General features: G+C 64.0%; 50 protein-coding genes and 7 pseudogenes. 34 read left to right on the top strand and 23 right to left on the bottom strand.

All coding sequences use genetic code 11. The annotated features are described in order from the left end of the window. The first annotated feature begins 507 nt into the window (after positions 1–507). From ABZE94_RS03315 to nuoN, 14 genes are all read left to right on the top strand, one after another. Positions 508–846: a DUF190 domain-containing protein gene (locus ABZE94_RS03315; protein ID WP_372874100.1), complete on the top strand. Its 339-nt coding sequence runs from the start codon at positions 508–510 to the stop codon at positions 844–846. Between the two features lie 204 nt (positions 847–1,050). Further along, on the top strand, positions 1,051–1,467 hold the full coding sequence (locus tag ABZE94_RS03310; protein WP_372874099.1) for an NADH-quinone oxidoreductase subunit A: 417 nt from the start codon (positions 1,051–1,053) through the stop codon (positions 1,465–1,467). Positions 1,468–1,476: 9 nt separating this feature from the next. Further along, the gene (locus ABZE94_RS03305) at positions 1,477–2,151 is read left to right on the top strand and encodes an NADH-quinone oxidoreductase subunit B (protein ID WP_372874098.1); all 675 of its coding nucleotides are present in this window, start codon (positions 1,477–1,479) and stop codon (positions 2,149–2,151) included. A 35-nt stretch (positions 2,152–2,186) separates the two neighbouring features. Continuing rightward, positions 2,187–3,968 (top strand): NADH-quinone oxidoreductase subunit C/D, encoded by a 1,782-nt coding sequence (gene nuoC, locus ABZE94_RS03300; RefSeq protein WP_372874097.1) that lies wholly within the window; start codon positions 2,187–2,189, stop codon positions 3,966–3,968. Position 3,969: 1 nt separating this feature from the next. Continuing rightward, positions 3,970–4,467, top strand: a complete 498-nt coding sequence (gene nuoE / locus ABZE94_RS03295) for an NADH-quinone oxidoreductase subunit NuoE (protein ID WP_372874096.1) — start codon at positions 3,970–3,972, stop codon at positions 4,465–4,467. Continuing rightward, positions 4,464–5,825, top strand: a complete 1,362-nt coding sequence (gene nuoF / locus ABZE94_RS03290) for an NADH-quinone oxidoreductase subunit NuoF (RefSeq protein ID WP_372874095.1) — start codon at positions 4,464–4,466, stop codon at positions 5,823–5,825. Before nuoE ends, nuoF begins: the two co-directional genes overlap by 4 nt. A 50-nt stretch (positions 5,826–5,875) precedes the next feature. Further along, the gene (gene nuoG / locus ABZE94_RS03285; RefSeq protein ID WP_372874094.1) at positions 5,876–8,605 is read left to right on the top strand and encodes an NADH-quinone oxidoreductase subunit NuoG; all 2,730 of its coding nucleotides are present in this window, start codon (positions 5,876–5,878) and stop codon (positions 8,603–8,605) included. Then, positions 8,602–9,579, top strand: a complete 978-nt coding sequence (gene nuoH / locus ABZE94_RS03280; protein ID WP_372874093.1) for an NADH-quinone oxidoreductase subunit NuoH — start codon at positions 8,602–8,604, stop codon at positions 9,577–9,579. The genes nuoG and nuoH overlap by 4 nt, the downstream gene beginning before the upstream one ends. Positions 9,580–9,589: 10 nt before the next feature. Then, a complete protein-coding gene (nuoI, locus tag ABZE94_RS03275) occupies positions 9,590–10,138 on the top strand; it encodes an NADH-quinone oxidoreductase subunit NuoI (protein WP_372874092.1) in 549 nt (182 codons plus the stop codon). Between the two features lie 16 nt (positions 10,139–10,154). After that, positions 10,155–10,655, top strand: coding sequence for an NADH-quinone oxidoreductase subunit J (gene nuoJ / locus ABZE94_RS03270; RefSeq protein WP_372874091.1), 501 nt, complete (start codon positions 10,155–10,157; stop codon positions 10,653–10,655). Next, on the top strand, positions 10,655–10,963 hold the full coding sequence (gene nuoK / locus ABZE94_RS03265) for an NADH-quinone oxidoreductase subunit NuoK (protein ID WP_372874103.1): 309 nt from the start codon (positions 10,655–10,657) through the stop codon (positions 10,961–10,963). The genes nuoJ and nuoK overlap by 1 nt, the downstream gene beginning before the upstream one ends. Next, positions 10,960–12,807 (top strand): NADH-quinone oxidoreductase subunit L, encoded by a 1,848-nt coding sequence (gene nuoL / locus ABZE94_RS03260; RefSeq protein WP_372874090.1) that lies wholly within the window; start codon positions 10,960–10,962, stop codon positions 12,805–12,807. The genes nuoK and nuoL overlap by 4 nt, the downstream gene beginning before the upstream one ends. A gap of 25 nt (positions 12,808–12,832) precedes the next feature. Further along, a complete protein-coding gene (gene nuoM / locus ABZE94_RS03255; protein WP_372874089.1) occupies positions 12,833–14,365 on the top strand; it encodes an NADH-quinone oxidoreductase subunit M in 1,533 nt (510 codons plus the stop codon). Between the two features lie 5 nt (positions 14,366–14,370). Then, positions 14,371–15,834, top strand: a complete 1,464-nt coding sequence (gene nuoN, locus ABZE94_RS03250) for an NADH-quinone oxidoreductase subunit NuoN (protein ID WP_372874088.1) — start codon at positions 14,371–14,373, stop codon at positions 15,832–15,834. Between the two features lie 11 nt (positions 15,835–15,845). On the opposite strand, the gene ABZE94_RS03245 is transcribed toward nuoN, so the two are convergent. Further along, positions 15,846–17,165 carry a Na+/H+ antiporter family protein gene (locus tag ABZE94_RS03245; protein ID WP_372874087.1) on the bottom strand — a complete coding sequence of 440 codons (1,320 nt, stop codon included), beginning with the start codon at positions 17,163–17,165 and terminating at the stop codon, positions 15,846–15,848. Between the two features lie 311 nt (positions 17,166–17,476). Here ABZE94_RS03245 and ABZE94_RS03240 point away from each other — a divergent pair. Continuing rightward, positions 17,477–18,763, top strand: a pseudogene (locus ABZE94_RS03240) (HAMP domain-containing protein); the annotation flags it as partial. 102 nt (positions 18,764–18,865) lie between these two features. Further along, complete coding sequence (locus ABZE94_RS03235; protein ID WP_372874102.1) at positions 18,866–19,621, top strand: methyl-accepting chemotaxis protein; 756 nt, start codon at positions 18,866–18,868, stop codon at positions 19,619–19,621. A 285-nt stretch (positions 19,622–19,906) separates the two neighbouring features. On the opposite strand, the gene ABZE94_RS03230 is transcribed toward ABZE94_RS03235, so the two are convergent. The 4 genes from ABZE94_RS03230 to ABZE94_RS03215 form a co-directional block, all read right to left on the bottom strand. Beyond that, on the bottom strand, positions 19,907–20,947 hold the full coding sequence (locus ABZE94_RS03230; protein ID WP_372874086.1) for a methyltransferase domain-containing protein: 1,041 nt from the start codon (positions 20,945–20,947) through the stop codon (positions 19,907–19,909). A 250-nt stretch (positions 20,948–21,197) separates the two neighbouring features. Continuing rightward, the gene (locus ABZE94_RS03225; protein ID WP_372874085.1) at positions 21,198–22,520 is read right to left on the bottom strand and encodes an OprD family porin; all 1,323 of its coding nucleotides are present in this window, start codon (positions 22,518–22,520) and stop codon (positions 21,198–21,200) included. A gap of 121 nt (positions 22,521–22,641) precedes the next feature. Then, a complete protein-coding gene (locus ABZE94_RS03220) occupies positions 22,642–22,782 on the bottom strand; it encodes a hypothetical protein (RefSeq protein ID WP_372874084.1) in 141 nt (46 codons plus the stop codon). A gap of 365 nt (positions 22,783–23,147) precedes the next feature. Next, positions 23,148–23,825, bottom strand: coding sequence for a haloacid dehalogenase type II (locus tag ABZE94_RS03215; RefSeq protein ID WP_372874083.1), 678 nt, complete (start codon positions 23,823–23,825; stop codon positions 23,148–23,150). A gap of 15 nt (positions 23,826–23,840) precedes the next feature. Between ABZE94_RS03215 and ABZE94_RS03210 the strand changes: the two genes are divergently transcribed. The 5 genes from ABZE94_RS03210 (at position 23,841) to ABZE94_RS03190 (ending at position 26,378) form a co-directional block, all read left to right on the top strand. Continuing rightward, on the top strand, positions 23,841–24,014 hold the full coding sequence (locus ABZE94_RS03210; RefSeq protein ID WP_372874082.1) for a hypothetical protein: 174 nt from the start codon (positions 23,841–23,843) through the stop codon (positions 24,012–24,014). 67 nt (positions 24,015–24,081) lie between these two features. Further along, positions 24,082–24,342, top strand: a complete 261-nt coding sequence (gene grxC / locus ABZE94_RS03205) for a glutaredoxin 3 (protein WP_372874081.1) — start codon at positions 24,082–24,084, stop codon at positions 24,340–24,342. 12 nt (positions 24,343–24,354) lie between these two features. After that, positions 24,355–25,389: a DUF3179 domain-containing protein gene (locus tag ABZE94_RS03200; protein ID WP_372874080.1), complete on the top strand. Its 1,035-nt coding sequence runs from the start codon at positions 24,355–24,357 to the stop codon at positions 25,387–25,389. Beyond that, positions 25,370–25,900, top strand: coding sequence for a hypothetical protein (locus ABZE94_RS03195; RefSeq protein ID WP_372874079.1), 531 nt, complete (start codon positions 25,370–25,372; stop codon positions 25,898–25,900). Before ABZE94_RS03200 ends, ABZE94_RS03195 begins: the two co-directional genes overlap by 20 nt. Before the next feature lie 145 nt (positions 25,901–26,045). Further along, a complete protein-coding gene (locus ABZE94_RS03190; RefSeq protein ID WP_372874078.1) occupies positions 26,046–26,378 on the top strand; it encodes a hypothetical protein in 333 nt (110 codons plus the stop codon). A gap of 229 nt (positions 26,379–26,607) precedes the next feature. On the opposite strand, the gene ABZE94_RS03185 is transcribed toward ABZE94_RS03190, so the two are convergent. The 7 genes and pseudogenes from ABZE94_RS03185 to merT form a co-directional block, all read right to left on the bottom strand. After that, positions 26,608–27,591, bottom strand: coding sequence for an NHL repeat-containing protein (locus ABZE94_RS03185; protein WP_372874077.1), 984 nt, complete (start codon positions 27,589–27,591; stop codon positions 26,608–26,610). Between the two features lie 11 nt (positions 27,592–27,602). Further along, on the bottom strand, positions 27,603–28,496 hold the full coding sequence (locus ABZE94_RS03180) for a transporter (RefSeq protein ID WP_372874076.1): 894 nt from the start codon (positions 28,494–28,496) through the stop codon (positions 27,603–27,605). A gap of 1 nt (position 28,497) precedes the next feature. Beyond that, the gene (locus ABZE94_RS03175; protein ID WP_372874075.1) at positions 28,498–28,824 is read right to left on the bottom strand and encodes a heavy-metal-associated domain-containing protein; all 327 of its coding nucleotides are present in this window, start codon (positions 28,822–28,824) and stop codon (positions 28,498–28,500) included. Between the two features lie 64 nt (positions 28,825–28,888). Then, positions 28,889–29,374 (bottom strand): hypothetical protein, encoded by a 486-nt coding sequence (locus ABZE94_RS03170; protein ID WP_372874074.1) that lies wholly within the window; start codon positions 29,372–29,374, stop codon positions 28,889–28,891. 47 nt (positions 29,375–29,421) lie between these two features. Further along, a pseudogene (gene merA / locus ABZE94_RS03165) lies at positions 29,422–30,825 on the bottom strand (mercury(II) reductase); the annotation flags it as partial. An 86-nt stretch (positions 30,826–30,911) separates the two neighbouring features. Continuing rightward, positions 30,912–31,169, bottom strand: coding sequence for a mercury resistance system periplasmic binding protein MerP (gene merP, locus ABZE94_RS03160; protein ID WP_372874073.1), 258 nt, complete (start codon positions 31,167–31,169; stop codon positions 30,912–30,914). A gap of 100 nt (positions 31,170–31,269) precedes the next feature. After that, positions 31,270–31,620 carry a mercuric ion transporter MerT gene (gene merT / locus ABZE94_RS03155; RefSeq protein WP_372874072.1) on the bottom strand — a complete coding sequence of 117 codons (351 nt, stop codon included), beginning with the start codon at positions 31,618–31,620 and terminating at the stop codon, positions 31,270–31,272. A 71-nt stretch (positions 31,621–31,691) separates the two neighbouring features. Here merT and merR point away from each other — a divergent pair, with 71 nt between their 5' ends. Continuing rightward, complete coding sequence (merR, locus tag ABZE94_RS03150) at positions 31,692–32,138, top strand: Hg(II)-responsive transcriptional regulator (RefSeq protein ID WP_372874071.1); 447 nt, start codon at positions 31,692–31,694, stop codon at positions 32,136–32,138. Positions 32,139–32,239: 101 nt separating this feature from the next. Here merR and ABZE94_RS03145 read toward each other — a convergent pair whose 3' ends face one another. From ABZE94_RS03145 to ABZE94_RS03135, 3 genes and pseudogenes are all read right to left on the bottom strand, one after another. Beyond that, positions 32,240–32,548 (bottom strand): DUF2790 domain-containing protein, encoded by a 309-nt coding sequence (locus tag ABZE94_RS03145; protein ID WP_372874070.1) that lies wholly within the window; start codon positions 32,546–32,548, stop codon positions 32,240–32,242. 346 nt (positions 32,549–32,894) lie between these two features. Further along, positions 32,895–33,101, bottom strand: a pseudogene (locus tag ABZE94_RS03140) (arsenate reductase ArsC); the annotation flags it as partial. Positions 33,102–33,127: 26 nt separating this feature from the next. Beyond that, positions 33,128–33,502: pseudogene (locus ABZE94_RS03135) on the bottom strand (hypothetical protein); the annotation flags it as partial. Positions 33,503–33,720: 218 nt separating this feature from the next. On the opposite strand from ABZE94_RS03135, the gene ABZE94_RS03130 reads away from it, so the two are divergent. The 3 genes from ABZE94_RS03130 (at position 33,721) to ABZE94_RS03120 (ending at position 34,820) form a co-directional block, all read left to right on the top strand. Next, positions 33,721–34,323: an RNA polymerase sigma factor gene (locus ABZE94_RS03130; RefSeq protein WP_372874069.1), complete on the top strand. Its 603-nt coding sequence runs from the start codon at positions 33,721–33,723 to the stop codon at positions 34,321–34,323. After that, positions 34,317–34,544, top strand: coding sequence for a hypothetical protein (locus tag ABZE94_RS03125; protein WP_372874068.1), 228 nt, complete (start codon positions 34,317–34,319; stop codon positions 34,542–34,544). The genes ABZE94_RS03130 and ABZE94_RS03125 overlap by 7 nt, the downstream gene beginning before the upstream one ends. 99 nt (positions 34,545–34,643) lie before the next feature. Beyond that, positions 34,644–34,820, top strand: coding sequence for a hypothetical protein (locus tag ABZE94_RS03120; RefSeq protein ID WP_372874067.1), 177 nt, complete (start codon positions 34,644–34,646; stop codon positions 34,818–34,820). 64 nt (positions 34,821–34,884) lie between these two features. On the opposite strand, the gene ABZE94_RS03115 is transcribed toward ABZE94_RS03120, so the two are convergent. The 3 genes from ABZE94_RS03115 to ABZE94_RS03105 form a co-directional block, all read right to left on the bottom strand. After that, positions 34,885–35,145: a hypothetical protein gene (locus ABZE94_RS03115; protein ID WP_372874066.1), complete on the bottom strand. Its 261-nt coding sequence runs from the start codon at positions 35,143–35,145 to the stop codon at positions 34,885–34,887. A gap of 23 nt (positions 35,146–35,168) precedes the next feature. Next, complete coding sequence (locus ABZE94_RS03110; RefSeq protein ID WP_372874065.1) at positions 35,169–36,119, bottom strand: HD-GYP domain-containing protein; 951 nt, start codon at positions 36,117–36,119, stop codon at positions 35,169–35,171. A 167-nt stretch (positions 36,120–36,286) separates the two neighbouring features. Then, positions 36,287–36,619 carry a hypothetical protein gene (locus ABZE94_RS03105; protein ID WP_372874064.1) on the bottom strand — a complete coding sequence of 111 codons (333 nt, stop codon included), beginning with the start codon at positions 36,617–36,619 and terminating at the stop codon, positions 36,287–36,289. Positions 36,620–36,723: 104 nt separating this feature from the next. On the opposite strand from ABZE94_RS03105, the gene ABZE94_RS03100 reads away from it, so the two are divergent. Further along, positions 36,724–37,506 (top strand): transglutaminase-like cysteine peptidase, encoded by a 783-nt coding sequence (locus ABZE94_RS03100; RefSeq protein WP_372874063.1) that lies wholly within the window; start codon positions 36,724–36,726, stop codon positions 37,504–37,506. Between the two features lie 126 nt (positions 37,507–37,632). On the opposite strand, the pseudogene ABZE94_RS03095 reads toward ABZE94_RS03100, so the two are convergent. Further along, positions 37,633–37,905, bottom strand: a pseudogene (locus ABZE94_RS03095) (ATP-binding protein); the annotation flags it as partial. Positions 37,906–38,070: 165 nt separating this feature from the next. On the opposite strand from ABZE94_RS03095, the gene ABZE94_RS03090 reads away from it, so the two are divergent. The 6 genes and pseudogenes from ABZE94_RS03090 to ABZE94_RS03065 all read left to right on the top strand — a co-directional run bounded on the left by ABZE94_RS03090 (position 38,071) and on the right by ABZE94_RS03065 (position 42,531). Then, on the top strand, positions 38,071–39,150 hold the full coding sequence (locus ABZE94_RS03090) for a patatin-like phospholipase family protein (RefSeq protein ID WP_372874062.1): 1,080 nt from the start codon (positions 38,071–38,073) through the stop codon (positions 39,148–39,150). A gap of 70 nt (positions 39,151–39,220) precedes the next feature. Beyond that, positions 39,221–40,063, top strand: a complete 843-nt coding sequence (locus ABZE94_RS03085) for a hypothetical protein (protein WP_372874061.1) — start codon at positions 39,221–39,223, stop codon at positions 40,061–40,063. 195 nt (positions 40,064–40,258) lie between these two features. Beyond that, on the top strand, positions 40,259–40,531 hold the full coding sequence (locus tag ABZE94_RS03080; RefSeq protein ID WP_372874060.1) for a hypothetical protein: 273 nt from the start codon (positions 40,259–40,261) through the stop codon (positions 40,529–40,531). Positions 40,532–40,805: 274 nt separating this feature from the next. After that, positions 40,806–41,801, top strand: coding sequence for a GlxA family transcriptional regulator (locus ABZE94_RS03075; RefSeq protein ID WP_372874059.1), 996 nt, complete (start codon positions 40,806–40,808; stop codon positions 41,799–41,801). A gap of 28 nt (positions 41,802–41,829) precedes the next feature. Next, a pseudogene (locus ABZE94_RS03070) lies at positions 41,830–42,042 on the top strand (DUF1272 domain-containing protein); the annotation flags it as partial. Between the two features lie 9 nt (positions 42,043–42,051). Further along, a complete protein-coding gene (locus ABZE94_RS03065; protein ID WP_372874101.1) occupies positions 42,052–42,531 on the top strand; it encodes a DUF1348 family protein in 480 nt (159 codons plus the stop codon). A 212-nt stretch (positions 42,532–42,743) separates the two neighbouring features. Here the strand turns inward: ABZE94_RS03065 and ABZE94_RS03060 are convergent, their stop codons facing one another. The 3 genes from ABZE94_RS03060 to nfuA form a co-directional block, all read right to left on the bottom strand. Beyond that, positions 42,744–43,727, bottom strand: coding sequence for a diguanylate cyclase (locus ABZE94_RS03060; protein WP_372874058.1), 984 nt, complete (start codon positions 43,725–43,727; stop codon positions 42,744–42,746). Positions 43,728–43,729: 2 nt separating this feature from the next. Then, complete coding sequence (locus ABZE94_RS03055) at positions 43,730–44,728, bottom strand: response regulator (protein WP_372874057.1); 999 nt, start codon at positions 44,726–44,728, stop codon at positions 43,730–43,732. A 198-nt stretch (positions 44,729–44,926) separates the two neighbouring features. Next, positions 44,927–45,511, bottom strand: coding sequence for a Fe-S biogenesis protein NfuA (gene nfuA, locus ABZE94_RS03050; protein WP_172151395.1), 585 nt, complete (start codon positions 45,509–45,511; stop codon positions 44,927–44,929). 144 nt (positions 45,512–45,655) lie between these two features. Here nfuA and ABZE94_RS03045 point away from each other — a divergent pair, with 144 nt between their 5' ends. Together ABZE94_RS03045 and ABZE94_RS03040 are read left to right on the top strand one after the other, a co-directional pair. Further along, a complete protein-coding gene (locus tag ABZE94_RS03045; RefSeq protein WP_372874056.1) occupies positions 45,656–46,411 on the top strand; it encodes a DUF1223 domain-containing protein in 756 nt (251 codons plus the stop codon). A 118-nt stretch (positions 46,412–46,529) separates the two neighbouring features. Beyond that, positions 46,530–46,946, top strand: a complete 417-nt coding sequence (locus tag ABZE94_RS03040; protein ID WP_372874055.1) for a universal stress protein — start codon at positions 46,530–46,532, stop codon at positions 46,944–46,946. 72 nt (positions 46,947–47,018) lie between these two features. On the opposite strand, the pseudogene ABZE94_RS03035 reads toward ABZE94_RS03040, so the two are convergent. Further along, positions 47,019–48,919, bottom strand: a pseudogene (locus tag ABZE94_RS03035) (fatty acid cis/trans isomerase); the annotation flags it as partial.

The following is a 48,919-nucleotide window of genomic DNA, read 5'->3' as shown; positions in this document are numbered from 1 at the left end:
TGTGGGAGGGGCTTTAGCCGCGAAAGCTTTCGGAGTCCCCACAAAAAACATCGCGGCTAAAGCGGAACGCCGCCCGGCCCCTCCCACAGATACCTACAAGCCGATAGACGCAATTGCCCCCAGTTTGCTGCGCGACAGCGCGGCGTCTGGACGACGGGGAATCTCTCATCAAACAAAATATAAGTCTATGTTTTACCTGGTTTTATTCGAGGCCTTCAGGCGCTCTATGTGGAGCGTGGAAACGGTGAAACTACCCCATACGTAGGAGCGGCTTCAGCCGCGAATTCTTCGCGGCACAGCAAAGCTTCGCGGCTGAAGCCGCTCCTACAACAGCGGGCCCCGCGCGCACCCAGCTTGCTGCGCGACAGCGCTCTGTCAAAGACGGTGCGGCCCCTCCTATGAAAATTCGTGCACAGGGCAGTTCCCGAACGGCATTGCCCGCCATGGTCTATGCCGGCCGGGCGACGCTATGCTGAAAGTGTCATCGCACGCTGCGGGAGAGCCATCATGCACGGTTATCAGGTGACCTTCTTTACCCAACAGAATCGCCGTTACAAGGGCAAGATGCTCGCGGACTGGCTGGTCGCCCTGGCCAAGGAAATGCATCTGCGCGGCGCCACCCTGGTGTCCGGGATCGAGGGCTTCGGCCATACGGGCAAGCTCCATTCCTATCATTTCTTCGAGCTTGCCGATCAGCCTATGGAAGTCTCCCTGGTGCTTAGCGAAGAGGAATGCTCTCGGCTGTTCGAGCGCGTGCAGCAGGAGGATCTCGCCTTGTTCTACGTGAAGACGCCAGTCGAATTCGGCACCCTCGGCAAGCAGGCCGGGGCCGATACGACCTGTTGAAACCCTCAAGGCAGGCAGGCGCCGCACGCAGGCCCACCCTCGTCTCCGACAAGGGCACAAGACATGATCCGGGCCCCTCGAACGAGTTTTTTTCAGCAGAAAGCCACTGAGTTGCCGAACCCCGCCTAGTATTGAGTAAACCGCTGTGACGCAGTCACGGGGAGTGATGCGTCAGCAACACCCATCCTTGTCGAGGAGTACGACATGCCTGATGTGGTAGCGAGCCTGGCCCATAACTGGGGGTTTGCAATTTTTCTGTTGGGCGTAGCCGGGTTGTGCGCCTTCATGCTCGGGGTCTCCAGCCTGCTCGGCAGCAAAGCCTGGGGGCATAGCAAGAACGAGCCATTCGAGTCCGGCATCGTCTCTACCGGCGGCGCGCGCCTGCGCTTTTCCGCCAAGTTCTACCTGGTTGCGATGCTGTTCGTGATCTTCGACATCGAAGCCCTGTTTCTCTTTGCCTGGGCCATTTCGCTGCGCGAAAGCGGCTGGCCCGGTTTTATCGAGGCCCTGGTGTTCATCGTGATCCTGCTGGTCGGGCTGTTTTACCTGGCGCGCATCGGGGCGCTCGACTGGGCGCCGCAAGCGCGGCGTAAACGCCTCGCCAACCAGCACAAACCTTGAGGTGCGGGCATGCAGTACACACTCACGCGAATCGATCCCGACGCGGCCAATGCACAGTACCCGATTGGCGAGCGGGAAACCGTCGCCGACCCGCTCGCCGGTCAGGTGCACCGCAACATCTACATGGGCAAGTTGCACGAGGTGCTCAACGACTCGGTCAACTGGGGCCGCAAGAACTCGCTGTGGCCCTACAACTTCGGCCTGTCCTGCTGCTACGTGGAGATGACCACGGCCTTCACCTCGCCGCACGACATCGCCCGCTTCGGTGCCGAAGTGATCCGCGCCTCGCCGCGCCAGGCGGATTTCATGGTCATTGCCGGCACCTGCTTCATCAAGATGGCGCCGATCATCCAGCGCCTCTACGAGCAGATGCTCGAGCCAAAATGGGTGATATCCATGGGCTCCTGCGCCAACTCCGGCGGCATGTACGACATCTACTCGGTGGTCCAGGGGGTCGACAAGTTCCTCCCGGTGGACGTCTACGTACCCGGCTGCCCGCCACGGCCCGAGGCGTTCCTGCAAGGTCTGATGCTGTTACAGGAGTCCATCGGCCTGGAGCGCCGACCACTGTCCTGGGTGGTCGGCGACCAGGGCATCTACCGCGCCGATATGCCCTCGCAACGCGAGCAACGGCGCGCCGAACGCATTCAAGTGACCAACCTGCGCAGCCCTGACGAGGTCTGAATCGAGTTTTACGCTAACGGACAGCGAGCGAACGTATGACTGCATCAAGCGCCCAGCACACACCCTCGCAACCGCCTGCCACGCCTGACGTGGTCGCCGAGTTGCAGGCGCGTTTCGGCGCCGCCAGCTTCGGCGTGCAAGACACCCGCACCGGCATGCCGGTGCTCTGGGTCGAGCGCGACCTGCTGCTGCAGGTGCTGGACTACCTGCGCCATGTGCCCAAGCCCTATGTGATGCTCTACGACCTCAGCGCCATGGACGAACGCCTGCGGACCCAGCGCCGCGGCCTGCCTGCCGCGGACTTCAGCGTGTTCTACCACCTGCTGTCGATCGAGCGGAACAGCGACATCATGCTCAAGGTCGCCCTGCAGGAAAACGACCTCAGCCTGCCCAGCGCAACCCGCATCTGGGCCAATGCCGACTGGTACGAACGGGAAGTCTGGGACCTGTTCGGCATTCGCTTCGACGGCCACCCGCATCTGGCGCGGATCCTGATGCCGCCGACCTGGGAGGGCCACCCGCTGCGTAAGGACTATCCGGCGCGCGCCACCGAGTTCGACCCCTACAGCCTGTCCGCCGCCAAGCAGGACCTGGAGCAGGAAGCCCTGCGCTTCCAGCCGGAAGACTGGGGCATGCAGCGGCGCAGCGAGTACGAGGACTTCATGTTCCTCAACCTCGGCCCCAACCACCCATCCGCTCACGGCGCCTTTCGCATCATCCTGCAACTGGACGGCGAGGAAATTGTCGATTGCGTGCCGGATATCGGCTACCACCACCGTGGTGCCGAGAAGATGGCCGAGCGCCAGAGCTGGCACAGCTTCATTCCCTACACCGACCGCATCGACTACCTCGGCGGGGTGATGAACAACCTGCCCTATGTGCTGGCGGTGGAGAAACTCGCCGGAATCAAGGTACCGGACCGGGTCGACTTCATCCGCGTGATGCTCGCCGAGTTCTTCCGCATCAGCAGCCACCTGCTGTTTCTTGGCACCTATATCCAGGACCTCGGCGCCATGACTCCGGTGTTCTTCACCTTCACCGACCGCCAGCGCGCCTACCAGGTGATCGAGGCGATCACCGGCTTTCGCATGCACCCGGCCTGGTACCGCATCGGCGGCGTCGCCCAGGACCTGCCGCGCGGCTGGGACAAGCTGGTGCGGGAGTTCGTCGCCTGGCTGCCCCAGCGCCTCGACGAGTACGAGAAAGCCGCCCTGCAGAACAGCATCCTGCGCGGCCGCACCATCGGCGTGGCCGCCTACAACACCGCGCAGGCGCTGGAATGGGGCGTCACCGGCTCGGGCCTACGCGCCACCGGCCTGGACTTCGACCTGCGCAAGGCGCGGCCCTACTCCGGCTATCAGCACTTCGAGTTCGAGATCCCCCTGACAGCCAATGGCGATGCCTACGACCGCTGCACCATCCGCGTCGAGGAGATGCGCCAGAGCCTGCGGATCATCGAGCAGTGCCTGCGCAACATGCCCGCAGGCCCGTACAAGGCCGATCACCCGCTGACCACGCCGCCGCCGCGCGAGCGCATGCTGGAACACATCGAAACCCTGATCACCCACTTCCTCCAGGTGTCCTGGGGCCCGGTGATGCCGGCCAATGAATCCCTGCAGATGATCGAGGCGACCAAGGGCATCAACAGCTACTACCTGACCAGCGACGGCGGCACCATGAGCTACCGCACGCGCATCCGCACCCCGAGCTTCCCGCACCTGCAGCAGATCCCCGCGGTGATCAGGGGCAGCATGGTCGCCGACCTGATCGCCTACCTGGGCAGTATCGACTTCGTCATGGCCGACGTGGACCGCTGATATGACCGACTCGTTGATCCAAACCGACCGTTTCAGCCTCAGCGCCAGCGAACGCATGGCCATCGAGCACGAACTCGCGCATTACGAAGACCCGCGCGCGGCGTCCATCGAGGCGCTGAAGATCGTCCAGAAGGCCCGTGGCTGGGTGCCGGACGGCGCCATCTACGCGGTGGCGGAGGTGCTCGGCATCCCGGCCAGCGACGTGGAAGGCGTGGCCACCTTCTACAGCCTGATTTTCCGCCAACCGGTGGGCCGGCACGTCATCCTCCTGTGCGACAGCATGGTCTGCTATCTCCAGGGCCATGAGTCGATCCAGGCCGCGCTGCAGCAACGGCTCGGCATAGGTCTGGGCGAAACCAGCAGCGATGGCCGCTTCACCCTGCTGCCGGTGTGCTGCCTGGGCAACTGCGACAAGGCGCCGACCCTGATGATCGACGACGACACCTACGGCCACCTGGATGCCGACAATCTTGCCCGGATACTGGAGCGCTACCCATGAGCTGCGTCTCCTTGAGTACCGCCAACCACAGCCCACGCAGCGCCGAAAGCCAGCCGCTGACCTGGCGCCTGCGCGACGACGGCGAACCGGTCTGGCTCGAGCAGTACCTGCGCCAGGACGGTTATGCCGCCGCGCGCAAGGCCCTCGCCCAGTTCAGCCCGGAGCAGATCACCCAACAGGTCAAGGACAGCGGCCTCAAGGGCCGTGGTGGCGCCGGCTTCCCCACCGGGGTGAAGTGGGGGCTGATGCCCCAGAACGAAAGCCTGAACCAGCGCTACCTGCTGTGCAACGCCGACGAGATGGAGCCCAACACCTACAAGGACCGCCTGCTGATGGAGCAGCTGCCGCACCTGCTGATCGAGGGCATGCTGATCAGCGCCCGCGCGCTCAAGGCCTATCGCGGCTATATCTTCCTGCGCGGCGAATACGTCGATTGCGCCCGGCACCTAAAGCGCGCCATCGCCGAGGCCGAGGCGGCCGGCCTGCTCGGGCGCAATATCCTCGGCAGCGGCTTCGACTTCGAGCTGCTGGTGCACAGCGGCGCGGGCCGCTACATCTGCGGCGAAGAAACCGCGCTGATCAACTCGCTGGAGGGGCGCCGGGCCAACCCCCGGGCCAAGCCGCCATTCCCCGCCGTCGTCGGCGTATGGGGCAAGCCGACCTGCGTCAACAACGTCGAGACCCTGTGCAACGTGCCGGCGATCATCGGCAACGGTGTCGACTGGTACAAGGCCCTGGCCCGCCCCGGCAGCGAAGACATGGGCAGCAAGCTGCTGGGCTTCTCCGGCAAGGTCAAGCACCCCGGGCTCTGGGAGTTGCCATTCGGCATTCCGGCACGTGAGCTGTTCGAGGACTACGCTGGCGGCATGCGCGACGGCTATCGGCTGAAAGCCTGGCAGCCGGGCGGGGCCGGCACCGGTTTCCTGCTGCCCGAGCACCTCGACGCCCCCCTGTGCAGCACCGGCATCGCCAAAGTCGGCACGCGCCTGGGCACCGGCCTGGCCATGGCAGTGGACGACGGCGTCGATATGGTCGGTCTGCTGCGCAATATGGAGAGGTTCTTCGCCCGCGAGTCCTGCGGTTTCTGCACCCCCTGCCGCGATGGCCTGCCCTGGAGCGTCAAGCTGCTCGACGCGCTGCAACGCGGCCAGGGCCAACCCGGCGATATCGAAATCCTCGAGCAACTGTGCAGCTTCCTCGGCCCGGGCAAGACCTTCTGTGCCCATGCCCCCGGCGCCGTCGAACCACTGGCCAGCGCGCTCAAGTATTTCCGCAACGAATTCGAAGCGGGGATCGCGGCAACACCCGCCACCCCGCCAACGCAGGCGCCCCTGGCGAGTCAGGCCAGTGGGGCATGAATGATGAACCTTAGCCCGCCCGCTCCCATGGGCATACGAAGACTGAAGACATGGCCACTATTCACGTAGACGGCAAGGCATTCGAAGTCGATGGCGCAGACAACCTGCTCAAGGCCTGCCTGTCGCTGGGCCTGGATATTCCCTACTTCTGCTGGCACCCGGCGCTCGGCAGCGTGGGTGCCTGCCGGCAATGCGCGGTCAAGCAGTTCAGCGACGAGAACGACAGCCGTGGCCGTCTGGTGATGGCCTGCATGACCCCGGCCAGCGACAACAGCTGGATTTCCATCGACGACGAGGAAGCCCGGCAGTTCCGCGCCAGCGTGGTCGAGTGGCTGATGAGCAACCACCCGCATGACTGCCCGGTGTGCGAGGAAGGCGGCCACTGCCATCTGCAGGACATGACGGTGATGAGCGGGCACAGCCGCCGACGTTACCGCTTCAGCAAACGCACCCACCAGAACCAGGACCTGGGCCCCTTCATCGGCCACGAGATGAACCGCTGCATCGCCTGCTACCGCTGCGTACGCTACTACCAGGACTATGCCGGCGGCAGCGACCTGGGCGTGTATGGCGCCCATGAGAATCTGTATTTCGGCCGGGTACAGGACGGTGTGCTGGAAAGCGAGTTCTCCGGCAACCTCACCGAGGTCTGTCCGACCGGGGTGTTCACCGACAAGACCCACTCGGCCCGCTACAACCGCAAGTGGGACATGCAGTTCGCCCCGAGCATCTGCCATGGCTGTTCGCTCGGCTGCAACATCAGCCCCGGCGAGCGCTACGGCGAGATCCGGCGCATCGAGAACCGCTTCAACGGCGCGGTGAACCAGTATTTCCTCTGCGATCGCGGACGCTTCGGCTATGGCCACGTCAACCGCACAGACCGCCCGCGCCAGCCGATGATGATGCTGAGCAAGATGAAGATGGGCCTCGACTCGGCCCTCGATCAGGCGGCGGCGTTGCTCAGGCCGCGCAAGGTGATCGGCATCGGCTCGCCCCGCGCCAGCCTGGAGAGCAACTTCGCCCTGCGCGAGCTGGTCGGCAACGACAACTACTATTGCGGCATCGCCGCCGCAGAGCTGGAGAACCTGGTACTGATCCGCGATCTGCTGCTGAACGGGCCGCTGCCGGTCGCGACCCTGCGCGAGGTGGAAAGCCACGATGCCGTGTTCATCCTCGGCGAAGACCTGACCCAGACCGCAGCCCGCCTGGCGCTGGCCCTGCGCCAGGCGGTGAAAGGCAAGGCCAAAACCATGGCCGCCGCGCTGAACATCGCGCCCTGGCACAACGCCGCCGTGCAGAACGTCGGCCAGCACGCGCTGAACCCGCTGTTTATCGCCAGCGTCGCGGCCACCCGCCTGGATGACATCGCCGCCGAGTGCGTGCATGCCGCCCCGGTCGACCTGGCACGCCTGGGCTGCGCCGTGGCCCACGCCATCGACCCGCACGCGCCGGCGGTGCATGACCTGCCAGGCGACGCCGCCGAACTGGCGCAGCGCATCGCCGCGGCCCTGCTCGAAGCCGAGCGCCCGCTGCTGGTCTGCGGCGCCTCGCTGGGCTGCTCCGCGCTGATCGAGGCGGCCGCGAATATCGCCAACGCCTTGCACAATCGCGGCAAAAACGCCGCCATCAGCCCGGTAGTTGCGGAAGCCAACAGCATGGGCCTGGCGCTGCTGCTCGACGAACGGCTCGGCGAACAGTCGCTGGACGCCGCCTTGCAGGCCCTGAGCAGCGCTCAGGCCGATGCCGTGGTGGTGCTGGAAAACGACCTCTATCGCCGCGCCGGCAGCGCCAGGGTCGACGCCGCGCTGCAGGCCGCCAAGCTGGTGATAGTCGTCGACCATCAACACACGCCAACCAGCGCCAAAGCGCACCTGCTGCTGCCCGCGGCCAGTTTTACCGAAGCCGACGGCACCCTGGTCAGCCAGGAAGGCCGCGCCCAGCGTTTTTTCCAGGTCTTCGACCCCGGCTACTACGACGCCGACAACCTGGTGCGCGAGAGCTGGCGCTGGCTGCATGCGCTGCACAGCACCCTGCTCCGCAAACCGGTCGACTGGACCCAGCTGGATGAAGTCACCGCCGCCTGCGCGGCCAGCAACCCCCTACTGGCGCGAATCGGCGAAGCCGCGCCGAACGCCTCGTTCCGCATCAAGGGCCTCAAGCTGGCGCGCAAACCCTTGCGCTACAGCGGCCGCACCGCCATGCGCGCCAACATCAGCGTGCACGAGCCGCGCACCTCGCAGGATCAGGATTCGGCCCTGGCCTTCTCCATGGAAGGCTATTCCGGCAGCCAGGAACAGCGCCAGCAGATTCCCTTCGCCTGGGCGCCGGGCTGGAACTCGCCGCAGGCATGGAACAAGTTCCAGGACGAAGTCGGCGGCCATCTGCGCGCCGGCGATCCGGGCGTGCGCCTGATCGAAAGCAAAGGCACGCCCTTGCCCTGGTTCGCCGTGCCCGCCGCGTTCGAGCCGGCACCTGGCACCTGGCAGGCCGTGCCCTTGCATCACCTGTTCGGCAGTGAAGAAACCTCCGCCCGCGCCGCGCCGCTGCAGACGCGCATCCCGCCGCCCTATGTGGCGCTGGGCAGCGTCGACGTCGAGCGCCTCGGTCTTGGCGAGGGCGCGTCAGTGGCATTGACCCTCGACGGTCAGCTGCTGCGTCTGCCGTTGCGCCTGTGTGACGAACTGGCCAGCGGCCTGATCGGCCTGCCGGTCGGCTTGCCCGGAATCCCGGCGGTGATCGCCGGCGCCGTTGTGACGGAGTTGCAGGAGGCGACGCCATGAACTGGTTGACCCCCGACCTGCAGGCGATCCTGCTCGCGGTATTCAAGGCCGTGGTCATCCTGCTCAGCGTGGTGATTCTCGGTGCCCTGCTCAGTTGGGTCGAACGCCGCCTGCTCGGGCTCTGGCAGGATCGCTACGGGCCCAACCGGGTTGGCCCGTTCGGTATGTTCCAGATCGCCGCGGACATGCTCAAGATGTTCTTCAAGGAAGACTGGACGCCGCCGTTCGCCGACCGGTTGATCTTCACCCTGGCGCCGGTGCTGGCCATGAGCGCGCTGCTGATCGCCTTCGTGGTGGTGCCGATCACCCCGACCTGGGGCGTGGCCGACCTCAACATCGGCCTGCTGTTCTTCTTCGCCATGGCCGGTCTGTCGGTGTATGCGGTGCTGTTCGCCGGCTGGGCCAGCAACAACAAGTACGCCCTGCTCGGCAGTCTGCGTGCCTCGGCGCAGACGGTGTCCTACGAGGTGTTCATGGGCCTGGCGCTGATGGGCGTGGTGGCCCAGGCCGGCTCGTTCAACCTGCGCGACATCGTCGACTACCAGCACCAGCACCTGTGGTTCATCATTCCGCAGTTTCTCGGTTTCTGTACCTTCTTCATCGCCGGAGTGGCGGTCACCCACCGCCACCCGTTCGATCAGCCGGAAGCCGAACAGGAACTGGCCGACGGCTACCACATCGAGTACGCCGGGATGAAATGGGGCATGTTCTTCGTCGGCGAATACATCGGCATCGTGCTGATCTCGGCGCTGCTGGTGACCCTGTTCTTCGGCGGCTGGCACGGCCCGCTGCTGCCGCCTTTTATCTGGTTCGCGCTGAAGACCGGCTTCTTCATCATGCTGTTCATCCTCCTGCGCGCCTCCATCCCGCGGCCGCGCTATGACCAGGTGATGAGCTTCAGCTGGGTCTTCTGCCTGCCACTGACCCTGCTCAACCTGCTAGTGACCGGCGCCCTGGTACTGGCCGCCGCCTGAGGAGTACGCCATGTTCAAGTACATCGGACATATCCTGCATGGCACCTTCAGCCAGTTGCGCAGCCTGCTGCTGATCTTTGCCCATGCCGGGCGCAAGCGCGACACCCTGCAGTATCCCGAGGAGCCGGTATACCTGCCGCCGCGTTACCGCGGGCGCATCGTGCTGACCCGCGACCCGGACGGCGAGGAGCGCTGCGTGGCCTGCAACCTCTGCGCGGTGGCCTGCCCGGTGGCCTGCATCTCCCTGCAGAAGGCCGAGAGCGCCGATGGGCGCTGGTATCCCGAGTTCTTCCGCATCAACTTTTCGCGCTGCATTTTCTGCGGCCTGTGCGAGGAGGCCTGTCCGACCAACGCCATCCAGTTGACCCCTGACTTCGAGATGGCCGAGTTCGATCGCCAGCAGCTGGTCTACGAAAAGGACGACCTGTTGATCGCCGGCCCCGGCAAGAACCCGGACTACAACTTCTACCGGGTCGCCGGCCTGGCCATCGCCGGCAAGCCCAAGGGCGCGGCGCAGAACGAGGCCGAGCCGGTCAACGTCAAAGGGTTACTGCCATGATGCCGAGGAGCCGCTGATGGAGTTCACCTTCTATTTCGCCTCCGGTATCGCGGTGCTCGCCACCCTGCGGGTGATCACCAATCTCAACCCGATGCACGCCCTGCTTTACCTGATCATCTCGCTGCTGGCGGTGGCGATGTGCTTTTTCGCCCTCGGTGCGCCTTTCGCCGCCGCCCTGGAGGTCATCGTCTATGCCGGGGCGATCATGGTGCTGTTCGTCTTCGTGGTGATGATACTCAACCTCGGCCCGGCGGCCATCGAACAGGAGCGCCGCTGGCTGACCCCGGGCATCTGGATGGGGCCGGCGCTGCTGGCGCTGTTGCTGCTCGGCGAATTGCTCTATGTGCTGTTCGGCACGCCCAGCGGCGCCGTGCTGGGCACCCAGATGGTGGAGGCCAAGGCCGTCGGCATCAGCCTGTTCGGCCCCTATCTGCTGGTGGTCGAACTGGCCTCGCTGCTGTTGCTGGCGGCGCTGGTCGTCGCCTTTCACCTGGGCCGCTATGAGGCGAAATCATGATCGCGTCGATCCCGCTGGAACACGGCCTGGCGCTCGCCGGCGTGCTGTTCTGCCTGGGCCTGGCCGGCCTGATGGTGCGGCGCAACATCCTCTTCGTGCTGATGAGCCTGGAAATCATGATGAACGCCGCGGGCCTGGCCTTTATCGTCGCCGGCAGTCGCTGGGCCCAAGCCGATGGCCAGGTGATGTTCATCCTGGTGATCACCCTGGCGGCCGCCGAAGCGGCCGTCGGTCTGGCCATACTGCTGCAGCTGTACCGCCGTTTTCGCACCCTGGACATCGACGCTGCCAGTGAGATGCACGGATGAACCTTCTCTACCTGACGCTGCTGTTGCCCTTGCTGGGTTTCTGCCTGCTGGCCTTCTCCCGCGGACGTTTCGCGGAACCTCTGACGGCGCTGATCGGCGTCGGCTCGGTGGGCCTCGCCGCCCTGGTCGGCCTGCTGGTCGGCTGGCGGTTCATCGCGACCCCGCCAGCCGACGGCGTCTATGTGCAGGTGCTCTGGCAGTGGCTGGCGGTAGAAGGCTTGACCCCGAGTTTCGCCCTGCACCTGGATGGTTTGTCGCTGACCATGCTCGGAGTGGTCACTGGCGTGGGTTTTCTGATCCACCTGTTCGCTTCCTGGTACATGCGTGGCGAGGAAGGCTATTCGCGGTTCTTCGCCTACATGAACCTGTTTATCGCCAGCATGCTGCTGCTGGTGCTCGGCGATAACCTGCTGCTGCTGTATTTCGGCTGGGAGGGCGTCGGCCTGTGCAGCTACCTGTTGATCGGCTTCTACTACCGCAACCCGGCCAACGGCGGCGCGGCGCTCAAGGCGTTCATCGTCACCCGCATCGGCGATGTGTTCATGGTGCTGGGTCTGTTCGTGCTGTTCCATGCCTTCGGTACCCTGAATATCCAGGACATGCTGGCGCTGGCGCCGCAGAAGTTCGCCAGCGGCGATCCGCTGCTGACCACCGCGACCCTGCTGCTGCTCGGCGGCGCGGTGGGCAAGTCGGCGCAACTGCCGTTGCAGACCTGGCTGGCCGACGCCATGGCCGGCCCGACCCCAGTCTCAGCGCTGATCCACGCGGCGACCATGGTCACCGCCGGGGTCTACCTGATCGCCCGTTGCCACGCGCTGTTCAGCCTGACGCCCCTGACCCTGGGCCTGGTCGGCCTGGTCGGCGGCGTGACCCTGCTGCTGGCCGGTTGCGCCGCCCTGGTGCAGACCGACATCAAGCGCATCCTCGCCTACTCGACCATGAGCCAGATCGGCTACATGTTCCTCGCCCTCGGCGTCGGCGCCTGGCAGGCGGCGATCTTCCACCTGATGACCCATGCCTTCTTCAAGGCCCTGCTGTTCCTCACCGCCGGCGCGGTGATAGTCGCCTGCCACCACGAGCAGAACATCTTCAGGATGGGCGGGCTGCGCAAACCGCTGCCGCTGGCCTACCTGTGCTTTCTGGTCGGCGGCTCGGCACTGGCCGCCCTGCCCCTGGTCACGGCCGGCTTCTACTCCAAGGATGAAATCCTCTGGGAGGCGCTGGCCAGCGGTAATCAGCTGCTGCTGCTGGCCGGACTGGTCGGTGCGGTGCTGACCTCGCTGTACAGCTTCCGCCTGATTTTCATCGTCTTCCACGGCCCGCAGCAGACCCAGGCCCACGCGGGCAAGGGCATCGCCTACTGGCTGCCGCTGACGCTGTTGATGCTGTTGTCGACCTTCGTCGGCGCGCTGATCGAGCCGCCCCTGGCCGGGGTGCTGCCAGACAGCGTCGGCCATGCCGGTGGCGCGGGCAAACACAACCTGGAGCTGTTCTCCGGCTTCATCGCGGTGCTCGGCATCGGCATCGCCGCCCTGCTGTTTCTCGGTCGGCGCGAGCTGGTCCGGCGTCTCGCCGCCAGTGCCCCGGGGCGCTTCTTCTGCACCTGGTGGTTCGCCGCCTGGGGCTTCGACTGGCTCTACGACCGGTTGTTCGTCAAACCCTACCTGTGGCTCTGCCGGCTGCTGCGGCGTGATCCGTTCGACCGCAGCATCGGCCTGTTGCCACGTCTGGCGCGGGTTCTGCATCTGCTGCTCAGCCGCAGCCAGACCGGCCAGTTGCGCTGGTATGCGTTGAGTCTGGCCGGTGGCACGGTGTTGCTGCTCGGCCTGTTGAAAGTGCTCTGATCATGGAACCAAGGAGCGTGACCGCGTGATTCTGCCCTGGCTGGTCTTGATTCCCTTTATCGGCGGCCTGCTCTGCTGGCTCGCCGAGCGCCACAGCAGCACCCTGCCACGCTGGCTGGCGCTGCTGACCATGGGCCTGGTGCTGCTGATCAGCCTGTGGCTGTGGCAGCAGGGCGACTTTCAGTTGGCGCCGAGCGCCGGCAGCGAACCGGCCTGGGCGCTGGAGTTCAAACAGCCGTGGATCACGCGCTTCGGCATCAGCCTGCACCTGGCGCTGGATGGCCTGTCGCTGCTGATGATCCTGCTCACCGGCCTGCTCGGGGTGCTGTCGGTGCTCTGTTCCTGGCGGGAAATCCAGCAGCGGGTCGGTTTCTTCCACCTCAACCTGATGTGGATTCTCGGCGGCGTGATCGGCGTGTTCCTGGCCCTGGACCTGTTCCTGTTCTTCTTCTTCTGGGAAATGATGCTGGTGCCGATGTACTTCCTCATCGCCCTGTGGGGTCACAGCGCGGCGGACGGCAAGACCTCGCGGATCAACGCGGCGACCAAGTTCTTCATCTACACCCAGGCCAGCGGCCTGATCATGCTGGTGGCGATTCTCGGCCTGGTATTCGCCAACTTCCACGCCAGCGGCGTGCTGACCTTCGACTACGCCCTGCTGCTGCAGACCAAACTCGACCCGGCGGTCGAATACACCCTGATGCTCGGTTTCTTCATCGCCTTCGCCGTCAAGCTGCCGATGGTGCCGCTGCATTCCTGGCTGCCGGATGCCCACGCCCAGGCACCGACCGCCGGTTCGGTGGACCTGGCCGGGATCCTGCTGAAAACCGCGGCCTACGGCCTGCTGCGCTTCGCCGTGCCGCTGTTCCCCAATGCCTCGGCCGAGTTCGCCCCGATCGCCATGGGCTTCGGCGTGCTGGGCATCGTCTACGGCGCCCTGCTGGCCTTCGCCCAGACCGACATCAAGCGCCTGATCGCCTACACCAGCGTGTCGCACATGGGCTTCGTGCTGATCGGTATCTATGCCGGCACGCAGCTGGCGCTGCAAGGCGTGGTGATCCAGATGCTCGCCCACGGTCTGTCCGCCGCCGCGCTGTTCATCCTCTGCGGCCAGCTCTACGAGCGCCTGCACACCCGTGACCTGCGCGAGATGGGCGGCCTGTGGGGACGCCTGAATTACCTGCCGGGGGTGATGCTGTTCTTCGCTGCCGCCTCTCTGGGTCTGCCCGGCACCGGCAACTTCGTCGGCGAATTCCTGATCCTGCTCGGCACCTTCAAGGTCGCCCCATCGATCACCGTGATCGCCGCCGGCGGCCTGGTGCTCGCCTCGGTGTATGCGCTGATCATGATTCAGCGCGCGTTCTACGGCCCGGCCAAGGCCGAAGGGCCACTGCCGGGGCTGGATGGTCGCGAGTTGAGCATGATGCTCGGCCTGATCGGCTTGCTGCTGCTACTCGGGGTCTATCCGCAGCCGGTGCTGGACACCTCGGCGGCGAGCATGCACGGCGTTCAGCAATGGCTGGCCACGGCCTTCTCTCAACTACTTTCGGCCCGGTAGCGCACATGGACCTGACTCTGCATCACTTCATCGCCCTGCTGCCGCTGCTGGTCACCAGCGCCACCGCCGTGCTGGTGATGCTCGGAATCGCCTGGCGGCGCAGCCACACCCAGAGCTTTCTGCTCGCGGTGATCGGCCTCAACCTGGCCTTGCTGTCCCTGATCCCCGCGCTGCAGGTGACGCCGCTGCCGGTCACCGCGTTGCTGATGGTCGATCGCTTCGCCTGCTTTTATATGGCCCTGATCCTGGTCGCCACCCTGGCCTGCATCACCCTGGCCCACGCCTACCTCGGCGAAAAGCAGGCCAAGGGTTACCCGGGCAACCGCGAAGAACTCTACCTGCTGATGCTGCTGGCCGCCGCCGGTGGCCTGGTGCTGGTCAGTGCGCAGCACCTGGCCGGGCTGTTCATCGGCCTGGAACTGCTCTCGCTGCCGACCTACGGGCTGGTCGCCTATGCCTTCTTCAACCGGCGCTCGCTGGAGGCTGGCCTCAAGTACATGGTGCTGTCGGCCGCAGGCAGCGCATTCCTGCTGTTCGGCATGGCCCTGCTGTATGCCGATGCCGGCAGCCTGAGCTTTGCCGGGATCGGCGCCATCCTGGCCCCGACCGCGCAGCCTGGCCCACTGGTGCAGTTGGGCATGGCCATGCTGCTGGCCGCCCTGGCGTTCAAGCTGTCGCTGGTGCCCTTCCACCTGTGGACGCCGGATGTCTACGAGGGCGCGCCGGCACCGGTCGCGGCCTTTCTCGCCACCGCCAGCAAGGTGGCGGTGTTCGCCGTGCTGCTGCGCCTGTTCCAGCTGTCGCCCGCCGCCGCGAGCCCGGAGCTGCATCATCTGCTGGCGCTGATCGCGGTCGCCTCGATCCTCTTCGGCAACCTGCTGGCCCTCTTGCAAAACAACCTCAAGCGCCTGCTCGGCTACTCCTCGATCGCCCACTTCGGTTATCTGCTGGTCGCCCTGATCGCCAGCGAGGGCCTGGCGGTCGAAGCGGTCGGCGTCTACCTGGCCACCTACGTACTGACCGTGCTCGGCGCCTTCGGCGTGGTCACCCTGATGTCCACGCCCTACAACGGCCGCGACTGCGATGCGCTCTACGAATACCGCGGGCTGTTCTGGCGGCGGCCCTACCTGACCGCGGTGCTCACGGTGATGATGCTGTCGCTGGCGGGCATTCCGCTGACCGCGGGCTTCATCGGCAAGTTCTACATCATCGCCGTGGGCGTGCAGGCCGAACTCTGGTGGCTGCTCGGCGCGCTGGTGCTGGGCAGCGCGATCGGGGTGTTCTATTACCTGCGGGTGATGGTCACCCTGTTCATGGTCGAACCCAACCTGCGCCGCCACGATGCCCCGTACAACTGGGGCCAGCGGGCCGGCGGCGTCATGCTGCTGATCGTCGCCCTGCTGGCGTTCGTACTCGGCGTCTACCCGCAGCCGCTGCTGGCGATGCTCGGCGCGGCCAGCCTCGGCTGATAGGCCTCCGCTTACAGCACCATCGCCGCACCCCAGCCGAACACCAGCAGCGGCAGGTTGTAGTGCAGGAAGGTCGGCACCACGCTGTCCCAGATGTGATTGTGCTGGCCGTCGACATTCAGCCCCGCGGTCGGCCCGAGGGTCGAGTCCGAGGCCGGCGAACCGGCATCGCCCAGGGCGCCGGCAGTACCGACGATGCAGACGATGGCCAAGGGGCTGAAACCCAGCTGCACGCCCAGCGGCACGAATATCGCCGCGATGATCGGCACGGTGGAGAACGACGAGCCGATGCCCATGGTCACCAGCAGGCCGACCAGCAGCATCAGCAGTGCGCCTACGGCCCTGTCCTGCCCCACCAGCTCGGCCGCACTGTCGACCAGGGTCTTGACCTCGCCGGTGGCCTTCATCACTTCGGCGAAACCGGCGGCGGCGATCATGATGAAGCCGATCATCGCCATCATCTTCATGCCTTCGGTGAACAGCCCATCGGCCTCTTTCCAACGCACCACCCCGGACACCGAGAAGATCACGAAGCCGACCAGGGCGCCGATGATCATCGAGTCCAGCCACAACTGCACGATGAATGCCGCAGCAATCGCCACACCGGCCACCAGCAGGCTCAACGGGTTATAGGCCACATCGATGCGCTCGGTCTGCGCGATCTTCGCCAGGTCATAGACGCGCTTCTTGCGGTAGCTGAACAGCACCGCTACCAACAGGCCGAGCAGCATGCCCAACACCGGAATCGCCATGGCCTTGGTGATGCTGATGCCCGTGACATCCACCCCGGCCTTGGCCACATTGGCCAGCAGGATTTCATTGAGGAAGATGCCGCCAAAGCCGACCGGCAGGAACATGTAGGGCGTGATCAGGCCGAAGGTCAGCACGCAGGCGATCAGCCGGCGATCCAGTTGCAGCCTGCTCAACACATAGAGCAACGGCGGCACCAGTAGCGGAATGAAGGCGATGTGGATCGGCAGCACGTTCTGCGAAGCAATCGCCACTGCCAGCAGCAAGGCGATCAACAGCCACTTGAGCAACCCTCCTCCCTGTGCATCCTGTTTGCCGACCAGCACCAGGGCCTTGTCGGCCAGCGCGTGGGCTAGGCCGGACTTGGCGATGGCCACGGCAAAGGCGCCGAGCAAGGCATAGGACAATGCCACCGTGGCGCCGCCGCCCAGGCCCCGATTGAACGCCGCCAGCGAACCTTCCAGACCCAAGCCGCCGAGCACACCCCCGGCCAGGGCGCCGACGATCAGCGCGACCACCACGTGCACGCGGCACAGGCTGAGGATCAGCATGATGCCGACCGCTGCGATTACTGCATTCATGAACGCTCCAAAGAAGCTCTGCGGGAAAGACCGAATAACGGGCGCAAGTTGTGAACCAGGCGCAGGAGCGGCGGGTTGCAAACCGACGCTAGCTGCGCCCCGAAAAAAGCCGCGTACTCTGCCGAAAGCCCCGCGCGCTGTCAAAAATATCACGTACGAAATATTGATCGCGACGTGCATAATCCCGTCCAGCCACTGTGCCAACAGCCCTAGCAGGCCGCAATAAGTTCGCCGCGACGCCACTGGTTCGATCAAGAAAACCACGCCCGCGCCGATAGCCAATTCGTAGAACAACAGAATAAGGAGCGCTCATGCCGTTCAGCCGTCTTTCGATCCAGTGGAAAATCACCCTGCTTGCCGGCCTGTGCCTGCTCGCGATCGTGACGCTGCTGGTCGGTGCCTCGCTCTATCAAGCCACCCGTAGCGCCGAGCTGGTACGCGCCTCCAGCAGCAGCATGCTGGCCGACAGCGCCAAGCTGCGCCTGCAGGCCCGTGGCGAGCTACAGGCGATCCGCATCCAGCGCTATTTCATGGACACTTATCAGTACGGCAAAGGCTTTTCCCGGCAGATCCTGTTCCTGCGCGACCAGGCGGAGAAACGCTTTCTCGATGCCTTCGACCTGCGCGAAGACCTGACCCGGCAAGCGCGCAGCAGCCTGGAGGCCAACCCCTCGTTGCTCGGCCTGTATATGGTGTTCGAACCCAACGCGCTGGACGGCAAGGACGAACTGTTCGCCGAACAATCCGAACTCGGCAGCAACGACCAGGGACGCTTCTCGCTGTACTGGTCGCAACCCAAGCCGGGTCAACTGGAGTCGGAAACGATGAGCGAAGAGATGCTCAACGACACCAAGACCGGCCCCAGTGGCGACCCTTACAACGCCTGGTACACCTGCCCACGCGACAGCGGCACGACCTGCGTGCTGGAGCCCTACTACGACGAAGTCGGCGGCCAGCAGGTGCTGATGACCAGCATCGCCTTCCCGCTCGAACTGGACGGCAAGGTGATCGGCGTGGTCGGTCTCGACATCAGCCTGGACAGCCTGCAACAGCTGAGTGTCCAAGCCAATCGCGAACTCTATGGCGGTGCCGGCCATGTCAGCATCTTCAGCCCGGCGGCATTGCTGGCCGGCCACAGCCGCGCTGCCAGCCTGCTCAGCAGCCCGGTCGAGAAGGCTTACAACGAGCACGCCGGCGAGTTGCGGCCCTTGATCGCCAGCGGCCAAGTCGCCGAATTGCAGCACGGCGAGATGCTCCGCGTGCTACAGCCGTTCAAGCCGATTCCCGAGGCCAAGCCCTGGAGCGTATTGCTCGAAGTGCCCGAGCAGGAACTGCTCGCACCGGCCCTGCAACTGGAGCGAGAACTGGATCAGCAACGCACCGGCGACAGCGCAGTGGCGCTGAGCATCGGCCTGCTGGCCATGCTCCTCGGCTTGCTGCTGATGTGGCTGACCGCTCGCGGGGTGACCAGGCCGATCCTCGCTGTCGCCGCCATGCTCAAAGGCATCGCCAGCGGCGAAGGCGACCTGACTCGCCGCCTCGACTACCCCGGGCAGGACGAACTGGGCGAGCTGGCGGGCTGGTTCAATCGCTTTCTCGACAAGCTGCAGCCGATCATCGCCGAGGTCAAACGCAGCGTGCAGGACGCCCGCGGCACCGCCGACCAGTCCGCCGCCATCGCCAGCCAGACCAGCGCCGGCATGCAGCAGCAGTTCCGCGAGGTCGACCAGGTGGCCACCGCCTTCCAGGAAATGAGCGCCACCGCCCATGACGTCGCGCACAACGCCGCGCAAGCCGCCGACGCCGCCCGCAGCGCCGACCAGGCCAGCCGCGAGGGCCTCGGGGTGATCGGCAAGACCACCGCGAGCATCGAACTGCTGGCCAACGAGATGAACGTGGCCATGCAGGAAGTCGAAGGCCTGGCCAACAGCAGCGAGCAGATCGGCTCGGTGCTCGAAGTTATCCGCTCGATTGCCGAACAGACCAACCTGCTGGCACTCAACGCCGCCATCGAAGCGGCCCGTGCTGGCGAGGCCGGACGCGGCTTCGCGGTAGTTGCCGATGAAGTGCGCAACCTGGCCAAACGCACCCAGGACTCGGTCGAGGAAGTTCGCCAGGTCATCGAAGGCCTGCAAAAGGGCACCCGCGAGGTGGTCAGTACCATGCAGAGCAGCCACCACCAGGCCCAGGGCAGTGTCGACCAGGTCGGGCAAGCGGTGGCCGTGCTGCAGCGGATCAGCCAGGCGGTGAGCGTGATCACCGACATGAACCTGCAAATCGCCAGCGCTGCCGAGCAGCAGAGTTCGGTGGCCGAAGAGATCAACCGCAACGTCGCCTCGATTCGCGACGTCACCGCAACCATGGCCGGGCAAGCCAACGAGTCGGCCCAGGTCAGCCAGAACCTCAACAGCCTGGCCAACCAGCAACAAACCCTGATGGATCAGTTCCGCGTCTGACCGGCGGGCTCCCGCTGCCTTGCCGCCCAGGCTGCCAATAGCCTGGCCGAGAATATGAGATTTTGTAGCTTGGGCCGGCCGCCTAGGTTTCGCGGAGCTCAGCCTACGCGGCCCGACCTACGCGGCCCGACCCAAGCTACAATTCGCGGCCGATGTCATCGAGCGGATTGCTGCCGTGACAATCATGGCGATGCCATCCTGGACAAGGGCGAAGAGCATCAGATCCTGTTCACCCGCATGCAATGAGCGCGATAAGGGTACGACGGATCATCTGATGTCGCTTCCCTAGCAGCAACTGGCTGGAGACGAAACCGCGCCCTGCGCGTCGAACGGCAAGCCGCCGCCACAGCCCTCGAACAGGCCGAAGTGGCGGCTGAAATCGCCGATAAACTGGAAGTGCGCGGCGAAGCGGCTGTCCTTGAGCATGTGCCAGGTATTGCCGCACACCGGGAACACCCGCCCGGTCTCGAGGCGGTGGTGCTTGTCCAGCACGAAGGCCGTGGCCGCGCCCGGGATGCTGCCCCGGTAGATCACCGCCTGGCCGTAATCCTCGCAGGCCGGTTCCAGGCCCTCCAGTTTGAACAACCGGTAGGTGGCGGAGAAGAACCGCGCATCGCCGAGCTTGTCGGCCAGGGCCGGGTCGGTGATTCCGATCGGCTGATCTTCGACCAGACGCGGATCGCTGAAACCATGCCGGCGCGCCAGGTGCTCGAAATCGTTCCAGTACAGCGCACCGCCCAGGCATTCGCCGTACAGCACTTCGTCCTGACGCAGCTCTTCGGCCAGCCGGCGGTCGGCGTAGACATCGGAGAAATACAGTTCGCCGCCCGGCTTGAGCAGGCGATGGGCCTCGCGCAGCACGCTGTCCTTGTCCGGCGACAGGTTGATCACGCAGTTGGAGACGATCACATCGAAGCTGGCGTCGGCCAGCTCCAGCGCCGCCAGGTCCTCGATATAGCCGTGACGGAAGGTCACATTGGCATAGCCGAAACGTTCGGCGTGGTAGTCCAGGTGGGCATTGGCCACCGCCAGCTGCTCGGCGGTCATGTCCACCCCCAGCACCGAACCCTGCGCGCCGACCAACTGCGCCAGCACATAGCAGTCACGCCCGGAACCACTGCCCAGATCCAGCACCCGGCAGCCTTCCAGCAGCGCCGGCGCGACCAGGCCGCAGCCGTAATAACGCGCGCTGACTTCCGGGTGCACATTGGCCAGCAGCGGCTTGAGCCAGGCCGGCATGCTGGAGAGATCGCAGCAGGCGCTGGTCTTCAGGTCGCCGCTGTTCTGCAGGACCTTGCCGTAGTAGTTCTGTACCGATTCGTGCATGGATAACCTCTGTTCATGGAGCTGTTCATGGAGTGGGTCGCCCTGCGCAGCAAAGGGGCAGAGCAACGCCGATCAAAGCACTTGGCTAAAAAATGTTACTTACTAGCTAGATAAAAAACCAACACGCTTGTTACAGCGCCAGCCCGCACAGCGCTGGATCGACACGAAATAAAAATGAGGCTGTATCGCAGATACAGCCCCAAGGTCGGGGAGGAAAGGAGCAACCCCTGTACTTCACATGAGTGGATTTTTACAAAACACTCAACGGGTACTCGACGATAAAGCGCACCTCATCCACGTCACCGTCGATCTGGTCGGAGGTACCGCGATGCGTCGCTTGCCGAACGCGCAATGACAGATCCTTGGCCGGGCCCTGTTGCACCACGTATTGGGCCTCCAGGTCGCGTTCCCAATGCCTGCCATCGGCACCGGCAAATGCACTGTCAGGATCGGTGTTCGAGCTGTCGATCCCGCTGCCGCGGATATAGCGCGCCATCAGGGTCAGGCCCTGCACGCCATAGCTGGCCATATCCAGGTCATAACGCAGTTGCCAGGACTCCTCGCCCGGCGAGTTGAAGTCGGAGTACTGCACCGAGTTGGCCAGGTAGATGCCGTTGAAGCCGATGTAGTCGAAACCGGCCTCGTCATCGATCCGCTGGAAGGCCAGGGTCAGGGCGTGGGCGCCGGCGCTGTACTTGCCGGCCAACGACCAGTCGGTATTGTCGATCTCGCCGGCCAGGCGCTTGCCTTCATCGTCGGTGCGATAGAGGTTGAGGTCGACATTCAGCGACCGCTCCTCGCCCAGGTCGAAGGTGTAGCCGAGATTGGTGTAGTAGCGGTCCCAGGTATCCTCGACGCGGGAAGCGTACAGGCCCAGGGTCAGGTTATCCGTCGGAGTGTAGAAGCCCCCGGCCCAACTGATGGAATCGCCGACATCGCCGGCATACTGGATCAGCAATTCGTCGTCGGAGTTGGTGCTGTCGAACTTGTTCATCGCCGTGAAATGACCGGCGTCCAGGGCCAGGCTGTCGATCTCCTCGCTGGTGAGGACGAAGCCGGTGGCGGTCTCCGGCAACAGACGGGCATCGCCGGTGCCGACCACCGGATTGCCGAACTGCTGCTCGCCATACTTGAGCACGGTATTCGACCAGCGCAGCTTGACCACCCCGCCCGCCTCGCTCCAGTCCTTCTCGGGCTCGCCATCACTGCCGACCGGGACCAGAAAGGTGCCGGTACGACCGCCGCCGCTGTCCAGGCGGATGCCGAGAAAGCCATAGGCATCGACCCCGAAACCCACGGTCCCCTGGGTGAAGCCGGATTCGTAGAAGCCCATGACACCGTAGGCAGCCTCCTCGCGATAACCGTTCTCCTGGCCAGGCTTGCTGGCGTTGGTGCCGGCGCCGTTGAAGCCACCATTGCGAAAGTCACGGTTGAAGTAGAAGACACGGTTTAGCAGGTTGAAACTGCTGTCTTCGATGAAGCCCTGGGCCTCGGATTGCTGACTGGCCAGAGCCGACTGGCTGATGGCTGCGGCAACGGCCAGGCTGAGTAGCCTGAGTTGGAACGGGCGCATTGGGTACCCCCTCTGCGTAGGCGATGCGCCACCCCACGGGGTGGACGCTTGGTGTTCTACCAATGCCAGTACAACTGTTGCTGACCCTTTCAGAGTAGGCCACTCGCGGATTTGTTACAGCTCAAGCTCTATCGAACGCCAATCGATCCTCGTCGCGATAGGCAATCAGCAGCAAACTGGCGGCGAAGATGATCAGCGAGCCAGGCAACTCGCTTGCTCGCCCCGCTGCCGGTGATGTCAGCGCCGGCCAGGGCTTGCGCATCGGTCACGGCTTGTTGCGCCACTGGCACAGTCCCCAGACGGGCATGCCCGACACCGGCGAAGCAGGTCGAACTCGGCGTTCACCACAGCCTCTCGCTGGCCTTGAGCGATTGCGCCGCAGGGGCCTCCGCGCCGCCCAAGCGCCACTGGTGGCAACGCGCGACCCAACGCAGCACCGCCAGCGGGGTATGGGTGCGCTTCCACTCGCCGGCCACGTACTTGTTGGCTTAGGCCATGGTCGGATAGATGGCGGCTTCGTCGGCGATGGCCCGATCGAGCTCGTCGATGCCGAAGCGGCTCACTTCATAGGCGATGTCCTGCCTCTGGCAGCGAGCATTCGTTACGGCGGTTGGGCAACGCCAGGCACTAATCGCCGGCAGGCAAGCGGCAGGCAATGTCGCGCAAACTCTCGAGCGTGATCTCCGGTTCAACCCCCCAAGGGTCGAACGGTGTGCCAGGGTCGCGGCGCAACCAGGCGGTGCGCAGGCCGGCATGGGCGGCGCCGAGAATATCGAATGGATTAGCCGAGACCAGATACACCCGGGCGGCCGGCACGCCGCAGCTGCGCACCAGATGGGCATAGACCTGTGGATCGGGCTTGAACGAGCGCACGTCCTCGACGCTCACCACCGCCTCGAAACAGTCGCGAATTGCGGCCCGTTTCAGCAGTCGCTCCACGGCCGCGCGGCTGCCATTGGAGAAGGCATACAAGCGCGTGCCGCGACTGCGTAGGGCTTGCAAGCCGGCCAGCACATCGGGGAAGGCATCGAGGTCGGCATAAGCCTGCATGGCCAGTTCGATCGCTTCTTCGCCGATCGCCACCGCGTGCTCGCGACAGGCAAACATCAGGGCTTGCCGGGTACACACCGAGAAATCGCAATAGTCGCGCATCAAGCCCCGGCGAAAGCTGTACTCCAGCTGCTTCTGTCGCCATGAGCGCGAGACGGCCGGAGCCTTGTCGCCGAGCAGCTCGGTCAGCCTGGCAAGCACGGCCTGGGTATCGATCAGGGTGCCATAGATGTCGAAGGCCACAACGTTGTTCATGGGGAGCTCCTGGTTATGCCGCTCATTTACGGACTGAAAGTTCAAAATAAGGCAAAAAAATCAGCGGTCCATGCCCACATCCAGCTAGGCGCCAACCTGGTCGCGCGGCGCAGGAAGGCATTCACGGGCGGCGTACTCATCCTCATGCTGTTCGCCGCCTTGAACCTGCGCCCTTTCCTCGGGCTGTAACAAAGCGCAGTCGCATTCATCTTAGGCAAAGGTAGCGTCCATACCCGGTTATTCGAGAGGTAGCGCCATGCATCAGATCACCCTCTACACCAGCCAACACTGCCCTTATTGCCGCATGGCCGAGCAGTTGCTGGCACGCCGTAACGCCGGCCCACTGAGCAGGATCAGGGTCGATCTGGATCCCCAGGCCCTGCGCGCGATGATCGACAAGAGCGGAAGGCGCACGGTGCCACAGATCTTCATCGGCGCACGGCATGTTGGCGGCTTCGATGACCTGGCCAGACTCGACAGCGCGGGCGAACTGGCGACCTTGCTGGCCGATTGCTAGACGGAGAAGCCCATGCGAAGCAGCCAACACACCCTTTGCCAGGCCTTGGCGCTGTGTCTGTGCATCAGCGGTGCGGCCCTGGCCGTACCGCCTGAGGGGCCGGCCCGCCTGCTGTCGGCCAGTCACGAGGCCTATGCAAACGCGATGCTGTCCGGCGGCCCCGGCAAGGACGGCATTCCGGCCATCGACAACCCGCGCTTCAGCGACGCGGCAAGCGCGAATGATTTTCTCGCCCCCCAGGACATCGTCTTCGGCGTCTTCCACCAGGGCCAGGCACGCGCCTACCCGCAGCGCATCCTGGTCTGGCACGAGATCGTCAACGACCGCCTGGGCGCGGATGGCTTGAGCATCACCTACTGCCCGCTCACCGCCACCGCCGTCGGTTTCAAACGCGGCGCCACCAGCCTCGGCGTTTCCGGCAAGCTGCTCAACAGCAACGTGGTGATGTACGACCGCGCCAGCGACAGCCATTGGTCGCAGATCGCCGGCGTGGCCATCGACGGCCCGGCCAAGGGCCGCAGCCTGGAGGAAGTGCGGGTGGTCTGGACCACCTGGGCCAGATGGCAGGCACGCCATCCGCAGACCCGGGTACTGACCCGGGCAACCGGCGCCCTGCGCAACTACAACCGCGACCCCTACGGCAGCTACCTGCCGCTGCAGGGCTACTATGCCGACCCCGGCGTGATGTTTCCGGTCATGCACCAGGACAGCCGCCTGCCGGCCAAGCGGATGATCCTCGGTTTTCGCAGCGAGCGGGTGGCCATCGCCGTCGACAGGGCGCACCTGCGCGAACAGGCTGTACTGCGCTACCGCCATGGTGACGAGCACTTCCTGATCATCCGGGACGAGCAACTGGATACCGGCTGGGTCTACCGCTCCGCCACGCCGATCAAACTGGATCCGGCCAACCTGCGCTTTACCGCCACGGGGCCCCAGGCTGCCGAACTCGAAGGCCTGGAGCCACTCAACGCCTTCGACGCCATGTGGTTCGCCTGGTACGCCTTCTACCCAGAAACGGTGCTGCTCGATGGTTCGCACGAGTCCTAGCCGGCTGCCGATCATCGCGCTCGCAGTGCTCTACGCCCTGCTCTACCTGTACGCCATCGGCGATCTGGACATTGGTCGGGTCGGCTGGAACTGGCAGGCCCTGGACTGGCAATGGCAGCGCCTATTGATGCGCCGCGGGCCTTGGCACTTCGAGGCCGTGGCCATGCTCGAACTGGGCGTGCTGGTGCTGCTGATAAGCCCGGCCAATCTGGCCCTGGCCGGGTTGCTGGCGCTCCTGCTGGCGCTCAATCTGCACGGCGCCCTGGCGCTACATGCCAACGCCCAGTGTTCGCTGTCCCAGGGCGCCGCCTCGAGCGCCGGATTGTGGCCGGCGCTGCTCGCCGGCGGCGCCTGTTGCGCCCCCAGCCTGCTGCTGGTGTTGGGCACTCCGGGGCTCGGCGCCTTCGTCGGCCTGTTCGTCTGGCTGCTGCCGCTGTCCCTGTTGCTGCTGGTGCTGAGCCGCTGCTGGCAACGGCGGCGCGGCGCACCCCGGGTGCTGCGGTGGCTTTGAGAGGTGGTGAAAAAACGCCCACCTACTGCGGCGAAGCGTTCCGACCAATGGTTGATAAAAATGCATTGCGGGCGACACAGCACCTGTAATAAAGCGCCTCACCGGATATCTAACTATGGGTAACGCATCTGTGGAGGATGACGCCATGAAATCGATACTGGGTATGACGGCCCTGGCCGTAGTGATGATGGGTGCTGCGGGGGCTATGGTGCAGGCTGACGAAGTGAGCGGGCCTTTGCCTCGTGACGGCGCGCAGCTGTTGCTGGCCGAAAGCGGCAGCGACCGGCTGGCGGACTTTTTCCTGCGGCGCGAATCGCTCGCCAAGAATCGCTCCAGCCAGGACTCCGGCGAGCGCTTTGTGCAGATGGTCGAGGAGCAGCCCACCGCCGCCGGTCCCGAACGCGAGCAGCAGACGCAGCGGAGCGAACAGTCGCAACGCGGCATTCTGAGGGACCGGGCGCTCTACGGTCCTCACTGATGGCGTGCGCTGTGCGTTATCAAGCCTCGGGGGAATGTCGGCAACGCCGACATCTCCCTCGCAACGAGGGCTTGGTTCGGCGCAGAGCCTGATGCCGCCGGCCATAGCTGGCAGGTAGCACGCCTTGCCGGGTTACTCGGCAACCCTCTGGTCTATGGCAGCCGGGTCCGCCCCTGACAGGCCGCGGACTCTGCTCCGCCAACCTCCGACAGGCTGCTGGGCACCACGGTCAAGGCCTTGCCGGCCGCCACCTGTGTATGCGGCTATTGCCAAAATCGACCGCGAACAGCGTACCGTCGTCCGCTGCGGCAAGCGCGATGGCATGCTCGAACTGGCCTGGACCATGGCCTTTGCTGCCGAAGCGGGTGAGAAAGCGTCCGTCCGCGGAGAATTTCTGGATCCGGTGGTTGTAGAAGTCGGCGGCGAACAGGTTGCCCTGTCGATCGACAGCCACCCCGGTCACGGTCGCGAACCAGCCGTTGAAGGGACCGAAGATGTTGGCGGCAAAGGGACCACCCCATTTGCGCATGAACACTCCTTGGCCGTCGAATTGCTGTATGCGGTCGTTGTAGCCGTCGGCAACATACACTGCTCCCTCCGGGCCGATCGCCACGGCAGTGGGATAGTTGAACTCAGCGGCGCCGATGCCGATCTTGCCGGTCGCGCCTTTCTGCCGGACGAAGCGGCCATCGGCCTCCAGTTGCTGAATGCGCTGGTTGTAGACGTCGGCGACCCACAGTTTGCCATCGGCCGCGACCGCCACGCCGCCGGGAGAATCGAACTCGCCGGGGCCACTGCCCGGGCGGCCGATGATGCGCCTGGACGTGCCGTCCGGGCCGAACACCTGGATACGGTCGTTGAGGTATTCGGCTACATAGAGTTCGCCGGCATGCAGCGTCAGGTTCATCGGCCGGCCGAGTTGCCCGGCGCCACTGCCGGGCGAGCCGAACTGGCGTTTGAAGCCACCGTCGAAATCGAAGACCTGGATACGCCCGTTGCGCGCGTCGGCAACGAACACCTCGTCACCGGCCACGGCGATGCCGGTCGGGTCGTTGAACTGCCCGGGTGCGCTGCCCGGCTCACCCCAGGCGCCGACGAACTCATAGGGCGGTTCCTCGGCCGAGGGCACGAAGGCCAGCCAGCCGGACAGGCCGACGAGCAGCAGGATGATGACGGCATTGCGGCCCAGCTTGAGCGCAGCAGCGCGCTGCATGGCGGCTCCCCTTAGAAGTTGACGCGAAAGCCGCTGGTGAACAGGTACTCGGTTTCCAGTGCGCTGCCGTTGAGGCGCTGATGCATGGGGATCTGCACGCCGGCCTCGATGATCCATTTTTTTGTCACGTATTGCAGTCCGGGGGTAATGAACAGCGTGGTGCCTCCCGAGTTCGCATCGGCGCTACCGCCGACGCGATCCTTGGCCGCGTGCAGCAGCCTGGTTTCGAGCACGCCATAGAGGAAGGCCGGAACGCCGGCACTCAGGCGACGTGGCAGCAGGCGATACTGCAGCGAGCCGTCGACCTGCCAGTGGTTGCCGGCCTGAAAGCCGTTGGCTTCGCGGTTGGCCTGGTAACTCACCTGGCTGTCGATTTGAAAGTCCAGGGTCTGGTAGGTGAGCACCGCGCCGCCGAGCGCATCCCAGGAACCGGAACCCGGCTGCAGCGCCGGCGGCAGGCGGCCCAGGCCATCACGGGCGTCATCCTCGCCGGTCGGCGCCTTCACCCCGAGGAACGGCGCGATGCGCAAGGTCCGTCCCGGCGCGTCGTGCTGGTAGGCGGTGTAGCGGCCCAGCACGGTGAGATCGCCCACCCCCGACTGGCTCCGGCTGAGACCCTGCCCGCCCATGCGCCTGTGCAGACGCTTGTCGAACCAGGGCAGCATGCCGAACAGCGCGAAGTCGGCGGTTACGCCATAGCCCAGCACCGACACCAACCCCGTCACTTGCATGTCGCGTCTGGCTGGGGTGGGATCGTCGGCGCTCTGCATGAAGATAAACTGCTCGCGCCACACGTAACCGCCTTCATGTACCGGCAGCGCCGTGTTGAAGGTGATAGGTGCGCTCCATGCGGCGGCCGCCGTCAGACTCAGGCTGGCCATGGCCAGTTTCAGCACGCGATGCATGTCATTGCCCCTCCGGCGCACCAGGCGGCACCTGCTCGAAGGTGCGCAGGCTAAAGCCGGCGGCTTTTACTGCCTGTTGCGCCGCGGCTTCATCGAGGGTCGCGCCGTCCTGCATGGTGATGATCACACTGCCGTCCTCGATGTCGGTCTCGAGGCGTTCCACGCCGGCAAGGGCGCTCAGCTTCTTCTCGATGCCATAGGCGCAGAAGGGGCAGGCCAGCCCGTCGACCGCGAGCCGGTAGCTGGGCCCGGCCGCAAGCGCGGCCGCCGTGGCCATAAGCAGGCTCACGGCCATGCCCAGCGTTGGGATGTAGCTGATGAATTTCATTGGCAGCTCCCATTCGTCTCGGTCCAGAGGGAATTCGCTGAAGATAGACCCTGGAACTCCGGGGTCAAACCTGGTTTGCCTTGCGCGCAGCAGCCCGGGCCCAGGCCAGCGCGACTGTTGGCAGCAGCAGCCATTGCAGCAGCGGCGAGACGCCGAGGGCAATGATCGGCGTCAGCGGCATCCAGTCGGAGTAGGCCCAACTCATCCGCACCGCCGTGTTGAACCACTCGCTGAACGCCGTATACACGAGCCCGAAACCGAGCGCGACGGCCCCTACCCGCCCCCAGCGCCAGCGCTCGAGCGGACCGGCACGGGTGACGAGCAGCGCGGCGAGCAGGGCCAGGACAGCAATCAGCATGTCCCCCAGCGTGCAGTGGATGACGGCGTAGGCGATGGATGCGGGCGAGGCCTGGGTCCACAGGGTATAGAGCGGCAGTTGGGCGATTTCCCAGAGCAGGCTGAGGGGCGCGAAGACGACCAGGTAGCGCATGAAGACAAAGCGCCAGGCGCGCGGATCCTCATGCCAGAGACCTGCTCTATCTGTCGTCATCGGTCGAACTCCTTGTGCCGGGTGGGGAAATGCAATGCCCGTAACGCTTAGCCGGCGCAACAGGACAGCCGCCTCACATCCTTGTCGAAGGTCTGCGCGGCGAGCTTCAGGCCCTCGACCATGGTCAGATACGGGAACAGCTGGTCGGCCAACTCCTGCACCGTCATCCGTGCGCGAATGGCCAGCGCTGCGCTCTGGATCAGTTCGCCGGCCTCCGGCGCCAGCGCCTGCACGCCCAGCAGGCGGCCCGTGCCAGCCTCGGCGACCAGCTTGATGAAGCCGCGCGTATCGAAGTTGACCAGCGCCCTCGGCACGTTATCCAGGCTGAGCGTGCGGCTGTCGGTGTCGATTCCGGCCTGCTGCGCCTGCGCCTCACTGTAGCCGACGGTGGCCACCTGCGGGTCGGTGAACAGCACCGCCGGCATGCAGCTCAGGTCGAGGCTGGCGTTGCCCCCGGTCATGTTGATCGCCGCACGGCTGCCGGCGGCCGCCGCCACATAGACGAACTGCGGCTGGTCGGTGCAGTCGCCGGCCGCATAGATAGTCGCTGCGCTGCTGCGCATGCCGGGGTCGATCTGGATGGCGCCGCGCTCGTCCAGGCGCACGCCGACGCCCTCCAGGTTCATGCCCTGGGTGTTGGCTGTGCGTCCGCTGGCGACCAGCAGCTGGTCGGCACGCAGTTCGCCGTGATGGGTGCTCAGGACGAACTCGCCGGCGGCGTAGGTCACGGCGCTCGCCTGTGTCTGCTCCAGCACTTCGATGCCCTCGGCACGGAAGACGGCGCCGAGCGCTGCGCCGATGGCCGGGTCTTCGCGGAACAACAGCGTGTGGCGCGCCAGGATCGTCACCGTGCTGCCCAGCCGGGCAAACGCTTGCGCCAGTTCGACCGCGATCACCGAGGAACCGATCACCGCCAGGCGTTTGGGAATGCTGTCGCTCACCAGTGCCGTGCTGGAGGTCCAGTACGGCGTGTCCTCGAGACCGGCAATCGGCGGCACGGCCGGGCTGGCACCGCTGGCAACCAGGCAGCGATCGAACGCCAGCATGCGCTCGCCGCCCTCGCTCAGCGCTACTACCAGATGTTGCCCGTCATGGAAGCGTCCCTCACCGCGCAGCACGCTGATGGCCGGGGTGCGCTGCAGGATGCCCTCGTATTTGGCATGGCGCAGTTCGTCCACCAGGCCTTGCTGCTGCGCCAGCAGGCGTGCGCGCAATACGGCCGGGGTCGCGGCGGACAAGCCGCCATCGAACGGACTCTGGCGCCGGATATGCGCCACTTGGGCGGCGCGGATCATGATTTTCGACGGTATGCAGCCGACGTTGACGCAGGTGCCGCCGAGGCTGCCACGTTCGATCAGGCTGACCCGTGCGCCGCGCTCGACGGCCTTGAGCGCCGCCGCCATGGCCGCCCCGCCGCTGCCGATGACGGCGATGTGCAGCGGTTGCTCGCCGCCCGCCCGCCGCGCCGCGACACTTGGGCCGTCCAGCGCCTGGTCGCTCCGGCCGATCATCAATTGCCTATTGGGGTTACTCATGCTCACTCCTCGAATGAAGCCGGGTAGCCCGCGTTTTCGCTGGCACGGGTCAGGGCTTGCGCACTGGTCTTGCTGTCATCGAAGGTGACCAGCACCTGCCTAGCTTCGAAACTGACCTCGACCTTGCTCACGCCCTCGACCCTGGTCAGCGCCTTCTTGACCGTGAACGGACAAGCGGCACAGGTCATGCCCGGTACCGACAGGGTGACAGTCTGGCTGGTGGCCCATGCTGGAGCAGAGAGCAGGCTGGCGAGGACCATGGATGCGAACAGCTTTTTCCAAGGCGCATCCCTGCGCCTTGTCCCTTCGGGGCTGGGGCGACAATCCATTGCGGACACACTGTTCATGGCGGACTCCCGATCAGTAAAACAGGGGAAGAACATAGGGAAAGACAAGCGCGACCAGCACCAGTGCCAGCACCACCCAGAACAGCAGCTCGTAGCCGCGGCGTACCCGAGGGATGGCACAGGCCTCCCCGGCCGTGCAGACTCGCGCCGGACGGAAGATCCGTCGCCAGGCGAAGAACAGCGCCAGCAGTGCCGCGCCGATGAAGAGCGGGCGGTAAGGCTCCAGCACGCTCAGGTTGCCGATCCAGGCCCCGCTGAATCCCAGCGTGATCAACAGCAGCGGCCCCAGGCAGCAGGTCGAGGCGAGAATCGCAGCGAGTCCCCCGGCGGCAAGAGGGGCGCCTGCGCTTGGCTGTTCTGGCATGTCGGTCTCCTTTCGAGTAGTCGATCGATGGTTTAAGGTTACTTCCGTAGTCATGTACGGAATCAAGCGCCATGCAGAGCCATCGACCAAGCCTGACCATCGGCGCCTTTGCCAGGCTCGCCGGGGTCAACCTGGAAACCATTAGGTTCTATCAACGCAAGGGCCTGCTGCCTGAGCCGCAGCGCCCGCCTGGCGGCATCCGCCGCTACGGACAGGCGGACGTGGCGCGGCTGAGCTTCGTGAAAAGCGCCCAGCGCCTGGGCTTCAGCCTGGATGAAATCGCCGAGTTGCTACGCCTGGAAGATGGCACCCACTGCGCAGAGGCCAGCCGCCTGGCCGAACGCAAGCTGGCGGACGTGCGGGCGAAGCTGGCCGACTTGGTGCGCATCGAAGCGGTGTTGTCTCAGCTTGTCTGCGCCTGCCAAGCCGGCAAGGGCCAGGTTGTCTGCCCGCTGATCGCCTCGTTGCAAGGCGCAACGCAACCGCTGCCGCTGCCGCTGGGCACCAGCCGGTCATGAGCCCATCTATCGCTCCGTCGACAGCACCCATGAAACCCGCTTGCTGATCGACGGCCCCTCGAATGCCCTGCTCTCCCGGCTACTGCCTTCTGTCGGCAGGCTCAACTTTCAGAACAACCACCGCCGTGGATCAGATATTCCAAGGCCCGCAGCTTGCCCTCAGTGTCTTCGTAATACATGACCGAGGGCACGACACCGCACACCTGACTGGTGTCGCTAATGGCCAGAACCCGTGCGATATCCAGCTTCATCCCGTAGTGGTAGGTCTCGACCGGGAGCTGCTCCAGGTGTGACGGGATATCCGGCTGCATGTCCTGTGTCAGCTGCGCCTGGCCGGCATGCGCCAGCCCTCCAGTAGCGACCAGGCTTATCGCGGCGATCAGGCTGGCAAATCGGGTTGTGTGTTTCATGACGTCATCCTCCAGGGGAATTTGACCGACATGAATTTGACCAGCCGTGGCAGCGCTTGTTACAGCTCGCGCCATGCTGCTCGTCCGCACACGAGCACCTGGCCTACACCGATCGAGTCGATCCCTTACCGCGCAACTCGCCGCTGTAACAAACGGCCAGCCAATGCCTCCAGAGGGCATGAAGCTGATCACCAGCGCCGCACTTTTTCAGCCAGCCGTCATCTGAACCCCTTTCATCAAACAACCCGCATGTCATTGATTCTATGGGTTATAACGTTCTCTGCAGGAGCGGCCGGGCGGCGTTCCGCTTTAGCCGCGAACTCTTCGCGGCTGAATGAGCAGATCCGGCTGCAGCTGCCGATGCTCTGCCTGGCAGCCCATCGATCGCGATGCCGGCGCGCTGTAGCGCCCGCAGGCGTTGCGGATGAACCCAGCCGAAGGGTTTGCTGCCTACGCTGTAGGCGTGCACATGTACTGGGGCCAGCTGATTGAAGATGGCCTCGACGAGGATGCTGCGGCAACTATTGGCGGTACAGAGAAACAGAATGTTCATCGCATGCTCACGTAACCAATGCCGGGTCAGGGCTGAACGCCCTGGGCCTGGTTCAAGGCCTTAACCCAGCTGTCGACGGAAATGGGTAAATAGCCCGTGATCTCCAGCGCGCGATCTTCGAACACATCCTCACCGGGATGGGCCTGCTGCCAAGCCGTGACCACCTGATCGCGGTGCTCGATCAACGCCCGGATATGGGGTCGAAACAGCTGCAACAGTGCAGTCAGCCACAGATTGGTCGGCCAGGATGGATGGGCGTGATCGATGCTAGATCTCGGCAGCAGCTGTTGCATCGCTGCGGCGGGATACCAGGTCTCGCCCGTCACCCAACGCTTGCAGGCGAACAGTCCGATGGGCTGGCCCCAGTCATCCATGGACACGGCAATCAGATGGGCGATGGCCTCATCGCCACTCGGCCAGGACTATCTCCCCGCGGGCGCCATTCTCCGGAGCCAAGCAACGGGATATCGAGTAACGACTCAGAGGTTGTGCAGCCATGTCCGAGACGAGCGCTTACAACTGAGAGGCTGGGTTGTAACAATGCAACCAGGCATGCTTCTAATTAACCAGATGGTAGCTGCCTCCAATTCGCATTTTCAGGCCACCGAGGGAGAAGCCGATGGATGAACAGGAACTGATCAAGCGGCTGCGCCAGGGTGACAAGGGCGCCTTGGAGACGGCGATCAAACTGCATCATGCCTTCCTGGTTGCCATGGCCATCCCGCTGGTGGGCGATGACCTCGCCGACGATGTCGCACAGGAAACCTGGCTGAAGGCTTTTGCCGCGATCGGCAAATTCGAAGGCCGCTGCAAACTGCGCACCTGGCTTGCCCGGATCGCTATTAACGAAGCCCATACCATGCGCCGCAAAACGAGCCGCGAGGTGTCCCTCGATGGCTGGGGTAACGATACCGGATCACCCATAGGCGCGCGTTTCAACGAGCAAGGAGCCTGGGGTGCACCGCCCATTCAATGGCACCATGAAACGCCAGACGAGCTCCTGACCGAAGCTGAACTCTACGAGTGCATTCAAAAACACCTGCACAAGCTGCCTGAAGACCAGCAAAGCGTGGTGATGATGCGCGAGCTGGGCGGGCTGGACTATGGCGAAATAGCCCGAGTGCTTAATCTGGCGGAGGGCAATATCCGCGTACTACTGCACCGCGGCCGGCAACGGATGCATGCCATGCTTAATCATTTCGAGGAGGTAGGAACATGCTGACCTGCCGTGAGATGTCTGAACTCGGCTCCGACATCATTGAGGGTGATCTGCGCTTAAGCACTCGCTGGGCGGTGTTCATGCATCTGCGCGCATGCCCGCTCTGCAAGATGTACGTCAAGCAGCTGAAACTCACCTCCGAAGTACTGCAACAACTACCGCTAAACACCACAGCGGTTGATAGCGCGGCCATCCTGAAAAAACTGCAAGAGCGGGATAATTAACAGAACTGGTCAGAGGGTGTAGACAAAAACGCGAGCAGATTCTAATAGGGGAACAGCCTCAACGAGGGGCAGACCTGAGCATGATTCTGGAGCATGCGCTTGACTGACAGCACTGCAGCGGAAGCCCCCACATTCACCCAGACGCGCATCCTGATCGAACGCGCCAAACTGCAGACCCGGATCTGGCTGGATAGCGGCGGGCTCGAGCACACGGCTGCTCCCGACTCCCTGCGCGCGCATGCGCACGCCGACATGCTCCCCCGGGCGATACCATGAGCGCATTGGCGGTGGTGCACCGGAGCCTTTACCGCTGTGGATATGGGTACAACTGTGAATGGCATCAGTCTGTTGTTCGACGCCCCGGATTCCTGGCGCTGACTACAGGGCGAACGTCGGCTGTTCTGACCGTGGTGGACACCGGCCGGCTCTGCGCGCGGGCCTGCATGGCGCTGAAGAGGGACACAGCGAATGGCACCGGATAGTTGAGCAACACGTGCGGGATGAACAGCTCAGCTGCACCCCAGAGCACTTCACCCTGGTTGATCAGGTTGAGAATGCTGCCCACGACCAAGGGTATCTGGATATCTTGACCGCGCGCCATACCAGATCACGCGCTAGCCAACCTCATGCCACGTTTCCACGAGAGAGCGCCTGCCCGGCACTCGCCAGCATCTGCTCGAGCGGCAACCTGTCGACAGCCTCCTCCACCACCTTGCGGATCAGCTCATGGTCGACATCCGGCTGCAGATCCGCGGGACTCCCTGTTCTTCCAGTAGGCCGCGCCACAAGCCTGGCGTCCTCTGCTTCAAGGGCAAACTCTCCAGCGCAGTTGCGGCAGTAGATGTGTTCGCCGGCCTGCTGATTGCGCTTGAGAACCAGGGTGGGACCGCACATGGGGCACTCCTGCAACGGGATGCCATCATCCGAGTGGCCCATCACATGGTCGAGCACGCCGCCTTTGCCCAGCGCGATGAAAACCCGACTCAATTCGAGGTCGAACTGACTGCCGCTCTGGCTCTGAATAATGGCCAACGCCTGCCCGCGACGCATGCCGGTACGGTAGGGACGGCTGCTGGTCATGGCATCGAACGCATCGCAGATACCGACGATGCGCGCATCCAGATGAATCTCCTCGGCCCGCAGGCCGCGCGGATAGCCCTTGCCATCGGGGCGCTCGTGATGGCTGTAGACCGCCTCTTTGACCAGATCGGCCAGCGGGTGGCCGGCGAGCATGCGCCAGCCCATTTCCGGATGGGTGCGTACGACGGCGAACTCGTCTTCAGTCAAGGCGCTGGTCTTGCGCAGCACGGCGTCGGGTATGCCGATCTTGCCCAAATCATGCAGAAAGCCGCCCAGGCTGGATCGAGCCACATCGGCCGAGGGCAACCCCGCCGCCTCGCCAAGCAACCGGGCATAACGCGACACTCGCCACAGATGGCCGCCGGTATAGGGATCCCTGGCTTCGACGAACCAGGCCATCAGCAGCAGGCTGCTGACCAAGGCCTTGGACGGGTCGTCAGCGCTACTTGCCCCCTGTGCAGCCTTGCTCAACCAACCAGAGAGAAAAGACCGCATGGGGCGAGCCTCCAGTACCAGGGGCAGAATTACACGCCACGGGAATAGGACATTTTCTCAAGGTTTCCACATCCCTGCGATTGGGTGGCACGTCCCTGTGCCAAGGGGTGGGTAATGCCGGCTTTGTTGGCATCGCCCCCCTGTTTCATTCAACGGAGCACAGGCCCTCAATGGGGACCGTAGAGCTCTCTGACCCTCTCGAAGCCACGTTTAGGCTCCTCGATCCATTGGTCCTGCTGCTCACGCATAGTACCCGCGGCAGTGGGCTGCTCTTTGATCAGTTGAACGAAGCGCTCGCCGTCGTCCGAGTCAGCACGCTGGCTCGCCAACGCCTCCATGTGTTGCTGCTGGCGTAGAAGCCGCTCACTACCGCCCTCAGCCAGAAGAAGCTGCGGCGCCTGATGGAACCCCACAGCAACCGCTTCTCCAGCCTGAACCGAGACCACGCCGCCCCCTACAAGCAGGGCAGTCAATACGGTCATACCTGCTAGCGTTTTCATGGTGTCATCCTCCAAAAATCCGTTACCCATTATTCAGATTATTGACGAGGCGCTTTGTTACAAGGCAATCCGTCGGGAGCGCTCGGGCATCCGACCAACGTGCCTTGCCCGGGGCCAGGCTCTGGCTTTATGGTGTCAGTGCCTGTCAAGCTCATCCGGCAGGCGATTGTTTGCCATCTGTCTTGTCACCTGTGAAGGAGCGCCGTTTGCGCGGTATCCACTGCTTTTTATTGATTTTGTTCGGTCGCCGGCGGCAAATTCTGGCCGGCCTCCTGCTCGGTGGCGGCCTGATCATGGGAACGGCCAAGGCGATGCCGCAGCCGCCGAAAGAGCATCGCAATGAACAGGTGGCGCAGCGTCTGCAGGACTGGCAGTCACTGATCGCGCAGTCGATGCACCTGAGCGATGCCGAGAAGCTGAAGGCAGTCAACGCGTTCTTCAATGAGCAAATTCGCTATGGCGAAGACGTGGATCTGTGGGGACAACCCGACTACTGGGCCTCGCCGCTGGAAACCCTCGAATTGGGTGCCGGCGACTGTGAAGACTTCGCCCTGGCCAAGTACTTCACCCTGCGCCTGCTCGGGATCTCCGAGCAGAGCCTGCGCCTCGTTTACACCACCCTGGCCTCTACCCAGCAGGCGCACATGATTCTGGGCTTCTGGGCCGATGATGGCGCGGCGCCCCTGCTGCTGGACAATCTGCACACGCAGATCCTGCCCATCACCGAGCGCCTCGACCTGCACATGCAGTTCGCCTTTGGCCCCACGCACTTGTACCGGTTCGAGCGGAGCAGCTTGCAGGTAGCCGGCAATACCGAATTGCTGCCGCATTGGCGAGTGCTTATGACCAGGATGAAACGCGAAGAGACTGACAGGCTCAGTCTTTAGCGGCGAACCATTGGTTGCAACATGCAGGCCGTCGAAACCGGGCGCAAAGCAGGTCGGTTTCAATGATCGGCATAAGGCTTATGCGGGTGAGTGCTACTGGCAATTCTGCCCAGTGTGGCGAATTTGTCAGGCAGTGCGCAGCGATGGTTGCGGCAACCGGATACTCACGCACAAACCGCCCAACTGACTGTCCCCCAGCGCCAGCTGTCCACCCCAGGCATCGACGATGTCGCGCACGATGCCCAGCCCCAGGCCGTGCCCGGCAACCTGTTCATCCATGCGAGTACCGCGGTTGAGAACCTCAGCGCGTTGCGCGGCTCCGATGCCAGGGCCATCGTCTTCCACCTTGAACTGGTACCCCTCAGCCGTGCACTCGATACGCAAACGCACCTGAGTCTCCGTAAGGGCTTGTTTCGACGGGATTGAGCTTGCTGCGCCGGACTTAACTCAAGCTGAATTCAGCCAGATTCGCGACAAACCGTACCCGCATCATTCAGCCGATCAAGTGGCTTGGTCTGTCAACCTGGGGCTCTATAATCGCGACCTGGCGTGATGGAGACGAACATGAGTGCGATCCGAATCAAGTACCCCGCCCTGACGATCAAGGCCGGTTCACGGGCCTTGGCACGCATCCGCGAGCGCGGCTTGCACCCCGCCGACGTGGGCATTCTGCCCGGCGCTGCCGGCGGGGCCAAAGCCCTTGGCATCCAGGGCCTGGATCTGGTCCTGTTCGGCGACTGGTTGCCACGCGCCTCGCGCGAGCGCTCGCTGATCGGGGCTTCGATCGGCTCCTGGCGGTTCGCCTGTGCCTGTCTGCCGGATGCCGTCGCCGCCATTCGCCGCCTAGGCGAACTCTACACCGGGCAGCGCTTTGCCAAGGGCGTGAGCATGGCCGAGGTCTCGCGCAGTTGTCGGCTGATGCTTGCAGAGCTATTGGCCGGCCAGGACGCCGAGGTACTGAGCAACCCGCACTACCGCCTGAATATCGTCGTGGTGAAGAGCCATGGCCTGCTCCGGCATGACCACCGCGGCAGGCTGGGCCTGGGGCTGTCCTCGGTGATCGGCAACAACCTGCTCGGGCGCTCGCGCCTGGCCCGGCACTTCGAGCGCGTGATCCTGCACGATGCACGCCTGGCCCCGCCGCTGGCGGAACTGAACGACTTCCCTTCGCGCTACCTGGCGCTGGACAGCGCCAACCTGCGCCATGCCCTGCTCGCTTCCGGGTCGATCCCGCTGATCATGCAAGGGGTGCGCGACATCCCCGGCGCCGGCCCGGGCACCTACCGCGACGGCGGTCTGCTCGATTACCACCTCGACCTGCCCTACAGCGGCGACGACATCGTGCTCTATCCGCACTTCACCGACAGGGTCATCCCCGGCTGGTTCGACAAAGGCATGCCCTGGCGCCGGGGCGATGCCGGTCGCTTGCAGGATGTACTGCTGCTGGCGCCCTCGCGTGACTACCTGGCCCGCCTGCCCCACGGCAAACTGCCGGACCGCAAGGACTTCAAGCGTTATCTGGGCGATGATGCCGGCCGCGAACGTCATTGGCGCAAGGCCATGGACGAAAGCCAGCGACTGGGTGACGAGTTCCTCGAACTGGCGGACAGCGGACGCCTGGCCGAGCGCATGCTGGCACTTTGATTCACAGGGCGATTGCAACGGCAATCATGGGCGGTTAGGTTAATTCGCGCCCAACCACGGAAGGACGTTCATGAAACTTGCGGTCGCCATCATCCACGGCATCGGCACCCAACCCGACAACTGCGACGTCGAGGGCCAGCACGCCTTCGCCCAAAATCTGATTGCCGGCCTGCGCCGACGCCTGGGGGCGGAAGCCGAGCAAGTCGCCTTCCAGAGCCTGTACTGGGCCAGTGTGCTGGATAAACGGCAGCTGGACTTTCTCGGCCGGTTGCGTGACCAGCCAGTTCGTTGGCGCTGGCTACGGCGTATCGTCACCCTGTTCCTCGGCGACGCGAGTGGCTACCGCAAGGTCAGCGAAGCCTACGACACCACCTACGAAGAAGTGCACCAATGCCTGCGCGGTGGCCTCAATGCCCTGCGTGCCAAGGTCGATGCCGATACGCCGCTGGTGGTATTGGCGCATTCATTGGGCGGGCATATCTTTTCCAACTTCGTCTGGGATCAGCAGTGCGTCAACAAGACCCCGAGCTGCCCACGCGATCCGTTTCTCGCCCTGGAAACCCTAGCCGGCCTGGTCACCTTCGGCAGTAACCTGCCCCTGTTCACCTTCGCCTACGACACGGTGGTGCCGATCCGCTTCCCCGGCCATTGCCTGCTCCCGTCGGTGCGTGAACAGGCCCGCTGGCTCAATCTCTATGCACCCGCCGACGTCCTTGGTTACCCCCTGCGTTCCGTACCCGCCTATGCCGAGGTGGTCGCCGAAGACCGCGCCATGCCGGTCGGCCCCTGGTACCAGCGCCATACGCCGTTATGCCATCTGGCCTACTGGGACGACCGCCGCTTCCAGAATTACGTCGCGCATTATCTGCGGGATATGTTGACGGCCTGCAGGCTCGAGGCAGACCAGGGCTAAGCGGCTTAGCAAGAGTCGCGAGCAGCACCTGGCGTTGGCGACACGCAGTTATGCTTCTTCGCCAAAGTGAACATTTTTCGAACATAAATGTGACTTGATGGTCAACTCATATCATCAACACATATGACTGGCCAGCGAGCGACCTACGCCGCAGACCCTTAATACTTTTGGGATCACCTCGGAGAAACCGACCCCATGGACGCCCCGCTGCGTTTCAACGAAGCACTGCTCATCGCCGATCGCGCCTTTCAACCTTTCCAGTGTGTCGCCTGGGCCCCCCTAGACGGCGGCAACGGCGAACTCAGCCTGACGGTCATCGACCGCACCAGCACTCGTCTACTGGGCCGCACCCAGCTGCCGAGCAGCATCTACAGCGACCCGATAGAGCTAGCCAACGTGCTGAACAAGTCGCGCGCCGAATTGAGTCAGCAGGGTTACGACCTGGCTCCCTGGAGCATGCCGGAGTAATCCTCTGCGGTTGTGAAAATCTCGAGCGCCGTCGCGAGGCCGCCTCCAGGCGTTCGCGGCAAGGCGCGCAGTAAGCGAGCGTTTTTTTCACCGCTCTCAGGCCATCTACCCCTCATGTGTTGTATATCGAGAGCGCCATCAAGCCAACGCTGCTCTGCCCCTGACCTGCTCTGATCTGCAGCGGGTCGCACTGGCAATATCTGTGGGCCTATTGTCCTTGTTGCCACCCTTTCGCTGAGCGCAGACTGCATCCATCGCTCATCGAGAACCTCCCATGGATGCGCTGAAGACCATTGCCTGCCTGCTCTATCCCAATGTGATGAGCCTGGATGTGACCGGCCCGCTGCAGGTGTTCGCCTCGGCCAATGTCGAACGTCAACGCCAGGGCTTGCCGGCGCTCTATCGTCTTGTCGTGCTCGGCCAGCAGGTCGGCGCTGTCGCCACTTCGGCCGGGTTCCAACTGCTGGCCGAACAGAGTTGGCGCGAGATCGCCCCCGCACGAATCGACACCCTGCTCATTCCTGGCGGCCTGGGCCAACAGAGCCAATGCCAGAACCGGGAACTGTTGGCCTGGCTGCGTGCCGCCGAACCACAGGTGCGCCGCCTGGGCTCGGTCTGCTCCGGCGCGCTTATCCTGGCCGCCGCCGGGCTGCTCGATGGTCGCCGGGCGACTACCCACTGGGCCGATGCGGACAACCTGCGCCAGGATTACCCGGAGGTCGAGGTCCTCGCGGACTGCTTGCACACCTATGACCCGCAGGATCTGCACGGCAATGGCCATGTCTTCACCTCGGCGGGAGTCACCGCGGGTATCGACCTGGCCCTGGCCCTGATCGAAGCCGACCTCGGCCGTGTCACCGCACTGGCGGTGGCGCGGCGTCTGGTGATGTTCCTGCGCAGGCCGGGTGGGCAAGCCCAGTTCAGCGCCCTGCTCACGCCCGAGCCAAGCCGGGTGCCGCGTCTGGCCGCTCTGCTGGAGTGGATTCCTGCGCACCTGAGTGCCGACCTGTCGCTGGAGGCATTGGCCGCCCAGGCGCACATGACCCCGCGCACGCTGTCGCGGGTGTTCGTCCAGGAACTGGGCATGGGGCCGGGGCGCTATGTCGAACGCATTCGCCTGGAAGCGGCGCGCCATCTACTACAAGACGCTCAGGCCTCGATCGCTACGGTGGCGCGCCTGACCGGCTTCGGTCACCCGGAAAACCTGCGCCGCACCTTCCACAAGCATCTGTCGGTCAGCCCCCAGGAATACGCCGAGCGCTTCGCCTGAAGCCCAACCATCCAGACAGGAGTCAAGCATGCTGCAACTGCGCCCCAACTGTGAATGCTGCAAGCGCGATCTTCCGGCCGACTCGGCTGAGGCGCTGATCTGTTCATTCGAGTGCACCTTCTGCCGTGACTGCAGCGACAAGGTCCTGCACGGCAGCTGCCCAAACTGTGGCGGTGAGCTGGTCAGACGGCCGATCCGTCCGGCAGCCGAACTCGAAGCTACCCGGCCCGACTCACCAAGGAGAAACACCATGACCGCTGAAAACGCCGTTCGCCCACCCCGCCCGCCTTTCACACGGGAAAGCGCGATCGAGAAGGTCCGCCTGGCCGAGGACGGCTGGAACGGCCGCGACCCGGAACGGGTATCGCTGGCCTATACCCTGGATACCAAATGGCGCAACCGTGCCGAGTTCGCCTCCAATCGGCAAGAAGCCAAGGCGTTCCTCACCCGCAAGTGGGCCAAGGAACTCGACTACCGCTTGATCAAGGAACTGTGGGCGTTCACCGACAACCGCATCGCCGTGCGTTACGCCTACGAGTGGCATGACGACTCGGGGAACTGGTTTCGTTCCTACGGTAACGAGAACTGGGAATTCGCTGATAACGGTCTGATGGCCAACCGCTTCGCCTGCATCAACGACATGCCGATCAAGGAATCCGAACGCAAGTTCCACTGGCCCCTGGGCCGTCGCCCCGATGACCACCCGGGCCTGTCGGAACTGGGCCTCTGAACGGTTCCTGCGGCGCATTGAACACGGATGTTCGGCCTGCGCAGGCAACGAAACGGCAGGTCGGGAAAACCGAAGACCGGCACACAGGAGGCGGCTAGGAGCCGAGCGGCAGGCTGATCGGCCACAGATCGCCGGCCTCGGCGACAGTGGCAATCGCCAGAGTCCTGGACTGGAAGACTTGATAACTGACGGAGAAGCGCTCGGCGTCAGATTCAGGTCGGTGGCGGCAGCGCTACCTGGTTGCAGGAGTAAACCTTGACCTGATTGCGTCCTGCCTCCTTGGCGACATACAGGGCCTGGTCGGCCCGCTCGATCAACTGCTGATAGTCCTCGACAGGGTCGCTCAGGTCAGCCACCCCCAGGCTGATGGTGAACGGGATGGACTGCCCCTCATAGGTGACCAGCAGGGACTCGATGCGCCGGCGCAGGCGTTCGGCGAACAGCATGGCACCGGCACTGTCGACATCCGGCAGCAGGACCACGAATTCCTCGCCGCCATAGCGCCCGGCATAATCGGTGTCGCGCACCTGCTCGCGCATCACCTCGGCGACGGCCTGAATCACCTTGTCCCCGGCCGGGTGACCATAGGTGTCGTTGACCTTCTTGAAATGATCGATATCGAACATCACCAGCGCGGCCATGCTCTGATAGCGCCGGTGCCTGGCATATTCGTGCTGCAGGCACTCTTCCCAGTAGCCGCGGTTGTTCAGACCGGTCAGGCGATCGGTGCGCGAGAGTTGTTGCAACTGCAGGTTCGCCGCCTGCAATTGCTGCTTGTTCGTCGCCACACTGGTCACGTCGTAAATGATCAGGCAGATATGCTCGATACTGGTATTGGTGGCCTGCAGCGGCAGAATGGTGGTGTTCTGAAACATGAACTCTTCCTGCCCGGTGATCGGCTGGTAGTTCTTGAACTTCACCAGGTAGGGTCGCTGCTCCCAGATGGTGAAAGCCGGCGTGCCCAACGTCACCACCCCTTCTACCTTGTGGCGGAACCAGTTCTCCTCGATTTCGGGAAACAGGCTGAACAGTGACTGCTGGTGAACCTCATGGGGCTGCAGGCCCGAGCGGTTTTCCATGAAGGTATTCCAGACGTGTATGCGGTATTCGCGATCCAGCACCACGACGCCGACATCGATGCTCTGCACCACGGCCAGCAGCCAGTGAAACTCGTTGAGATCCAGGTTTTCGTTCATGTTCAGTTCATCAGGTAAGCAAGCTTGTTGGAAAGCAGCGCCACCGAGTCTTCAGTGAACAGCAGAAGCAGGTCGAAATGGATATGGTGGCCTTCGATGCTGTAGCTGATTTCCACCGCCAGGGTGGTTTTCCAGCGCGGGCGGTTGAGCTTGATCAGCTCCTCGATCGAGGCATGCTCGCCCAACACGATGGGGTGGCTTTGGGAAAACTGCACATCGATCTGGCCGGCTATGCCGTTCAGGCAGGCGCCAATCAAGACGGTGGACAGATCCAGGAGCATTTCTATTTCGGAATAGTCGGAGGAAAAACCGCTCATCAAGCGGGCCATGTCATCCAGTTCCGAGTCGTGGAAGATCAGCAGCGCCTCGCCGGCGATGCCACTGCCGATAAACCCCTGGCATACGGCGGTAAGCCCGTCACCACGCTGGGCATCGGCCAGGGCCATGTGCAACTCGCCAACCTCGAACAGATTGACGTTAGGCACCGGCAATTGCACAAACACGCCCAGCAGCCTGGCCAGCAAGGCCGCAGCGCGGCCCATGGCGACGTTGACCACCTCACGGAAGGCATCGAAAAAGTTGATGGTGGATTCATCTCCGCCCGTCCGCAGACTCAACCCAGGCGCGCTACTGGCGAGCAACCCCAGGCGCTCGAGGTCTTGTCGCAGCAGGTCTGGATCGGCCGGCTTCTGCACGAAGGCCAGCGCCCCAAGCGCCATGACCCGCTGCAACGCCTGCTCCTGAACATCGCCAGACACCACTATGACCTTGCAGGACAGGCCTTCGGCCTGCAGGGCAGTCAGCACCTGATAGCCATCCATCTCGGGCATGGTCAGGTCGAGCAGCATCACATCGGTCTGCCCCTGGCGCAGAATCGCCATGGCCTCGATGCCGTTGGCTGCCTGTTCGATGGCGACAGGCCAGTCGGCAGGCAGCGCACGCAGCAATTGCTTGCGCGCCATGCTGGAGTCGTCGCAGATAAGCAGTGTACTGACGGTCATACGTATCACTTTTATGGTTGCCTGCTGGCCGGAATTCTGGCGAATCAGCCGCGCAAGATGTCAATGTGCCATGTTACCGGCACTGCATCTTAACGGCAGACAGCAGCTTTACCATAGAAGACCACCCAATTATTGAACGATACAAACAAAAAAGGTGGCCATTGGGCCACCTTGTGCAGAACTGACTGAACAGGCGCCTCAGTAGTAAGCGTTTTCCTTGTTGCTGTGGTCGGTCACATCGCGCACACCCTTGAGTTCCGGGATGCGTTCAAGCAGGGTTTTCTCGATCCCTTCCTTGAGGGTCAGGTCGACCTGGCCGCAACCCTGGCAGCCACCGCCAAATTTCAGTACCGCGATGCCGTCTTCGACCACATCGATCAGGCTCACTTCACCGCCGTGGCTGGCCAGCCCCGGATTGATCTCGGTTTGCAGGTAATAGCTGATGCGCTCGTTGAGCGGGCTGTCTTCGTTGACCATCGGCACCTTGGCATTCGGCGCCTTGATGGTCAGCTGGCCGCCCATGCGGTCGGTCGCGTAATCGACCACGGCATCTTCCAGGAAGGGTTCGCTGACCGCATCGATCCAGGCGGTGAAGCTGGCCAGGGCAATCGCAGTGTCATCCGGCTTCTCCTCGCCCGGCTTGCAGTAGGCGATACAGGTTTCGGCGTACTGGCTGCCCGGCTGGGTGATAAACACGCGGATGCCGATACCCGTGGTGTTCTGCTTGCTCAGCAGGTCAGCCAGATAATCGTGGGCAGCGTCGGTAATGGTAATGGTGCTCATGGCAACTCCTCGCAAACATGCACGCAGTGTACGCCAACCTCCGGCCTTCGATAAAGCCCGAGCGTTTGACTCGGAAAAAGACCGCTGTAACAAGAGGCGTAGCTGCGAGTCCACACTGCATAGCCATCGCCGGAACCGTCTGATATGAAGCGCCTACTGCCAGCGCTGTGCGCCGCGTTGCTGATCGCAAGCCCGCTCGTCCAGGCCGAACGGGGTCTGACCATCAGCAGCGGGGAAATGGCCACCCCGGTGCTGGAACTGTTCACCGCGCAAGGCTGCAGCTCGTGCCCGCCCGCCGAACGCTGGCTGTCCGCGCTCAGCGAGCATCCGCGGCTCTGGCACGGTCTTATTCCGCTGGCCTTCCATGTCGATTACTGGGACCGGCTGGGCTGGCCCGATCCCTTCGCCAATCCGGGCTACAGCGCACGTCAGCGGGCTTACGCGCGCAGCGGTGCCAGTCGTGCGGTGTATACCCCCGGCTTCATCCTGGCAGGGCGAGAGTGGCGTGGCTGGTTCCGGGGCGAGGCACTGAAGCTGCCGAGCGGCGCGCCCGTCGGGACGCTGACCCTGCACCTGGATGGCGCCAGGCTGCGCCTGTCCTTCCGCGAGAGTACCCCGGCACCTGCGGGGCTGGTCGCCCATGTCGCGCGACTTGGCTTTGGGCTGCGCAGTAGCGTGACCCGCGGCGAGAATGCCGGGCGTACCCTCGAACACGACTTCGTGGTGCTTACCCTGCAGCAAATCGACGCCAGTGCGCCTCACCGCTGGCAAACGCGCCTGCAAGCCGACCCGCGCGGCGAGCGTCAGGCTCTGGTCGCCTGGTTGAGTACGCCAGGCCGGCCGACACCCTATCAGGCCGTCGGTGCTTGGCTGCCTGGCGTAAGCGCCGGCGGTTTATAGCGGCATGGACCGGCGGCGCTCCTGCGCTGCCGCGGAATCGACAAACCTCTGCAATACTGCAAAGAGAGTCGACGTTTGTGCAGCGTCGGACTTTCCTGCGAATAAAGGAGTGATCCTGATGTATCGACAAATCATGATTCCTGTCGACCTGGCCCATATCGAGCGTCTCGAAAAAGCCCTGAAAACCGGCGCAGACCTGGCCAACCTCTATGGCATACCGGTCTGCTATGTGGGCGTGACGGCCAACACCCCCAGCGAGGCCGCCCGCAACCCGACCGAGTTCACCGCCAAGATGGAGCAATTCGGCCAAGCTCAGGCAGAGAAGTACGGACTGAGCAAGGTCAGCAGCGCCGCCTATATCAGCCACGATCCAGCGGTAGACCTGGACAGGATCCTGTTGCGGGCGGCCAAGGAACACGGCGCCGACCTGGTGGTGATGGCCTCCCATGTGCCCGGTCTGGCCGAGCACCTGTTCGCCTCCAATGCGGGGTATTTTGCTTCTTATTCCGACGCCTCCGTGCTGGTGGTGCGCTAAGGTACTGGCCATGGGCGCTGCGGCTGCCAAGCGAACGCCAGGCATAACATCCAGTAGCCAGATCGCCTGCCGCTACAGGTTCTCGTAGCGGTTCATACCAGCACGCCGGCCTCGATAGGCTCGGTTTCGCGGATATACGCCGACAGGTCATGGAAATAGCGCCAGAACTCGGGATGGCTGCGTCGAATGCCCCAGCGCTCGACAATCCTGTCGAATGCCTGGCCATCACGGGCCGATTCCAGGCTGCGCACGAACGCCGGAACCTCCTGCGCCGCGAGGCTGAACATGAAGTTCGGGTAGCTGGTCAGCACCCCCGGGTAAACGCTCAGGGTATCCAGCGCCGGCTGATAGCGCAGTTCCTCGCCATACATGAAGGCCACGTTGCTGTGCGCGCGGTTGCGCAACAGGCTATAGACCTCGCGCTTGCCATCGGCCCGTTCGACGCGCAACAGGGTCGCTTCCGGCAGCTGGTGAATGACCTTGAGCCCGCCAGCCGGCTTGCCGGACAGGCGACTCAGCGCCTGCTCGGCCGCCTGCATCTCGGCCGGCAGCCCGGCGCGATGGCAGTGCACGCCACTGCAGCGGTTGATCGGGTCGGGCCGCGCGTTGAGGCTGCCATAGCGGCTCAAGAGGGCCTCGGCAAAGCCACGCTTGGGGTCTTTTGCCGGCAACTGCAGGGCAGTCCGAGTCTCGGTATCGATGCGCTGGTAGTCCAGCCACAGCTTCAGCTGGCCACTGTACCGATACCAGTCATCGAGAATCGCCTGGCGGGCGTCGGCCGGCATCAAGCGCAGGAAGTTCTGCTCGGCGCCGTTGCGGATCAGATCGAAATACAAGCGCGTCTGCGCCTGATGCGACAGGTTGCCGAACACATCGAAGTTGACCACCAACTGGTAATAGGCCCGCTCCAGCAGCGGATAGTCCATCCACCAGAGGGTCTGCGGGATCTCGCCGATCAGGCCCTTGCGCACCGAGGCGCTGTCGTGCTGGCGGAAGATGCTCAGCAGCGCATTGTCGTTGCCGGCCCAGATATGCGACCAGCTGGGGGCCGGGGCCGCGGCGTAGCTGGCCATGCGCAGGGCCTCGTACTCATTGCGCCGGTTGCGATAAGTCCGCCACAGACTGAGCAGATTGCCGATAACGTCGAACTGACCGGGCATGGCCAGCAGCGGCGTCGCCTCGGCGCGATAGTTTGCATCGACCAGGTACAGATCATGCCGAGGGTCCTGGAACACCACCCAGAAGTTGTCACGGATCACGTCGGTGGCAATCTGTCCGCGGCACACCGGGCCGCGGATAAAGGTACGCACGAAGTATTCGGCGTTATCCAGCATGAACTGGTAGCGCGCCTGCGGCGGAATCGCCGCGAAGGTCTCGAATGGATTGGCGCGGCGCTGGGCGCCATAGCCGGGCAGCGCCTCCACCTGCCAATCCTCGGCAAAAAACAGCTGTTTGACGCGCGCCAGCTGATTCGCGCCGAGCGGATAGGTCATGTGGGTCTTGTGCACGATCACGCCCTGAATCGGCACCAGACGGTAAAAGAATGCGCTGCCCGGATCTTCATTGGGCCGGCGCGTGGCGATAGGGTCGACCGGCTGGCCGCTCGGGGTGCGCGAACGCAGCAACTGGAAGAAATGCCCGGGCTCGCCATCGCTGAAATACAGGTGTGCGAGGAACAGGTGCTCGTACAGCCAACGTGAGACCAGGCTTTCACGCGCACCCGGGGCATTGAGAAAACGCTCCCAAGTCTCGACCTGCGCCGTCTCGGCCTTACTCGCCGCGAGCGCGTGCCGATCGACGGGCGCGCCCTGCTCCAGCCAGCGCTGCAGGGTCTGATAATCCACTTCGCTCAGGCCGGTGACCGCGAAGGGCATGCCGGCCTGTGGGTTTTCCCTGGCGAAACCGGCGAACTGATCGGGCCGCGGACACTGATTGTCGCGTTTGATGCCGATATCCAGCGCGGCCGGCAGCTT

It is taken from the genome of Pseudomonas sp. (assembly GCF_041601375.1).
In the GTDB taxonomy this organism is placed as follows: domain Bacteria; phylum Pseudomonadota; class Gammaproteobacteria; order Pseudomonadales; family Pseudomonadaceae; genus Aquipseudomonas.
Note: the sequence above shows the minus strand (reverse complement) of the source record. Positions and strands in the feature narration are given on the sequence as shown.

What these genes read in the sequence shown, in the direction of transcription:
- ABZE94_RS03245 (WP_372874087.1), bottom strand. Translation starts at nt 17,165, where the DNA reads ATGAATGCAGTAATCGCAGCGGTCGGCATCATGCTGATCCTCAGCCTG.
- ABZE94_RS03065 (WP_372874101.1), top strand. Translation starts at nt 42,052, where the DNA reads ATGACCGCTGAAAACGCCGTTCGCCCACCCCGCCCGCCTTTCACACGG.
- ABZE94_RS03075 (WP_372874059.1), top strand. Translation starts at nt 40,806, where the DNA reads ATGGATGCGCTGAAGACCATTGCCTGCCTGCTCTATCCCAATGTGATG.
- ABZE94_RS03040 (WP_372874055.1), top strand. Translation starts at nt 46,530, where the DNA reads ATGTATCGACAAATCATGATTCCTGTCGACCTGGCCCATATCGAGCGT.
- ABZE94_RS03315 (WP_372874100.1), top strand. Translation starts at nt 508, where the DNA reads ATGCACGGTTATCAGGTGACCTTCTTTACCCAACAGAATCGCCGTTAC.
- nuoH (WP_372874093.1), top strand. Translation starts at nt 8,602, where the DNA reads ATGAACTGGTTGACCCCCGACCTGCAGGCGATCCTGCTCGCGGTATTC.
- nuoF (WP_372874095.1), top strand. Translation starts at nt 4,464, where the DNA reads ATGAGCTGCGTCTCCTTGAGTACCGCCAACCACAGCCCACGCAGCGCC.
- grxC (WP_372874081.1), top strand. Translation starts at nt 24,082, where the DNA reads ATGCATCAGATCACCCTCTACACCAGCCAACACTGCCCTTATTGCCGC.
- merR (WP_372874071.1), top strand. Translation starts at nt 31,692, where the DNA reads ATGCAGAGCCATCGACCAAGCCTGACCATCGGCGCCTTTGCCAGGCTC.
- ABZE94_RS03090 (WP_372874062.1), top strand. Translation starts at nt 38,071, where the DNA reads ATGAGTGCGATCCGAATCAAGTACCCCGCCCTGACGATCAAGGCCGGT.
- ABZE94_RS03085 (WP_372874061.1), top strand. Translation starts at nt 39,221, where the DNA reads ATGAAACTTGCGGTCGCCATCATCCACGGCATCGGCACCCAACCCGAC.
- nuoC (WP_372874097.1), top strand. Translation starts at nt 2,187, where the DNA reads ATGACTGCATCAAGCGCCCAGCACACACCCTCGCAACCGCCTGCCACG.
- ABZE94_RS03110 (WP_372874065.1), bottom strand. Translation starts at nt 36,119, where the DNA reads ATGCGGTCTTTTCTCTCTGGTTGGTTGAGCAAGGCTGCACAGGGGGCA.
- ABZE94_RS03170 (WP_372874074.1), bottom strand. Translation starts at nt 29,374, where the DNA reads ATGACGACAGATAGAGCAGGTCTCTGGCATGAGGATCCGCGCGCCTGG.
- ABZE94_RS03225 (WP_372874085.1), bottom strand. Translation starts at nt 22,520, where the DNA reads ATGCGCCCGTTCCAACTCAGGCTACTCAGCCTGGCCGTTGCCGCAGCC.
- ABZE94_RS03305 (WP_372874098.1), top strand. Translation starts at nt 1,477, where the DNA reads ATGCAGTACACACTCACGCGAATCGATCCCGACGCGGCCAATGCACAG.
- nuoE (WP_372874096.1), top strand. Translation starts at nt 3,970, where the DNA reads ATGACCGACTCGTTGATCCAAACCGACCGTTTCAGCCTCAGCGCCAGC.
- ABZE94_RS03115 (WP_372874066.1), bottom strand. Translation starts at nt 35,145, where the DNA reads ATGGCGCGCGGTCAAGATATCCAGATACCCTTGGTCGTGGGCAGCATT.
- ABZE94_RS03080 (WP_372874060.1), top strand. Translation starts at nt 40,259, where the DNA reads ATGGACGCCCCGCTGCGTTTCAACGAAGCACTGCTCATCGCCGATCGC.
- ABZE94_RS03310 (WP_372874099.1), top strand. Translation starts at nt 1,051, where the DNA reads ATGCCTGATGTGGTAGCGAGCCTGGCCCATAACTGGGGGTTTGCAATT.
- ABZE94_RS03055 (WP_372874057.1), bottom strand. Translation starts at nt 44,728, where the DNA reads ATGACCGTCAGTACACTGCTTATCTGCGACGACTCCAGCATGGCGCGC.
- nuoJ (WP_372874091.1), top strand. Translation starts at nt 10,155, where the DNA reads ATGGAGTTCACCTTCTATTTCGCCTCCGGTATCGCGGTGCTCGCCACC.
- ABZE94_RS03105 (WP_372874064.1), bottom strand. Translation starts at nt 36,619, where the DNA reads ATGAAAACGCTAGCAGGTATGACCGTATTGACTGCCCTGCTTGTAGGG.
- ABZE94_RS03230 (WP_372874086.1), bottom strand. Translation starts at nt 20,947, where the DNA reads ATGCACGAATCGGTACAGAACTACTACGGCAAGGTCCTGCAGAACAGC.
- ABZE94_RS03190 (WP_372874078.1), top strand. Translation starts at nt 26,046, where the DNA reads ATGAAATCGATACTGGGTATGACGGCCCTGGCCGTAGTGATGATGGGT.
- merP (WP_372874073.1), bottom strand. Translation starts at nt 31,169, where the DNA reads ATGGTCCTCGCCAGCCTGCTCTCTGCTCCAGCATGGGCCACCAGCCAG.
- ABZE94_RS03185 (WP_372874077.1), bottom strand. Translation starts at nt 27,591, where the DNA reads ATGCAGCGCGCTGCTGCGCTCAAGCTGGGCCGCAATGCCGTCATCATC.
- ABZE94_RS03200 (WP_372874080.1), top strand. Translation starts at nt 24,355, where the DNA reads ATGCGAAGCAGCCAACACACCCTTTGCCAGGCCTTGGCGCTGTGTCTG.
- ABZE94_RS03175 (WP_372874075.1), bottom strand. Translation starts at nt 28,824, where the DNA reads ATGAAATTCATCAGCTACATCCCAACGCTGGGCATGGCCGTGAGCCTG.
- ABZE94_RS03220 (WP_372874084.1), bottom strand. Translation starts at nt 22,782, where the DNA reads ATGCGCAAGCCCTGGCCGGCGCTGACATCACCGGCAGCGGGGCGAGCA.
- nuoI (WP_372874092.1), top strand. Translation starts at nt 9,590, where the DNA reads ATGTTCAAGTACATCGGACATATCCTGCATGGCACCTTCAGCCAGTTG.
- ABZE94_RS03130 (WP_372874069.1), top strand. Translation starts at nt 33,721, where the DNA reads ATGGATGAACAGGAACTGATCAAGCGGCTGCGCCAGGGTGACAAGGGC.
- ABZE94_RS03215 (WP_372874083.1), bottom strand. Translation starts at nt 23,825, where the DNA reads ATGAACAACGTTGTGGCCTTCGACATCTATGGCACCCTGATCGATACC.
- nfuA (WP_172151395.1), bottom strand. Translation starts at nt 45,511, where the DNA reads ATGAGCACCATTACCATTACCGACGCTGCCCACGATTATCTGGCTGAC.
- ABZE94_RS03145 (WP_372874070.1), bottom strand. Translation starts at nt 32,548, where the DNA reads ATGAAACACACAACCCGATTTGCCAGCCTGATCGCCGCGATAAGCCTG.
- ABZE94_RS03195 (WP_372874079.1), top strand. Translation starts at nt 25,370, where the DNA reads ATGGTTCGCACGAGTCCTAGCCGGCTGCCGATCATCGCGCTCGCAGTG.
- merT (WP_372874072.1), bottom strand. Translation starts at nt 31,620, where the DNA reads ATGCCAGAACAGCCAAGCGCAGGCGCCCCTCTTGCCGCCGGGGGACTC.
- ABZE94_RS03210 (WP_372874082.1), top strand. Translation starts at nt 23,841, where the DNA reads ATGCCGCTCATTTACGGACTGAAAGTTCAAAATAAGGCAAAAAAATCA.
- ABZE94_RS03235 (WP_372874102.1), top strand. Translation starts at nt 18,866, where the DNA reads ATGCAGCAGCAGTTCCGCGAGGTCGACCAGGTGGCCACCGCCTTCCAG.
- ABZE94_RS03180 (WP_372874076.1), bottom strand. Translation starts at nt 28,496, where the DNA reads ATGCATCGCGTGCTGAAACTGGCCATGGCCAGCCTGAGTCTGACGGCG.
- nuoG (WP_372874094.1), top strand. Translation starts at nt 5,876, where the DNA reads ATGGCCACTATTCACGTAGACGGCAAGGCATTCGAAGTCGATGGCGCA.
- ABZE94_RS03045 (WP_372874056.1), top strand. Translation starts at nt 45,656, where the DNA reads ATGAAGCGCCTACTGCCAGCGCTGTGCGCCGCGTTGCTGATCGCAAGC.
- ABZE94_RS03125 (WP_372874068.1), top strand. Translation starts at nt 34,317, where the DNA reads ATGCTGACCTGCCGTGAGATGTCTGAACTCGGCTCCGACATCATTGAG.
- nuoN (WP_372874088.1), top strand. Translation starts at nt 14,371, where the DNA reads ATGGACCTGACTCTGCATCACTTCATCGCCCTGCTGCCGCTGCTGGTC.
- nuoL (WP_372874090.1), top strand. Translation starts at nt 10,960, where the DNA reads ATGAACCTTCTCTACCTGACGCTGCTGTTGCCCTTGCTGGGTTTCTGC.
- ABZE94_RS03060 (WP_372874058.1), bottom strand. Translation starts at nt 43,727, where the DNA reads ATGAACGAAAACCTGGATCTCAACGAGTTTCACTGGCTGCTGGCCGTG.